At 65.4% G+C, this 57,671-nt stretch carries 48 protein-coding genes (1 of these 48 running past the window's edge); 31 read left to right on the top strand and 17 right to left on the bottom strand.

Annotated elements, in window-relative coordinates:
* On the top strand, positions 1–962 hold the 3' end of the coding sequence (locus ABWW33_RS18955) for an ABC transporter permease (protein WP_353403239.1). Its footprint begins 1,576 nt before the window's first position; 962 of the gene's 2,538 nt are visible here — the last part of the coding sequence; the start codon falls outside the window, past its left edge; the stop codon is at positions 960–962.
* Positions 963–965: 3 nt separating this feature from the next.
* Here ABWW33_RS18955 and ABWW33_RS18950 read toward each other — a convergent pair whose 3' ends face one another.
* Positions 966–1,976 (bottom strand): hypothetical protein, encoded by a 1,011-nt coding sequence (locus ABWW33_RS18950; protein WP_353403238.1) that lies wholly within the window; start codon positions 1,974–1,976, stop codon positions 966–968.
* 3 nt (positions 1,977–1,979) lie between these two features.
* Positions 1,980–3,257 (bottom strand): sensor histidine kinase, encoded by a 1,278-nt coding sequence (locus ABWW33_RS18945; protein WP_353403237.1) that lies wholly within the window; start codon positions 3,255–3,257, stop codon positions 1,980–1,982.
* Between the two features lie 237 nt (positions 3,258–3,494).
* Between ABWW33_RS18945 and cqsA the strand changes: the two genes are divergently transcribed.
* From cqsA to ABWW33_RS18925, 4 genes are read left to right on the top strand one after another with little or no spacing between them, the layout of a single operon-like run.
* Positions 3,495–4,688 carry an alpha-hydroxyketone-type quorum-sensing autoinducer synthase gene (gene cqsA, locus ABWW33_RS18940; RefSeq protein ID WP_413448645.1) on the top strand — a complete coding sequence of 398 codons (1,194 nt, stop codon included), beginning with the start codon at positions 3,495–3,497 and terminating at the stop codon, positions 4,686–4,688.
* 39 nt (positions 4,689–4,727) lie between these two features.
* On the top strand, positions 4,728–5,126 hold the full coding sequence (locus ABWW33_RS18935; RefSeq protein ID WP_353403235.1) for a group II truncated hemoglobin: 399 nt from the start codon (positions 4,728–4,730) through the stop codon (positions 5,124–5,126).
* 4 nt (positions 5,127–5,130) lie between these two features.
* Positions 5,131–6,450, top strand: a complete 1,320-nt coding sequence (locus ABWW33_RS18930; protein ID WP_176654155.1) for a DNA recombination protein RmuC — start codon at positions 5,131–5,133, stop codon at positions 6,448–6,450.
* Between the two features lie 26 nt (positions 6,451–6,476).
* Positions 6,477–8,429 carry an acyl CoA:acetate/3-ketoacid CoA transferase gene (locus ABWW33_RS18925; RefSeq protein WP_353403234.1) on the top strand — a complete coding sequence of 651 codons (1,953 nt, stop codon included), beginning with the start codon at positions 6,477–6,479 and terminating at the stop codon, positions 8,427–8,429.
* Here ABWW33_RS18925 and ABWW33_RS18920 read toward each other — a convergent pair.
* The 5 genes from ABWW33_RS18920 to ABWW33_RS18900 all read right to left on the bottom strand — a co-directional run bounded on the left by ABWW33_RS18920 (position 8,426) and on the right by ABWW33_RS18900 (position 16,087).
* Entirely contained in the window at positions 8,426–9,223 is a 798-nt protein-coding gene (locus ABWW33_RS18920; protein ID WP_353403414.1) for an ABC transporter permease, read from the bottom strand. The two genes, ABWW33_RS18925 and ABWW33_RS18920, sit on opposite strands and share 4 nt — an antisense overlap.
* A 5-nt stretch (positions 9,224–9,228) precedes the next feature.
* Positions 9,229–9,852 (bottom strand): ABC transporter ATP-binding protein, encoded by a 624-nt coding sequence (locus tag ABWW33_RS18915; RefSeq protein WP_176654157.1) that lies wholly within the window; start codon positions 9,850–9,852, stop codon positions 9,229–9,231.
* Between the two features lie 13 nt (positions 9,853–9,865).
* The gene (gene moeA / locus ABWW33_RS18910) at positions 9,866–11,767 is read right to left on the bottom strand and encodes a molybdopterin molybdotransferase MoeA (RefSeq protein WP_353403233.1); all 1,902 of its coding nucleotides are present in this window, start codon (positions 11,765–11,767) and stop codon (positions 9,866–9,868) included.
* 1 nt (position 11,768) lies between these two features.
* The gene (gene moaA / locus ABWW33_RS18905) at positions 11,769–12,875 is read right to left on the bottom strand and encodes a GTP 3',8-cyclase MoaA (RefSeq protein WP_353403232.1); all 1,107 of its coding nucleotides are present in this window, start codon (positions 12,873–12,875) and stop codon (positions 11,769–11,771) included.
* 161 nt (positions 12,876–13,036) lie between these two features.
* Positions 13,037–16,087, bottom strand: a complete 3,051-nt coding sequence (locus tag ABWW33_RS18900; protein ID WP_353403231.1) for an Rne/Rng family ribonuclease — start codon at positions 16,085–16,087, stop codon at positions 13,037–13,039.
* A gap of 705 nt (positions 16,088–16,792) precedes the next feature.
* Here ABWW33_RS18900 and ABWW33_RS18895 point away from each other — a divergent pair.
* Genes ABWW33_RS18895 through ABWW33_RS18880 form a run of 4 tightly spaced genes read left to right on the top strand, consistent with a single transcriptional unit; the run spans position 16,793 to position 19,923 of the window.
* The gene (locus tag ABWW33_RS18895; RefSeq protein ID WP_353403230.1) at positions 16,793–17,791 is read left to right on the top strand and encodes an RluA family pseudouridine synthase; all 999 of its coding nucleotides are present in this window, start codon (positions 16,793–16,795) and stop codon (positions 17,789–17,791) included.
* 45 nt (positions 17,792–17,836) lie between these two features.
* Positions 17,837–18,496, top strand: a complete 660-nt coding sequence (locus tag ABWW33_RS18890; RefSeq protein WP_176654162.1) for an HAD-IIIA family hydrolase — start codon at positions 17,837–17,839, stop codon at positions 18,494–18,496.
* On the top strand, positions 18,496–18,867 hold the full coding sequence (locus tag ABWW33_RS18885) for a Rieske (2Fe-2S) protein (protein ID WP_176654481.1): 372 nt from the start codon (positions 18,496–18,498) through the stop codon (positions 18,865–18,867). The genes ABWW33_RS18890 and ABWW33_RS18885 overlap by 1 nt, the downstream gene beginning before the upstream one ends.
* Positions 18,868–18,885: 18 nt before the next feature.
* Entirely contained in the window at positions 18,886–19,923 is a 1,038-nt protein-coding gene (locus tag ABWW33_RS18880; RefSeq protein ID WP_218087934.1) for a S49 family peptidase, read from the top strand.
* Between the two features lie 178 nt (positions 19,924–20,101).
* On the opposite strand, the gene ABWW33_RS18875 is transcribed toward ABWW33_RS18880, so the two are convergent.
* Complete coding sequence (locus ABWW33_RS18875) at positions 20,102–20,404, bottom strand: hypothetical protein (protein WP_353403229.1); 303 nt, start codon at positions 20,402–20,404, stop codon at positions 20,102–20,104.
* A gap of 179 nt (positions 20,405–20,583) precedes the next feature.
* On the opposite strand from ABWW33_RS18875, the gene ABWW33_RS18870 reads away from it, so the two are divergent.
* From ABWW33_RS18870 to motD, 10 genes are all read left to right on the top strand, one after another.
* Positions 20,584–21,300 carry a pseudouridine synthase gene (locus ABWW33_RS18870; RefSeq protein ID WP_176654164.1) on the top strand — a complete coding sequence of 239 codons (717 nt, stop codon included), beginning with the start codon at positions 20,584–20,586 and terminating at the stop codon, positions 21,298–21,300.
* Positions 21,297–22,283, top strand: coding sequence for a fumarylacetoacetate hydrolase family protein (locus tag ABWW33_RS18865; RefSeq protein ID WP_353403228.1), 987 nt, complete (start codon positions 21,297–21,299; stop codon positions 22,281–22,283). The genes ABWW33_RS18870 and ABWW33_RS18865 overlap by 4 nt, the downstream gene beginning before the upstream one ends.
* A 100-nt stretch (positions 22,284–22,383) precedes the next feature.
* Positions 22,384–23,574, top strand: a complete 1,191-nt coding sequence (gene flhB / locus ABWW33_RS18860; protein WP_176654166.1) for a flagellar biosynthesis protein FlhB — start codon at positions 22,384–22,386, stop codon at positions 23,572–23,574.
* Positions 23,571–25,691 carry a flagellar biosynthesis protein FlhA gene (gene flhA / locus ABWW33_RS18855; RefSeq protein ID WP_353403227.1) on the top strand — a complete coding sequence of 707 codons (2,121 nt, stop codon included), beginning with the start codon at positions 23,571–23,573 and terminating at the stop codon, positions 25,689–25,691. Before flhB ends, flhA begins: the two co-directional genes overlap by 4 nt.
* A 50-nt stretch (positions 25,692–25,741) precedes the next feature.
* The gene (locus ABWW33_RS18850; RefSeq protein WP_353403226.1) at positions 25,742–26,710 is read left to right on the top strand and encodes a DUF4351 domain-containing protein; all 969 of its coding nucleotides are present in this window, start codon (positions 25,742–25,744) and stop codon (positions 26,708–26,710) included.
* Positions 26,711–26,859: 149 nt separating this feature from the next.
* Entirely contained in the window at positions 26,860–28,347 is a 1,488-nt protein-coding gene (gene flhF / locus ABWW33_RS18845; RefSeq protein WP_353403225.1) for a flagellar biosynthesis GTPase FlhF, read from the top strand.
* Positions 28,340–29,137 (top strand): MinD/ParA family ATP-binding protein, encoded by a 798-nt coding sequence (locus ABWW33_RS18840; protein WP_176654169.1) that lies wholly within the window; start codon positions 28,340–28,342, stop codon positions 29,135–29,137. Before flhF ends, ABWW33_RS18840 begins: the two co-directional genes overlap by 8 nt.
* A 61-nt stretch (positions 29,138–29,198) precedes the next feature.
* Positions 29,199–29,930 (top strand): RNA polymerase sigma factor FliA, encoded by a 732-nt coding sequence (locus tag ABWW33_RS18835; RefSeq protein ID WP_176654170.1) that lies wholly within the window; start codon positions 29,199–29,201, stop codon positions 29,928–29,930.
* Positions 29,912–30,658: a flagellar motor protein gene (locus ABWW33_RS18830; protein ID WP_176654171.1), complete on the top strand. Its 747-nt coding sequence runs from the start codon at positions 29,912–29,914 to the stop codon at positions 30,656–30,658. Before ABWW33_RS18835 ends, ABWW33_RS18830 begins: the two co-directional genes overlap by 19 nt.
* Position 30,659: 1 nt before the next feature.
* Positions 30,660–31,433, top strand: a complete 774-nt coding sequence (gene motD / locus ABWW33_RS18825) for a flagellar motor protein MotD (protein ID WP_353403224.1) — start codon at positions 30,660–30,662, stop codon at positions 31,431–31,433.
* A gap of 14 nt (positions 31,434–31,447) precedes the next feature.
* Here motD and ABWW33_RS18820 read toward each other — a convergent pair whose 3' ends face one another.
* From ABWW33_RS18820 to flgA, 3 genes are all read right to left on the bottom strand, one after another.
* Positions 31,448–31,924: a flagellar protein FlgN gene (locus tag ABWW33_RS18820; RefSeq protein ID WP_176654173.1), complete on the bottom strand. Its 477-nt coding sequence runs from the start codon at positions 31,922–31,924 to the stop codon at positions 31,448–31,450.
* A gap of 7 nt (positions 31,925–31,931) precedes the next feature.
* Positions 31,932–32,246 carry a flagellar biosynthesis anti-sigma factor FlgM gene (gene flgM / locus ABWW33_RS18815; RefSeq protein WP_176654174.1) on the bottom strand — a complete coding sequence of 105 codons (315 nt, stop codon included), beginning with the start codon at positions 32,244–32,246 and terminating at the stop codon, positions 31,932–31,934.
* 108 nt (positions 32,247–32,354) lie between these two features.
* Entirely contained in the window at positions 32,355–33,050 is a 696-nt protein-coding gene (gene flgA, locus ABWW33_RS18810; RefSeq protein ID WP_353403223.1) for a flagellar basal body P-ring formation chaperone FlgA, read from the bottom strand.
* Between the two features lie 158 nt (positions 33,051–33,208).
* On the opposite strand from flgA, the gene flgB reads away from it, so the two are divergent.
* The 11 genes from flgB (at position 33,209) to flgL (ending at position 44,063) form a co-directional block, all read left to right on the top strand.
* A complete protein-coding gene (gene flgB, locus ABWW33_RS18805) occupies positions 33,209–33,634 on the top strand; it encodes a flagellar basal body rod protein FlgB (protein ID WP_353403222.1) in 426 nt (141 codons plus the stop codon).
* Positions 33,635–33,636: 2 nt separating this feature from the next.
* Entirely contained in the window at positions 33,637–34,047 is a 411-nt protein-coding gene (gene flgC, locus ABWW33_RS18800; protein WP_176654177.1) for a flagellar basal body rod protein FlgC, read from the top strand.
* A 13-nt stretch (positions 34,048–34,060) separates the two neighbouring features.
* Positions 34,061–34,768 carry a flagellar hook assembly protein FlgD gene (locus ABWW33_RS18795; protein WP_176654178.1) on the top strand — a complete coding sequence of 236 codons (708 nt, stop codon included), beginning with the start codon at positions 34,061–34,063 and terminating at the stop codon, positions 34,766–34,768.
* A gap of 29 nt (positions 34,769–34,797) precedes the next feature.
* Positions 34,798–36,354 (top strand): flagellar hook protein FlgE, encoded by a 1,557-nt coding sequence (locus ABWW33_RS18790; RefSeq protein WP_353403221.1) that lies wholly within the window; start codon positions 34,798–34,800, stop codon positions 36,352–36,354.
* 25 nt (positions 36,355–36,379) lie between these two features.
* On the top strand, positions 36,380–37,120 hold the full coding sequence (flgF, locus tag ABWW33_RS18785; protein ID WP_176654180.1) for a flagellar basal-body rod protein FlgF: 741 nt from the start codon (positions 36,380–36,382) through the stop codon (positions 37,118–37,120).
* Positions 37,121–37,201: 81 nt separating this feature from the next.
* Entirely contained in the window at positions 37,202–37,984 is a 783-nt protein-coding gene (flgG, locus tag ABWW33_RS18780; protein WP_176654181.1) for a flagellar basal-body rod protein FlgG, read from the top strand.
* Positions 37,985–38,005: 21 nt separating this feature from the next.
* Positions 38,006–38,671 (top strand): flagellar basal body L-ring protein FlgH, encoded by a 666-nt coding sequence (locus ABWW33_RS18775; RefSeq protein WP_353403219.1) that lies wholly within the window; start codon positions 38,006–38,008, stop codon positions 38,669–38,671.
* 5 nt (positions 38,672–38,676) lie between these two features.
* On the top strand, positions 38,677–39,795 hold the full coding sequence (locus ABWW33_RS18770; protein ID WP_353403218.1) for a flagellar basal body P-ring protein FlgI: 1,119 nt from the start codon (positions 38,677–38,679) through the stop codon (positions 39,793–39,795).
* A 13-nt stretch (positions 39,796–39,808) separates the two neighbouring features.
* The gene (flgJ, locus tag ABWW33_RS18765) at positions 39,809–40,777 is read left to right on the top strand and encodes a flagellar assembly peptidoglycan hydrolase FlgJ (protein WP_353403217.1); all 969 of its coding nucleotides are present in this window, start codon (positions 39,809–39,811) and stop codon (positions 40,775–40,777) included.
* Between the two features lie 59 nt (positions 40,778–40,836).
* Entirely contained in the window at positions 40,837–42,795 is a 1,959-nt protein-coding gene (gene flgK / locus ABWW33_RS18760; protein WP_353403216.1) for a flagellar hook-associated protein FlgK, read from the top strand.
* A 5-nt stretch (positions 42,796–42,800) separates the two neighbouring features.
* Entirely contained in the window at positions 42,801–44,063 is a 1,263-nt protein-coding gene (flgL, locus tag ABWW33_RS18755) for a flagellar hook-associated protein FlgL (RefSeq protein WP_176654185.1), read from the top strand.
* A 13-nt stretch (positions 44,064–44,076) separates the two neighbouring features.
* Here flgL and ABWW33_RS18750 read toward each other — a convergent pair whose 3' ends face one another.
* On the bottom strand, positions 44,077–44,715 hold the full coding sequence (locus tag ABWW33_RS18750) for a TetR/AcrR family transcriptional regulator (RefSeq protein ID WP_176654186.1): 639 nt from the start codon (positions 44,713–44,715) through the stop codon (positions 44,077–44,079).
* A gap of 24 nt (positions 44,716–44,739) precedes the next feature.
* Here ABWW33_RS18750 and ABWW33_RS18745 point away from each other — a divergent pair, with 24 nt between their 5' ends.
* Positions 44,740–46,281 carry an FAD-dependent monooxygenase gene (locus ABWW33_RS18745; RefSeq protein WP_353403215.1) on the top strand — a complete coding sequence of 514 codons (1,542 nt, stop codon included), beginning with the start codon at positions 44,740–44,742 and terminating at the stop codon, positions 46,279–46,281.
* Between the two features lie 30 nt (positions 46,282–46,311).
* Here the strand turns inward: ABWW33_RS18745 and ABWW33_RS18740 are convergent, their stop codons facing one another.
* From ABWW33_RS18740 to fliO, 5 genes are all read right to left on the bottom strand, one after another.
* Entirely contained in the window at positions 46,312–55,131 is an 8,820-nt protein-coding gene (locus tag ABWW33_RS18740) for a beta strand repeat-containing protein (RefSeq protein ID WP_353403214.1), read from the bottom strand.
* A gap of 84 nt (positions 55,132–55,215) precedes the next feature.
* The gene (gene fliR / locus ABWW33_RS18735) at positions 55,216–56,058 is read right to left on the bottom strand and encodes a flagellar biosynthetic protein FliR (RefSeq protein WP_176654188.1); all 843 of its coding nucleotides are present in this window, start codon (positions 56,056–56,058) and stop codon (positions 55,216–55,218) included.
* Positions 56,059–56,167: 109 nt separating this feature from the next.
* The gene (gene fliQ / locus ABWW33_RS18730; RefSeq protein WP_176654189.1) at positions 56,168–56,437 is read right to left on the bottom strand and encodes a flagellar biosynthesis protein FliQ; all 270 of its coding nucleotides are present in this window, start codon (positions 56,435–56,437) and stop codon (positions 56,168–56,170) included.
* Between the two features lie 9 nt (positions 56,438–56,446).
* Positions 56,447–57,202: a flagellar type III secretion system pore protein FliP gene (gene fliP / locus ABWW33_RS18725; RefSeq protein ID WP_176654190.1), complete on the bottom strand. Its 756-nt coding sequence runs from the start codon at positions 57,200–57,202 to the stop codon at positions 56,447–56,449.
* Positions 57,192–57,671, bottom strand: a 480-nt coding sequence (gene fliO, locus ABWW33_RS18720) for a flagellar biosynthetic protein FliO (RefSeq protein ID WP_353403213.1), incomplete at its 5' end; no start/stop codon positions are given. The genes fliO and fliP, both read right to left, overlap by 11 nt.

The following is a 57,671-nucleotide window of genomic DNA, read 5'->3' as shown; positions in this document are numbered from 1 at the left end:
TCAATATCCAGCCGGAGCAGGCCGCCGACATCGGCAAGCGGCTGCAGGCGGCGGGCGTGGCGTATGCGCCGCAGTATCCGATGATACGCGGCCGCCTGACCGCCGTGAACGGCAAGCCCGTCACCGCCGAGACCTACACCGAGGACCGCGCCAAGGGCCTGGCCGATCGCGAATTCAACCTGTCGACGATGGCGCGCATGCAGGCCGAGAACAAGATCAGCGCCGGCCAGTGGTTCGCCGACAAGCCGGGCGCGCCGGAAGCCTCGGTGGAAGAGGGCATCGCCAAGACGCTGCACTGGAAGCTGGGCGACAAGCTGCGCTTCGACATCGCCGGCGCGCCGGTGGACGCCACCATCACCAGCCTGCGCAAGCTGGAATGGGGTTCGATGCGGGTCAATTTCTTCGTCATCATCAACCCTGCCGCGATGACGGAAGTGTCGCAGAGCTGGATCACCGCCTTCCATCTGCCGCAAGGGCAGGGCGCGGTGATGAACGCGTTGACGCGCGATTATCCCAACCTGACCATCGTCGACGTCGGCGGCCTGCTGCGCCAGGTGCAGGCGGTGCTGGACCAGGTGGTGACGGCGGTCGAGTTCCTGTTCGTGTTCACCTTGGCCTCCGGCGTGCTGGTGCTGTATGCGGCGCTGATGGGATCGCAGGACGAGCGCACCCGCGAATCGGGCCTGCTGCGGGCGCTGGGCGCCACGCGCAGGCAATTGTCGCAGGCGCAGCTGATCGAGTTCTCGCTGGTGGGCGCCTTGTCCGGCGTGCTGGCGGCGACCGGCGCGGCGGCCATGGGCTGGGCGCTGGCCACGTACCAGTTCAAGTTCGCCTGGAGCTTCAACCCGTCGGTGTGGGTGGTCGGCTTGCTGGCCGGCGCGCTGTGCGCCATCGCGGGCGGCTGGCTGGGCCTGCGCAACGTGCTGCGCCAGCCGCCGCTGCAAACGCTGCGCGAGGCTTAAGACTTAAGCCGCCACGCTTTCCTGCGCCATCTGCTCCTTGAGGAACTGGGCGTAGGAATAGGGCCGCTTGTCGAAGTAGTGCGACGGCAGGTCGAACAGCGCCCAGTAGTAGGTCTCGCGGCCCTGGCAGATCTGCGGCGCCGCGCAGTAGCGGTGCCAGTTGTCGGCCACGCGGCTTGAATACATGCCGTCGCCGTAGGGATCGGAGAAGAACGGCAGCACGCGGCGCTCCAGCAGCGCGTCCAGCAGCGACGGCGGGGCGTCGCTGTCGCGGGCGATCTCGTATTGCGCGTACATGCCCTGTTCGGTCTCTATCATCATCAGGCTGGCCTTGCCGTGCTTGTCGAGGAACAGGATGCCGGTCGGCGCCGGGAAGATGTAGTGCTCGACGAAACCCTTGCTGTCGCTGAGCTGGCGCACCAGCTGGGCCAGCGCCGGGTCGCCGAGGAAGTGGTAGTTATGCAGCAGCACCAGCTCGCGCAGCGTCTCGGACTGCGCGTCGAAATACGCCCGCTGCAGCGCGGCGATCTCCAGCTCCAGGATGTCGAGCGCGTGGTCGTCGCTCTTCTTGATGTAGCGGTCGATCAGGCCGCGGTTGAAGGCGCCCACGGCGATCTTCTCGTCGGCGGCGCCGGTGAACAGGATCTTCTTGCACGGCAGGTGCGCCACCGCCTCGCAGAATTCCAGCCCGTTCATCTGCGGCATCGAATAATCCACCACCAGCACCGACGGCGTCGCGAAGCGCTGGCGCTGCTCGCCGATGCGGTAGATGCACTCCAGGTCCAGCGCCACGTTGCACTGGTCGGCCGGCAGGTTCTGCATGTCGAAATTGACGTGCAGCGGTACGCTCCCCGATTGGGTTCCCTGTCGCAGCCATTGCAGCGCGGCCGTGGTGTCATGGAAGGTCTTGCTAGCCAGCATGGGATCGAGCTGGAACGACAGACTTTTCAGGAACGAGTCGCTGTCGTCGACCAGCACGGTCAGCGTGGGATGGGAGTAGACGGGCAGATGCATGTTTCACCTCGGGAGGGACGGCTGGGGAAATTCCAGGACAAAAATCGCATAGGCGCTCTCGCGCGATACGCAACGGATGGTGGCGTTCCAGGCGCTCATGATTTCTTCGCACAGCGCCAGGCCGATGCCGGCGCCGTTATGCGGCGGAAAGGAGTAGAAGCGGCGGAAGATCAGCGGCATCCGCTGGGCCGGAATGCCGCAGCCGGTGTCGATGAATAGCAGGCGCGGCGGCACATGGGCGCCGTCGACCACGATGCGCACGCGGCCCTTGCCGGCGCGCTGCACGGCTTTCAGCGCGTTGCGCAGCAGGTTCAGCAGGATCACCACCGACAGCTCGGTCTGGCCGGAGAAGGTGAAATTGCGGCGCACCTCGAGCGCGACGATTTTTTGCTGGCCCGCGTTGACGAAGGGGTAGCGCTTGAGCATGCCCTCCACCACGCCGTCCATCATCACCGTCTCGACCGGCCGCAGGTTTTGCCGCACCGCCGTCGCGCTGAGCAGGAACAGGTCGATCATGTGGTTCATGTGGCGCACTTCGAACTGGATGCGGGCCAGCGCGTCGACGGTGCCGAGGCGGTCTTCCAGGTTGCGGCCGCCGGCGTCGGAAAACAGGCGCAGCAGGCCGCGCACATTGGCGTCGACGCTGGTCAGCGGCGTGCGCAGCTCGTGGGCCACGGTGGCCAGGCCGGCGCCCAGGCCGGCCAGCTTTTCCTGCGCCAGCACGTGGCGGCTGATCTTGGCGGCCGACAGCGCGGCGATGGTGAACCAGTGGATCGGCACCTGCTGCAGCACGGATTGGCTGAGCAGCGTGGCGCCTTCGCCCAGCCCGACGACGGCGGCGACCGCCAGCGTGGTGCCGGCCACGTAGGCCTTCAGCGCCAGGCCGGTGTCGAAATGGAACAGCACCACCAGGCCGATCAGCAGCGATTCGCTCCACACGCCCGACGCATGGTTCATCAGGAACATGAAGGTGAAGAAGAACGGGAAAATATAGCTCAGCGTGACCACCAGATAGATCTGCAGCATCCTGCGGCTGAACTGGCGCGCGAACAGGCCCAGCGCGCTCAGCAGGATCCCCAGCAGCCTCAGCGGCAGCGACTCGTATTCCTGCGGAAAGAAATGCTGCCAGATCACGTAGTACAGCGGCATGCCCACCGTGCCTATGCAGGCCAGCAACAGGACGCGCACCATGGCATGGTCCTCGCGGCCATGGTAGAGCAGCAAGGCCTGGATCTTTCCGTGCTGCCAGCGTTTCCAGCGTTCTTGCAGAGGGGGCTTCATTGTGAGATTGACTTTTATCAAGTTCCCATGATCGCCTTAATTTGCAACTTCAACCGGCAATTCAAATCAAGAGTTGATCCGCATCAATCTCTTCATGTTTTTTTGGCCTCATGGTTGGCATTGGATTCATAAAAAAACAACCTTTTCCAAAACCCATACAGGAGCAAAAAAATGCCTCACGCGATTGCTATAGATCATGCCCAGCCCCGCGCTTTTGCTTTACCGGCTGAACAGCAAATGCCCGAATTCGTGACCCGCCGCATGGACGAACATTACATTACCCGTATTGAGCAATTGCTGGGCGGCGAGCATCCGCATGCATGGCAACCGACGCCGGCCGGCGCGGTTTTCCTCGCCGGAAACGATTACCTGTGCCTGGCTGGGGAGCCGGCGCTGGTGGGCGCGCAGATCGCGGCGTTGCGCCGGGGACCGGGCGAGCTGCTGATGTCGGCCGTGTTCCTGCAGGAGGGCAGCGCCCAGCACCGGCTGGAACAGAAATTCGCGCGCTTCATGGGGGCGCAGGACGGCATCCTGGCCCAGTCCGGCTGGGCAGCCAACGTCGGCCTGGTGCAGACGCTGGCGGCGCCGGGCATCCCGGTCTACCTGGACATGCAGGCGCACGCCTCGCTGTGGGAAGGCGTGCAATCGGCCGGTGCCACGCCGGTGACCTTCCTGCACAACGACATGGAACATCTGCGAAAGCAGCTGGCGCGCCATGGCAGCGGCCTGATCGTGGTCGACGCGCTGTACAGCACCAACGGCAGCCTGGCGCCGCTGGTGGAGCTGGTGGAGATCGCCGAACGCTCCGGCTGCCTGCTGATCGTCGACGAATCGCACTCGCTGGGCACGCACGGCCCGCGCGGCGCCGGGCTGGTGGCGGAACTGGGGCTGAGCGAGCGGGTGCATTTCCGCACGGCATCGCTGGCCAAGGCGTTTGCCGGGCGCGCCGGCTTCATCACCTGCTCGACCAAGTTCAAGGGCTATTTCCTGTCGGAGTCGCGGCCCGCCATCTTCAGCTCGTGCATGCTGGCGCACGAGCTGGCCTGGTTCGACGCCGCCGTCGACTTCGTGGCGGCGGCCGACGACCGCCGCGCCGCGCTGCACGCGCATTCGCGCGAGGTGCGCGAGGAATTGAGCGCGCTGGGCTACAACGTCGGCGACGGCAGCGAGCAGATCATCGCGCTGGAGCCCGGCCCGGAGCCCAAGACGCTGGCGCTGCGCAAGCTGCTGGAGCGGCGCGGCGTGTATGGCGCCATGTTTTGCGCGCCGGCCACGCCGAAGAACCGTTCGCTGGTGCGGCTGACGCTCAATTCCGGGCTGGACCGGTCGCAGCTGTCGCGCATCGTCCAGGCCTGCGACGACATCCTCGACGAGATCGACCTGGAGAACTGGTCGTCCACGCGCCGCCTGCGCCGGCTGGCGCTGGTGTAAGAGCGCCTGAAGGCGCGGATCGCCGCCCGGTACGCTATCATGGAGGCTATGACTGAATCCCGAACTCTCTATGAAGTGATCGGCGGCGAATCGCGCGTGCGCGAGATGGTCGACCGGTTTTACGATTTGATGGAACTCGAGGCGGAGTTCGCGCTGCTGCGCTCCGTGCATCCGCCCACGCTGGACAACGCGCGCGAACGGCTGTTCATGTTCCTCAGCGGCTGGATGGGCGGGCCGGACCTGTACATCGCGGAACACGGCCATCCGCGCCTGCGCATGCGGCACATGCCGTTCGCCATCGGCACCCAGGAACGCGACCAGTGGCTGCGCGCGATGGCATGGGCGATGGAAGATGTCGGCATCGACGAAGCGCTGCGGTTGCGGTTGATGGAGTCCTTCTATCAAACCGCCGACTGGATGCGCAACAAGCCGGATTGACGCCATGAGCCAGACCGAATTTTTTGTGCTGCTGGCGATCGGGCTGGCCGTGCTGGCGCTGCAGGTGCTGGCGCTGCTGCGCGGGCGCGCCGGCGGCGATGCTGCGGCCAGCGCCGGCCTGGCCGAGCGCATCGAGCGGGTCGAGCGCGAAGTGAGGATGCAGCTGCAGACCACGGCGCAGGCCACGCACGCGGCCAGCGTGCAGCAGTTCGAGGCGATGCGCCGCCAGCTGGAGGCGCAGGGACTGGTGGGACGCGACGAGCAGGCGCGCAGCCTGAAGCAGTTCGCCGACAGCATGAACCTGGCCCTGATCCGGCTGACCGAATCGAACGCCGCGCGCATGCAGGAGGTGCGCGCCACGCTGGAGGCGAAGATCAAGGACCTGCAGGCCGACAATGGCGCGCGGCTGGAAGAGATGCGCAAGACGGTCGACGAGAAGCTGCATGCGACGCTGGAGGCGCGCTTGAGCGCATCGTTCCAGCAGGTGTCGGAGCGGCTCGAGCGCGTGCACCAGGGGCTGGGCGAGATGCAGCAGCTGGCGCTGGGCGTCGGCGACTTGAAGCGGGTGCTGACCAACGTGAAGACGCGCGGCACCTGGGGCGAGGTGCAGCTGGAGATGCTGCTGGAGCAGGTGCTGACGCCGGAGCAGTATGCCAAGAACGTCGAGACCATCGCCGGCAGCGGCGCGCGCGTGGAGTTCGCGCTCAAGCTGCCGGGCCAGGTCGAAGGCGGCGCGCCGGTGTGGATGCCGATCGACGCCAAGTTCCCGAAGGAGCAGTACGAACGCCTGCTGGATGCGGCCGAGCGCGCGGACGCGGACGGCGTGGCGCTGGCCGGACGGGAGCTGGAACGTGCGGTGCGTGTCGAGGCCAAGACGATTTCGGAGAAATACGTCTCGCCGCCGCACACCACCGATTTCGCCATCCTGTTCCTGCCGACCGAGGGCCTGTATGCGGAAGTGATGCGGCGTCCCGGCCTGGCCGACGAGCTGCAGCGCGTGAACCGCATCAGCATCGCCGGGCCGTCGACCTTGTCGGCGTTGCTCAACAGCTTGCAGATGGGCTTCCGCACCTTGGCGCTGGAAAAGCGTTCGTCGGAAGTGTGGCAGGTGCTGGGGGCGGTGAAGACGGAGTTCGGCAAGTTCGGCGACGTGCTGGCCGCCACCAAGCTGTCGCTGGAGCGCGCGGCCAAGAACATCGAGACGGCCGAAACCCGCAGCCGCCAGATGGCGCGCAAGCTGAAGACGGTGGAAGCATTGCCGAGCGAAGCGGCCCAGCTGCTGCTTGGTCCTGAACTAGACAAGAACGATCTGGATGTAGACTAAAAACGAGACTAAAAACGGAGCTTGCCATGCCTGCTCGTCCCCCTGATTTTTCCACGGTCGGCATGCCGGCCGTCCAGCGCAGCAAGATCGTCAGCGCGGCCGACGCGGTCGGCCTGATACGCGATGGCGACACCATCGCCACCGGCGGCTTTGTCGGCGTGGGATTCGCCGAGAACATCGCCGTGGCGCTGGAACAGCGCTTCCTGGCCGACGCCCATCCGCGCGACCTGACGCTGGTCTACGCGGCCGGCCAGGGCGATGGCAAGGACCGCGGCCTGAACCACTTTGGCCACGAAGGCCTGCTGAAGCGCATCATCGGCGGCCACTGGAGCCTCGCGCCCAAGCTGCAGCAGCTGGCCATCAGTGGCAAGGCCGAGGCCTACAACCTGCCGCAAGGCGTCATCAGCCAGCTGTTCCGCGACACCGCCGCCGGCAAACCCGGCCTGCTGACCCATGTCGGCCTCGGCACCTTTGTCGATCCGCGCCACGGCGGCGGCAAGATCAACGACCGCACCACCGAGGAACTGGTCGAGCTGATGACCATGGGCGGCAAGGAGTACCTGTTCTACAAGGCGCAGCCCATCCACGTCGGCATCATTCGCGGCACCACGGCCGACGCCAACGGCAACGTCACCATGGAGCGCGAGGCCCTGACGCTGGAAGCGCTGGCGATCGCGATGGCGGCGCACAACTCGGGCGGCATCGTCATCGTTCAGGTGGAGCGGATCGCCGAACGGGGCACGCTCAATCCGCGCCAGGTGAAGATCCCCGGCGTACTGGTCGACTGCGTGGTGGTGGCGGAAAAGCCCGAATATCACATGCAGACCTTCGCCGAGCCTTACAGCGCGGCCTTTGCCGGCGAGGTGCGCGTGCCCTTGTCGGCGGTGGCGCCGATGCCGCTGTCCGAGCGCAAGATCATCGCCCGCCGCGCGTTGATGGAGCTGCGTCCGAACAACGTCGTCAACCTGGGCATCGGCATGCCAGAGGGCGTGGCCGCCGTGGCGGCCGAGGAAAAGCTGCTGGACCTGGTGACGCTGACGGCGGAGCCAGGCGTGATCGGCGGCATGCCGGCCGGAGGCCTGAACTTCGGCGCGGCGACCAATGCGGACGCCATCATCGACCAGCCGTACCAGTTCGATTTCTACGACGGCGGCGGCCTCGATGTCGCGGTGCTGGGCCTGGCGCAGGCGGACCGCCACGGCAACCTGAACGTCAGCAAATTCGGCAGCCGCCTGGCTGGCGCGGGGGGCTTCATCAACATCAGCCAGAACGCGCGCAAGGCGGTGTTTGTCGGCACCTTCACCGCCGACAAGGGCGCCACGCGCAAGTTCATCAACGAGGTCGAGCACCGCACCTACAGCGGCGAGTACGCGGCGCGGCGCGGGCAGGAAGCCTTGTTCGTCACCGAGCGCTGCGTGTTCCGGCTGGTGCTCGACGGCGGCATGTCGGGCCTGGAGCTGGTCGAGATCGCGCCGGGCATGGACCTCGAGCGCGACATCCTGGCGCATATGGATTTCAAACCGGCGGTCAGCGCGCAACTGAAGCTGATGGACGCGCGCATCTTCTCGCCGCTGGCGATGAACTGGCGCGGCGATTTCCTGGCGCAGCCGCTGGAACGGCGGCTGGTGTACGACGCCCAGCAGCAGCTGTTCTTCGTGAACTTCGAAGGCTTCGAGGTGACCGATGCGGCCACCATTACCACCATCTGCGACATGGTGGCGGAGCGGCTGGCGCCGCTGGGCCGCAAGGTGCCGGCGGTGATCAACTACGACAACTTCTCCATCGCGCCGGACTTGATGGACGATTATGTCAAGGCTGTCAACGGCCTGGCGGAGCGCTACTACAGCAAGGTCACGCGCTACGCGCACAGCACCTTCATGCGCGCCAGTCTGGGCCGGGCGTTCCGGCGTATCGAGAAGGATGCGGCGTTGTTCGTCAACTCGGCCGAGGCGCTGCTGCGTCTCAGAGAAGATAGCTAGCGTTTCTGCAACCGTTCCAGCCGCAGGCGGTGGCGTTCGTCGGTGACGCTGCGCGCCGCCAGGTACACCGCCAGCGCGACCGACAGGCCGCTGCCGCCGGCCAGCAGGAACATCAGCAGGATCTGGTAGCGCACCGCGTCCATCGGGTCCATGCCGGCGAGGATCTGGCCGGTCATGATGCCGGGCAGCGTGATGATGCCGGCCGCCGACATCTGGTTGATGATGGGGATCAGGCCCTTGCGCACCGAAGCCCGTATCAGCGGCGCCAGCGCCTCGTTGCGCGAGGCGCCCAGCACCAGTTGCGCCTCGATCGCGCCGCGCGCGTCAACCACGCCGCTGTAGAAGGTATCGAGTCCGAGGCTGGCGGAATTGAGCACGTTGCCCAGCACGATGCCGATCAGCGGGATCGCGTATTGCGGCTCGTACCACGGCGTCGGATGCAGCACCGTGAACAGGGCCAGCATCACCGTGGCGATGCTGGACAGGCCGACGCTGGCGGTGCTCAGCCACACGCCGGGCCAGCCGCGCAGGCCGTGCGCGGGCCGCACCGCCACCTCGCGCGCGGCGGCGACGATCATCAGCAGCGCGACGGCCAGCGTGGCGGTCGGAGAGGCCAGCGCGAACACCCAGCGCAGCACCACGCCGACCAGCAACAGCTGCACCACCATGCGCAAGGCCGACCACAGCATCTGGCGTTGCATGCGCAGGCCGAGATAGGCCGAGATGGCGGCGTTCAGCAGGATCAGCGAGGAAGCGACGGCCAGGTCGACCGCGCTGGGCTGGATCGGCGTCATGCCGGTCATGGCGCGGCTTCCGTCAGGCGGCGGTCGCGCATGATCATGGAGCGGTGGCCGAGGGTTTGCGCCTGCGCTTCGGAGTGCGTGACCAGGATGATCGACAGGCCGGCCGCCAGTTCCTTTTGCAGCAGCCGTTCCGTGGCGGCGACCGATTGCGGGTCCAGCGCGGCGGTGGGTTCGTCGAGCAGCAGCACCTGCGGCCGGCAAGCCAGCGAGCGTATCAGCGCCATGCGCTGACGCTCGCCGGTGGACAGGCGGCCGATCTCATTGTCCAGCAGGTCCGGCGACAGGTTCAGTTGCGGCAGCAGTTCGCGCACGTGGTCCATCTGTCCCGGCTTGAAATGACCGGCGGCGGTCGGCAGCCACCACGCCGCCTCGGCCGGCTGGTAGACCACGCTGGCGCGCCACGCGGTAGCGGGCATGGCGGCGCGGGCGACGCCGTTCAGTTGCGCCTCGCCGGTATTCGGATCGAGGTCGCACAGCATGCGCAGCAGCAGGCTCTTGCCGGCGCCTGATGGGCCGGAGATGGTCAGGCACTGGCCCGCTGCCAGGTCGAAGGAGAAGGGGCCGGCCAGCGTCGATTGCAGTTCGCGGATGTGCAGGCGTGGAGTGGCCGGTGGGTTCATCGAGCCAGGCCGGTTATATCAACCCGTCGAACAACAGCACCTCGACCATCTCGCCGGCGGCGACGTTGCCCTGCGCGTCGTGCAGCACGACGATGCAGTTCGCTTCCGTCATCGAGCTGAGGATGCCCGAACCTTGGGCGCCGGTCAGGCGCACTTGCGGTTCGCCATCGGCGCCGGTGTCCAGGATGCCGCGCTGGTATTCGGTGCGGCCGGGGCGCTTGCGTATCGCTTGCGCGGCCTTGGCGCGCATGGCCGGGATGCCTTGATTTTGCGTGCCCATCATGCGCAGCAGGGCGGGGCGGGCGAACATGTAGAACGAGACCATGACGGCGACCGGATTGCCGGGCAGGCCGAACAGCCAGGCGCTATGGCCGTCCGCTTGCACCTGGCCGAAGGCGAGCGGCCGGCCGGGACGCATCGCCAGCTTCCAGAAGGCGACGTCGCCGAGGCGGGCCATGATGTCGCGCGTGTAGTCGGCCGCGCCTTCGGAGACGCCGCCGGAGGTGATGATGGCGTCGGCATCGGCGGCGGCGGTGCGCAGCGCTGCTTCCAGCGCGGCGGGATCGTCGCGCACCACGCCCATGTCGATCACTTCGCAGCCGAGCCGCGTCAGCATGCCGAACAGCGTGTAGCGGTTGCTGTCGTAGACGCAGCCGTCGTCGAGGCAGTCTCCCAGCGAGCGCAGTTCATCGCCGGTGGAGAAGAAGGCCACGCGCAGCTTGCGCAGCACGCTCACCTCGGCAATGCCGAGCGAGGCGACCAGGCCCAGGTCGGCGGGACGCATGATCTTGCCCCTGGCCAGCGCGATGCCGCCGGCCTGCAAATCTTCGCCGGCACGGCGCAGGTTGGCGCCCGCGCGGATCGCGCCGTGCCCGATGGTGACGGTGTGCTCGCCGATGTGCGCGGCTAGTTCCTGCGGCAGCACGCTGTCGCAGCCGGGCGGGATGGCGGCGCCGGTCATGATGCGCACGCACTCGCCGGCTTGCGGCGCCTGCGTGCACGGCCGGCCGGCGTAGGCGATGCCGATGACCTTGAGCGTGACTTCGGGCGCGCCGGCGTCGGCGGGCAGGTCGGCGCCGCGCAGGGCGTAGCCGTCCATCGCCGAGTTGTCGTAGGCCGGCACGTTGATCGGGGAGATGATGTCTTCGGCAAGCACGCGGTCGAGGGACGCACGCAGGGCCAGTTTTTCGTTGCCGTCGACCGGCGCGACCCGCTCGCAGATGATGCGGCGGGCTTCGGCCACAGGCAGCGTGTCGGCGTCCCCCGCAGGCGCAGGCACGGCGGTCGGTGCCGGCTGTTCACGCTCGTGCTGCTGCAGTTCGGTCAGCGTATTGATGTTGCGGAAGGCGTCGGCGTCGTCGAACAGCACTTCGGCCACGCGCAGCGATTTGTACCAGCTCTCCATGCGGCGCGCGCCGGTGTCCAGGTAGGCGTCCAGCTGCGGCAGCAGGCTGGCCTTCATCAGGCTGAAGACGGGATGCAGCTGGCGGTAAGGTTCCGCGGCGCCGTCTTCCTTTTCCATCGTCACGGCGACGGCCAGGTCGGCGTTTTCTGCCTGCATCGCCGCGTAGAGCCGCTCGGCCAGGTCGGCCGGCAGGAAAGGCGAATCGCAGGGCGCCGTCAGCAGCAGCTCGGTCGGACAGTACTGCAGGCCCACCTGCAGGCCGGCCAGCGGGCCTTCAAAGCCGTCGATGAAATCCGGCAGCACCGGCGCGTCGCCGGCCGCCGCCTGGTACTGCGGCAGGTTGCGGTTGGCGTTGATGGCGACGATGGAGACCTGCGGCGCCAGCCGTTGCAGCACGTGCGCCACCAGCGTGGCGCCGCGAAACGGCTGCAGGCCCTTGTCGACGCGCCCCATGCGCGTGCCGCGCCCGCCCGCCAGTATCAGTCCGGTGACCTTGCTCTTCAAAGACAAACTATCCCCCGATGTAAGACATTTCCACTTTGTTGGCGCGTTGCAGGCCGTCCGTCTGGCTGGTGCGTAGTTCCGAATAGCGGTCGCCGCGCGCGCGCCACAGCTGGGCGACGACGCTGGCGATTTCCTCGTCGCTGCGGCCGTCGCGCAGCAGTGCGCGCAGATCGTGGCCGCTGGTGGCGAACAGGCAGGTGTACAGCTTGCCCTCGGTCGACAGGCGCGCGCGGCTGCAGTCGCTGCAAAACGCCTGGGATACGCTGGAAATCAGGCCGATTTCTCCGCTGCCATCCGTGTAGCGCCAGCGCGCGGCGGTTTCGCCGGTGTAGTTGGCCGCCACCGGCTCCAGCGGCATTTCGGCCTGGATGCGGCGCACCACCTCGGCCGACGGGATCACCTCGTCCATCTTCCAGCCGTTGGAGGCGCCGACGTCCATGTATTCGATGAAGCGCAGGATGTAGGGCGTGTTCCTGAAATGGCGCGCCATCGGCAGGATTTCCTGATCGTTCATGCCGCCCTTGACCACCATGTTGATCTTGATCGGACCCAGGCCCACCTGATGCGCCACGTCTATGCCGTTGAGCACATCGTCGACCGCGAAGTCGACGTCGTTCATGCGCTGGAAGGTGGCGTTGTCGAGCGCGTCGAGCGAGACGGTGATGCGCTGCAGGCCGGCGTCCTTCAGCGACTGCGCCTTGCGCGCCAGCAGCGAGGCGTTGGTGGTCAAGGTCAGGTCCAGCGGCTTGCCGTGGACGGTCTTCAGCTCGGCCAGCATGGCCACCAGCTTTTCGATGTTCTTGCGCAGCAGCGGCTCGCCGCCGGTCAGGCGGATTTTTTCGACGCCGTGGGCGATGAAGGTTTTCGCCAGCCGGGTGATTTCCTCGAACGACAGCAGCGAGGTATGCGGCAGGTATTGATAGTCGTTGTCGAACACCGCCTTGGGCATGCAGTACACGCAGCGGAAGTTGCAGCGGTCGGTGACCGAGATGCGCAGGTCGTGCAGCGGACGGGCCAGTTGATCGCTCAACAGGCCGGTCGGCGCTTCCAGGATCGCGGGGATGGCCGGCGCAGCATGCGGCTGCCTGACTATCGGAATGATTTTTTCTGCCATGAGTGATGCAATCTTGCTTTTTTTAAAATCGACGCGGCGGATGGTTATGCGCCCAGACAGCTACGATACCACGAGCGGCATACGAACATTGGCACAGCGAAAAAGCAGAAGGAAAAAAAAGGGAAGCATCAAGCTTCCCTTTTTTGTTTTACCGGACCGGATTATCGGCGGGTATCGACTTGCACCAGCGGCTCGTCATTTTGCGGCGGCAGCGGCTTGCGCTCGCGTGGCACGCGGGCTGGGGCGACTGCCTTGGCGGCGGCTTCCTGCGCGGCGCGCAGCTTGGCTGGATCGGTGGCTGCCAGCGTCAGGCCGGCGGAGCCGAGCACTGCCTGCAGGTCGATCGGTGCCGATGGCGCCACCGGTGCCGGTGCAGGCGCTGGAGCGACAGCTACCGGAGCCACTGCTGGCTGGGCAACTACCGGCGCAGGTGCCGGAGCAGCGACCACCGGCGCGGCTTCCACCACGACCGGAGCGGCTACCTCGGCAACCACTGCCGGCGCTTCGACGACTGGCGCTACAACTGGTGCTGGTGCCGGTGCCGGTGCGGCAGGTGCCTCGACTTCGGCGGCAACCGGTTCGACCACTGGCACGGCTTCGACGACCGGCGATGCCGGTGCAGCTTCAACGGCTGGCTTTTCAGCGAACGCGTATTCAGCGACTGGTGCAGGTTCCGGCTCCGCCACGGCGGCAACGACAGGCTCGGCGGCTGGTGCTGCCGGCGCTTCCGCGATTACCGGTGCGGCAGGCGCAGCGGCTGCCACTGGCGCCTCCACTGCCGGCGCTGCGACTGCTTCGACTGGTGCGGCAACGTCGCTGGCAACGTCTGCCTCGGCGGCTGGTGCGGTGAAGCTCATGGCGATCTGCTCGCCTGGCTCACCGGCTTCACCGGCCGCTGCGGACTCCTGGCCTTCAACGCCTTCAGCACCTTCGCGGTCACGGCGATTGCGGTTGCGGCCGCCACGACGACGACGACGACGCGGTTCTTCGCCATCGGCCGCTTCGTTCTCTTCACCTTCCGGGCCGGTCACCGGCGCGGTTTTCAGGATGCTGGTGGCAGCGTCGGTCACCGGACCGGTCGACGGCACGCCGGCATTCAATGCCAGCTCTTCAACCTTGGCTTCGACTGGAGCCTTGTCGGCACGCGGTTCGCGCGGTGGGCGCGGCGTACGTTCCGGGCGTTCCGGACGTTCTGCGCGTTCGCGTGGCGCCTGGCCTTCCGCAGCCTGGTTTTCACGCGGTTCGCGCGGCTCGCGTGGCGGACGCGGTGGGCGTGCCGGACGGCCGTTGGCGTCGACTGCCTTCGCTTCGTCGGCTGCCGGACGGGCCGGGGCCGCGCCTGGTTCGCGCTCTTCGCGCTCGCCGCGGCCGGCACCCTTGCCGTTACGGTTGCGGCCACGTGGGCCACGTGCGTTGCGGTCGCCGCGGTCGCCCGACGGCGCCTTGACCACGATGGTCGGCTGCTGCGGCAGCGCAGGGGTTTCCGGCTTGCCGGTGAAGAAACTGATCAGCTTGGCAAAGAAACCTTGCTCGGCCGGTGCCGGCACCGGGGCCGGGGCTGGCTTGATGACGGTCTCGCTCGGCTTGCGCTCGACCAGCGGCGCAGGCTGGTCCGGGGTGATGGTCTTGACCATGGCTTCCTGGCGCGGCTTGGCTTCTTCCTTCTGGCGCTTGCTGTAGGCCATGTCGGTTTCGGCTTGCTCGGCCAGCGAGTAGCTCGCCTGGCTGTCTTCCAGGCGCGGATCGTCGTGCTTGATGCGTTCCAGCTTGTAGTGCGGCGTGTCCAGATGCTTGTTCGGGATCAGGATCACGGAAATGCGGTGACGGTTTTCGATCTTCAGCACTTCGCCGCGTTTTTCGTTCAGCAGGAAGGCTGCCACGTCCACGGGAACCTGCACGTGGATGGTGGCCGAGTTTTCCTTCATCGCCTCTTCCTGGATGATGCGCAGCACCTGCAGGGCGGACGATTCGGTGTCGCGGATGTGGCCGGTGCCGGAGCAGCGCGGGCAGGTCACGTGCGAACCCTCGGACAGCGACGGACGCAGGCGCTGGCGCGACAGTTCCATCAGGCCGAAGCGGGAAATCTTGCCCATCTGGACGCGGGCGCGGTCGTGGTGCAGCGCGTCTTTCAGGCGCTGTTCGACTTCGCGCTGGTTCTTGGCCACTTCCATGTCGATGAAGTCGATCACGATCAGGCCGCCCAGGTCGCGCAGGCGCAGCTGGCGGGCTACTTCTTCGGCCGCTTCGCAGTTGGTGTTGAAGGCGGTGGTCTCGATGTCCGAACCGCGGGTGGCGCGGGCCGAGTTGACGTCGACCGACACCAGCGCTTCGGTGTGGTCGATGACGATGGCGCCGCCCGATGGCAGCGGCACGGTGCGCGAGTACGCGGTTTCGATCTGGTGCTCGATCTGGAAGCGGGAGAACAGCGGCACGTCGTCGCTGTAGCGCTTCACGCGGTGCACCATGTCCGGCATCACGTGGCTCATGAACTGGTGAGCCTGTTCGTAGATGTCGTCGGTGTCGATCAGGATTTCGCCGATGTCCGGCTGGAAGTAGTCGCGGATCGCGCGGATCACCAGCGACGATTCCTGGTAGATCAGGAACGCGCCGGATGCCGACTTGCCGGCGCCTTCGATCGCGCGCCACAGTTGCATCAGGTAGTTCAAGTCCCACTGCAGCTCGTCGACGTTGCGGCCGATGCCGGCGGTGCGGGCGATGACCGACATGCCTGGCGGCAAGTCCAGCTTGTCCATGGTTTCGCGCAATTCCTGGCGCTCTTCACCTTCGACCCGGCGGGAAACACCACCACCGCGCGGGTTGTTCGGCATCAGCACCAGGTAGCGGCCGGCCAGCGAGACGAAGGAGGTCAGGGCGGCGCCCTTGTTGCCGCGCTCTTCCTTTTCGACCTGGACCATGATTTCCTGGCCTTCGCGCAGCGCTTCCTTGACCGAGGCGTTACGGACATCGACGCCTTCGCGGAAGTAAGTGCGTGCTACTTCCTTGAATGGCAGGAAACCGTGGCGATCTTCGCCGTAGCTGACGAAGCAAGCTTCCAGCGACGGTTCGATGCGGGTGATCACGCCTTTGTAGATGTTGGACTTGCGCTGTTCGCGTCCGGCGGTTTCGATGTCGATATCGATCAGTTTCTGACCGTCGACGATCGCTACGCGCAGTTCTTCTTGCTGCGTAGCATTAAACAACATGCGTTTCATTTTTATTGACTCCGCGACCCGTAGGTCATCTCTGTGCCGCCCGGCTGGTTGGGCCGGGACAGCGTGGTACAGGGATATACGCGAGAATCAGGTGATTGCGGTGGGTATGCCCATCCTGTGCGGCGCAGAAACGCGGACGTATCATCCGCGTTGCGGCCGCAACTGGGCGCATGAGGTCGATCGACATGCCGCTGTGCTCGCATCACCTGCAACTCATCCATGCGGCCCGTGGGGGCGGCAGAGAAATGCGGGCGGTGAACAGCGTCGTTGAGAGCCAAATCCTGGCCAAGCCTACGTACTACAAGTATCGCAACTTCGCGAAGTAACAATGCATCAGGCTTGTTTCAGCCTTCCATCGAGCTTGCAGCAAAGCATGGGGTCTGGCGAAAACGGCAAGCGTTATCAACTTCATCTACCGGCCAGCTTGGCTCTTGACCAAGCTGGCCGGACTTTATCCTTACAATCCAATCAATCCGATTCAGCATCCTTGCAGGCATCCGATTACAACAACGGTGCAACCTTGATTCCGGCAGGGGTGGTGCGTATACATTTTTTCCTCTGAATTTGCAATTTGGCGAGGCCAGTGGAGACGCCCCTGTGTAAAATGTGCTTTTATTCTTACACCTTGCCGCAGATTGAACCGCAGCGAAACAATTATATATTCAAAATGAAGGACTTAGAGAGATTTCTGGGAAGACAGAGCAAATGAAGCAACAAAATGATGTTAACCCACCTTCAACACCGCAGGATCGCCTGCCGATTCCGCTGCAAGCACAATTCGTCACAATTACTGAAGAAGAAGCCGGTCAGCGCATCGATAACTATCTGTTGCGCGTTTGCAAAGGCGTGCCGAAAAGCCACGTCTACCGCATCCTGCGCTCGGGAGAGGTGCGTGTTAACAAAGGGCGCATCGATCAATTGTACCGATTGGTACAAGGTGATATCGTCCGTATTCCGCCGGTCCGCATCGCGGAAAAGGCCGACACCACCCATGTGCCGGCCGCCGAATTCAAGGTCATTTTCGAGGATGCCCACCTGCTGGTGATCGACAAGCCGGCCGGCGTGGCCGTGCACGGCGGTTCCGGCGTGTCGTTCGGCGTGATCGAGCAGTTGCGCGCCTCGCGTCCGGACGCCAAGTTCCTGGAACTGGTGCACCGGCTGGACCGCGACACCTCCGGTTTGCTGTTGCTGGCGAAGAAACGTTCGGCGCTGACCAGCCTGCACGAGCAGATGCGCGACGGCCATACCGACAAGCGCTACCTGACGATGGTGGCGGGCGACTGGAAAAACGCGCGCCAACACATCAAGTTGCCGCTGCACAAGTACACCACCGCCGACGGCGAACGCCGCGTCGCGGTGCAGGCCGAGGGCATGCCCTCGCACACGGTGTTCACGCTGTTGAAGAAATTCAAGGATTTCGCGCTGCTGGAAGCCGAGCTGAAGACCGGACGCACCCACCAGATCCGCGTGCACCTGTCATCTTCCGGCTTCGCCATCGTAGGTGACGATAAATACGGCGATTTTGCCCTGAACCGCGCCTTGCTGAAGGCCGACGCCACGCGCGGCGCGCTCAAGCGGATGTTCCTGCATGCGCACCAGATCACGTTCACCCATCCGTATTCCGGAAAAATCATGACGTTGAACGCGCCATTGGCCGCCGAATGCGAGCGATTCTTGGTAAGCTTGGGAAAACCTCTTAACTAATCGCAAATATTATGAAGGAGCCGGCCTGCGTCGCGGCCGGAACACATGGCAAGAAAGCAATTTGATCTAATCGTCTTCGATTGGGATGGTACGTTGATGGATTCCACCTCAACGATCGTCAAATGCATACAGGCGGCGGCGCGCGACCTGTCCCTGCCGATACCGCGCGACGATGTTGCGGCCCACGTGATCGGCCTCGGCCTGCATGAGGCCATGCAGGCGGTGCTGCCGGAAGTCGATCCGTCCTACTATCCGCGGATGGTGGAGCGGTATCGCTATCACTTCCTGTCGCGCGACCATGAATTGACGCTGTTCCCCGGCGTGATGGACATGCTGACGGAGCTGTCGCAGAACGGCTATTTCCTGGCCGTGGCGACCGGCAAGAGCCGCGTAGGCCTCAACCGCGCCATGAACGACGTCAAGGTGCTGTCGATGTTTGACGCCACCCGTTGTGCGGACGAAACCTTCTCCAAGCCGCACCCGGCCATGCTGCAGGAGCTGACGCGGGAGTTGGGTCAGGATATGCGCCGTACGGTGATGATCGGCGACACTTCGCATGATTTGCTGATGGCTAACAACGCCGGCGCGGCTGCCGTGGCGGTGCAGTACGGCGCCCACCCGGTCGACCAGCTGGCCGCCTGCAATCCGCTGTATTCGGCCGCCACGGTGGCGGAGTTGCATCGTTGGCTGAGCGAGTACGCGTGATGGCGGACGAGGAGATCCTGGTCTGCGCCTCCGACGCCGTGCAGGAAGGCGGCAGGGGAGTGCGCTTTGCGTTGACCGCCGGCGGCGAGGATGCCACCGGTTTCGTGGTGCGCTACGGTGGCAAGGCTTACGCCTATCTGAACCGCTGCGCCCACGTGCCGATTGAACTGGACTGGGCCGAAGGCGAGTTCTTCGAGTCCAGCAAGCTGTACATCATGTGCTCGACGCACGGCGCGATCTATGTGCCGGAAAGCGGCTTGTGCGCCGGCGGCCCCTGCCGGGGCGGGCGCCTGCGCCCGATCGGCGTGGTCGAGCGCGAGCAGCAGATCTACTGGCAGCCGGACGACTATGTGCGCCCCGTGCGCGCCTGAACATACTAAAAGACGACTATGAGCGATAACATCAGCGAAAACGGCGACAACGGCATTGGCGGCGAAAAAAGCGCCCCCTCCGCAACCCCGCTCCCGGCCAAGCCGCAGGTGACGGCCTCCAACTGGGAGCGCGAAGTGCTGGAAAAGCTGGTATTCGCCACGCTGAAGGAGCAGAAGGCGGCGCGCCGCTGGGGCATCTTCTTCAAGGCCGTCACCCTGCTGGTGATCGTGGTCGCCCTGAGCGCCTACCTGGACATCAGTTGGACCGGCTCGGACGGCGAAACGCTGGGCCGCCATACGGCGCTGATCGAAATCGAGGGCGCCATCGAGTCCGAGGGCAGCGGCGCGGCGTCGGTGGTGATCCCGGCGCTGAACAAGGCGTTTTCCGACAGCGGCTCGGTGGCCGTGGTGATGCATATTAATAGTCCCGGCGGCAGCCCCGTCCAGGCCGGCATGATCGTCGATGAAATGGTGCGCCTGCGCAAGGGCTATCCGGCCAAGCCGCTGTACGTGGTGGTCGACGAGATTTGCGCGTCCGGCTGCTACTACATCGCCGCCGGCGCCGACCGCATCTACGTCAACAAGGCCAGCATCATCGGCTCGATCGGCGTGCTGATGGACGGATTCGGCTTCACCGGCATCATGGAAAAAGTCGGCGTCGAGCGCCGCCTGCTGACGGCCGGCGAGAACAAGGGCTTCATGGACCCGTTCAGCCCGCTGACCGAAAAAAACAAGCAGTACGCGCAGACCATGCTCAACGAGATCCACCAGCAATTCATCCAGGTGGTGCGCAGCGGCCGCGGCAAGCGCCTGAAGGAAACGCCGGAAATGTTCTCCGGCCTGTTCTGGACCGGCGCCCGCAGCATCGACATGGGCCTGGCCGACGCCTTCGGCACCGTCGACAGCGTGGCGCGCGACGTCGTCAAGGCCGAGGACATCATCGACTATACCCAGCATGAAGGCTTGCCTGAGCGCGTGCTGAAGAAATTTGGCGCAGCAATGGGCGCCGGCGCGGTGAAGGCGGCGGTGGATAACGTCAGGCCCAGTCTGCGTTGAGTCGCGACTAACAAGACTGGCCTGCCGATTAACATTATCAATCCAGCCTTTTTTCGGCTTGCATATCCGATTTGGTGAACTATAGTGGTTTTGTAGTTCTTTCCAAGGGGGCCGATATAAACAGTTTATCTTGTTGTCAGCACGAACTTGATTCAGTTTGATGGAACTACTAGCCGCATCACGAATGCGGAGTAGAGAGAATTTCGATTCCTCGTAAAGAGTCCTGTAATGGGGCTGAGAACAGCGGCGCAATGCCGCTGTTTTCAATTGGCGCGTCGGTTTGCGGCTCGGGCTGGCCGAAACCGCCGGCATCGAGCCAGGCCAAAAAGTGCGCCTGCCGGGTCGCGTGCCAGATGGCCAGCGCGGTGGCCGGCATCTCGTCGGGTGCGGTGCCGCAGCGGCAGCGCACCAACAGCAGACCGGTTCTGTGCGTGGCGGCCTGTTCTTGCGCCGCCGGGCTCACGGTGAGGGAGGTAGTCATGGTATGTCCTGCTGAGTAATTCCTAGTTCATTAGGCCGATTCCTAATGTAGTTTCATACTATCAATACAATTTGCCGTGACACTTGATATGTATCAATGAAGCTTCATGCCCGGCACCGCTTTCCGGCTCACTTCCGCGCGGCTTCCCGCTGATAGTCGCATCCTGTAAAATCCGGACCATGAGTAAACTATCCCTAGACCGCATCTTGCAATCGCAAGGTTACGGCACCCGCAAGTATTGCCGCTCCCTCATCGAGGATGGCGAAGTCAGCATCGCCGGCGTCGTGCACGACAATTACAAGGAAGCCGTCGAGACCGACGGCCTGGTACTGACCATCTTCGACGAGGAGTGGGTTTACCGCGAACACCTGTACATCGCGCTGAACAAACCCGCCAATTTCGAATGCTCGCGCAAGCCCAGCCACCATCCGGGCGTGCTGACCCTGCTGCCCGAGCAATTCAGCTGGCGCGAAGTGCAGCCGGTCGGCCGGCTCGACCACGACACCACCGGCATGCTGCTGATGTCCGACGACGGTCCGTTCATCCACGCGCAATCGTCGCCGAAGCGCCACGTGCCGAAGATCTACCAGGCTACGACGCAGGAAGCGGTGACCGACGAGCTGGTCGCGCAACTGCTGGCCGGCGTGCAGCTGCACGATGAGCCGGCGCCGCTGGCCGCGCAAACCTGCGTCAAGCGCGGCGAGCACCAGCTGGAAATCGTGCTGGAGCAGGGCAAATACCACCAGGTCAAGCGCATGCTGGCGGCCGCCGGCAACCATTGCAGCGCCTTGCACCGCTCCGCCATCGGCACGCTGACCCTGGAATCGCTGGGCATCGCCGAGGGCGAGTGGTGCTACTTGACGCCCGAGCAACTCTCGATGTTGGCCCCCGCATGAAGCTGGCGACCCTGAAGGACGGCACCCGCGACGGCCAGCTGATGGTGGTCTCGCGCGACCTGAAGACTGCGCAGCTGGCCGACGGCGTGGCGCGCACGCTGCAGCGCGCGCTCGATGACTGGACCTTCATCGCGCCGCAGCTGGAAGCGATCTACCTGGACCTGAACCACGGCCGCGGCCGCCGCAGCTTCGACTTCGAGCCGGCCAACTGCATGGCGCCGCTGCCGCGCGCGTTCCAGTGGGCCGACGGTTCGGCCTACGTCAACCATGTCGAGCTGGTGCGCAAGGCGCGCGGCGCCGAGATGCCGGCCTCGTTCTGGGACGATCCGCTGATGTACCAGGGCGGCAGCGACGATTTCCTCGGCCCGACCGACGACATCGCGCTGCTGCGCGAGGAGTGGGGCATCGATTTCGAGGCCGAAGTGGCGGTCGTCACCGACGACGTGCCCATGGGCGCGACGCCCGACCAGGCGCACCAGCGCATCCGCCTGCTGATGCTGGCCAACGACGTGTCGCTGCGCAATCTGATTCCGGACGAGCTGGCCAAGGGCTTCGGCTTCGTGCAGTCCAAGCCGGCCACCAGCTTCTCGCCGGTCGCCGTCACGCCGGACGAGCTGGGCGACGCCTGGAAGGGCGGCAAGGTGCACCTGCCGCTGTTGTCGACCTGGAACGACAAGCTGGTCGGCAAGCCGCACGCGGGCGTCGACATGACGTTCAATTTCCCGCAATTGATCGCCCACCTGGCCAAGTCGCGCAACGTCCGGGCCGGCACCATCGTCGGTTCGGGCACCGTGTCCAACAAGGACGCCAAGCGCGGCTATTCCTGCATCGCCGAGCAGCGCTGCCTGGAAATGATCGCCGGCGGCGAGCCGGTGACGCCGTTCATGGCCTTCGGCGACACCATCCGCATCGAAATGCTGAACGATGGCAAATCCGTGTTTGGCGCCATCGAGCAGACCGTCAAGCTTGCCGTAAGGAATTAACGAGTAGCCACGGAAATACCGGCGTATTCCACCGATGGTCTCTTGCTGCCGCGCCCGATAATGTCATGGTCGACATCAACCCACGCAGCAGGCAGATTCCATGGCAGAAGACAGCGACGCAGAAAAGACCGAACCCGCGTCACCGAAGCGCCTCGAGCAGGCGCGTGAGGAAGGCGACGTTCCGCGTTCGCGCGAGGTGGCGACGTTCACCGTGCTGATGGCGGCCGGCGCCGGCCTGTGGATGACCGGCGGCGGGCTGATACGCCAGCTCAACGCCACCCTGGTGTCCGGCCTTTCGCTGAACCAGGAGCAGATTTTCGATTCCGACGTGCTGCTCAACCGCATCCTGGTCGACGTGGTGCAGGTGATGATCGCCTGCCTGCCGCTGGGCATCGCCGTGATGGTTGTCGCGCTGGCGTCGCCGCTGCTGGTGGGCGGCTGGCTGTTCAGCGGCAAGGCCTTCATGCCGAACTTCGGCAAACTCAATCCCGTCAACGGCATCGGCAACATGTTCTCGACCAATGCGTTGGTCGAGCTGTTCAAGGCGCTGGCCAAGGCCATCGTGGTCGGCTTCGTCGCCTGGCTGGTGGTGATGAAGCAGAAGGACGCCGTGATCGGCCTGGCGGTCGAGCCGCTCAAGCTGGGCACCGTGCACGTGCTGGACATGCTGGCGAGCAGCTTCATGTTCATCACCGGCGCGCTGGGCCTGATCGCCGCCATCGACGGCCCTTACCAGATGTGGCACTACGCCAACAAGCTGAAGATGACGCGCCAGGAGCTGATCCAGGAGTCGAAGGAATCGGACGGCAACCCGCAGGTCAAGGCCAAGATCCGCCAGCTGCAGCGCGAGATGGCCAAGCGCCGCATGATGGCCGACGTGCCGACCGCCGACGTGGTGGTGACCAACCCGACCCACTACGCGGTGGCGCTGAAATACAGCGACGGCATGCGCGGCGCGCCGAAAGTGGTGGCCAAGGGCACCGACGAGGTGGCCGCGAAGATCCGCGAGATCGCCAGGGAACACAAGGTGACGATGCTGGAAGCGCCGCCGCTGGCGCGCGCGCTGTTCAAGCACACCGAGATCGGCGACGAGATTCCGGAAGCGCTGTACTCGGCCGTGGCCGAAGTGCTGGCCTATGTGTTCCAGCTGCGCCTGTTCAGCAAGGGCGGCGGCAACCGTCCCGACATACCGAAGAAACTCGACGTGCCGCCGGAGCTCGATCCGCTGGACCCGGCCTTTGTGCCCAAGCATGGCAAAAAACCTGATTTGAATAACGGAGCATCCGCATGAACGCCCTGAGCAACCTGAAACTGCCGCCATGGATGCAAGGCATAGCCAACAGCCGCAACAAGAGCAGCCTGGCCGCGCCTATCCTGATCATCATGCTGCTGGCGATGATGGTGCTGCCGCTGCCGGCGTTCGTGCTCGACATCTTCTTCAGCTTCAACATCGCGCTGGCGGTGATCGTGCTGCTGACCAGCCTGTACACGGTCAAGCCGCTCGATTTCATGGCCTTCCCCACCATCCTGCTGGTGTCGACCATGCTGCGCCTGTCGCTCAACGTGGCGTCCACCCGGGTGGTGCTGACCGAGGGCCACACCGGCGCCGACGCGGCCGGCAAGGTGATCGAGGCCTTCGGCCACTTCCTGATCGGCGGCAACTACACGGTCGGTATCGTGGTCTTCATTATTTTGACGATCATTAACTTCACCGTGGTGACCAAGGGTGCGGGCCGTATCGCCGAGGTGGGCGCGCGCTTCGCCCTGGACGCGATGCCGGGCAAGCAGATGGCGATCGACGCCGACCTGAATGCCGGCCTGATCGGCGAAGCCGACGCCCGCAAGCGCCGCAGCGAAGTGGCGCAGGAGGCGGAATTCTACGGCGCCATGGACGGCGCCAGCAAATATGTGCGCGGCGATGCCGTGGCCGGCATCCTGGTGACGGTGATTAACGTGGTCGGCGGCCTGCTGGTCGGCCTGCTCCAGCACGACCTGACCTTTGCCGACGCGCTGAAGAACTACACGCTGCTGGCCATCGGCGACGGCCTGGTGGCGCAGATCCCGTCGCTGGTGATTTCGACCGCGGCCGGTATCGTGGTGTCGCGCGTGGCCAGCGAGCAGGACATCGGCACCCAGGTGGTGGGGCAGTTGTTCGCCAAGCCGCAGGTGCTGTACATCACCGCCGCCATCATCGGCGGCATGGGCCTGATTCCTGGCATGCCCAACCTGGTGTTCCTGCTGCTGGCCGGCGTGCTGGCCGGTTCCGCCTACCTGATGACGCGCAAGGCCGCCGCCGGCAAGACCGCCGAAGTGGCCGCGGCCGAGGCCGCCGCCGCGCCGGCCGCCGCGCCGGAGCAGGAAGAGGCCAGCTGGCAGGACATCATGCCGGTCGACACCCTCGGCCTGGAAGTGGGCTATCGCCTGATACCGCTGGTGGACAAGACGCAGGGCGGCGAGCTGCTCAAGCGCATCAAGGGCATCCGCAAGAAGTTCGCGCAGGAGGTGGGCTTCCTGGCGCCGCCGGTGCACATCCGCGACAACCTGGAGCTCAAGCCGTCGGCCTACCGCATCACGCTCAAGGGCGTGGAGGTGGGCACCGGCGAGGCCTTCAACGGACAGTTCCTGGCGATCAATCCGGGCATGGCCAGCGGTACTCTGCCAGGCCTGGTGACCAGCGATCCGGCCTTCGGCCTGCCCGCCACCTGGATCGACGCCAATCTGCGCGACCAGGCGCAGGGCATGGGCTACACGGTGGTCGACGCCGGCACCGTGGTGGCGACACACCTGAACCACCTGATCACCACCCACGCTTCCGAACTGCTGGGCCGCGCAGAAGTGCAGGCGCTGCTGGATCATCTGGGCAAGGACGCGCCCAAGCTGGTGGAAGACCTGGTGCCGAAGATGGTGTCGCTGTCGACCCTGCAGAAGGTGCTGCAGAACCTGCTGGTCGAAGGCGTGCACATCCGCGACATGCGCTCCATCATCGAGACCCTGGCCGAGCATACCGTGCATACGCAGGATCCGAACGACCTGACGGCGCTGGTGCGCATCGCGCTGGGCCGGGCGATCGTGCAGCAGCTGTTCCCGGGCGCCAGCGAGTTGTCGGTGATGACCCTGGATAACCGTCTGGAACGCTTGCTGATGCAGGCGCTGGCGGCCAGCGGTCCGGACGGGGCTGGCATCGAGCCCGGCCTGGCCGACACCATCGCGCAGCAGGCGCAGCAGGCCGCCGCGCAGCAGGAAGCGCTGGGCTTGACGCCGGTGCTGCTGGTGCCGGGACCCTTGCGTGCCTTGCTGTCGCGCTTCCTGCGCCGCGCCTTGCCGCAGTTGAAGGTGCTGTCGCATGCCGAGATTCCGGAGACCAAGACCATCCGCGTGACGGCGCTGGTGGGCCAGCAGCCGGCATAAGGTTTGACGCGGTCGCGGACGCATCCATGCGGACAGCCTAGACTGCTCGCATGGACAACGACTACGACACGCCGTGGAAGGAAGTGGTCACGCACCACTTTCCGGAATTCATGGCATTCTATTTTCCTTTGGCGCACGCGGCCATCGAGTGGTCGCAGCCGCACACCTTTCTCGACCAGGAGTTTGCGGCGCTGACCCGCGATGCCGAGCTGGGCAAGCGCTTGCTCGACAAGCTGGTCAGCGTACATCTCGTCGATGGCGGGCAGCAGTGGGTGCTGGTGCACTTGGAGGTGCAGGGCTGGCATGACCGCGATTTTGCCGAGCGCATATTTGTCTACAATTATCGCGCTTATGATCGCTATCGCCGCGCGGTCGCCAGCCTGGCGTTGTTGACGGATGATAGCAAGCGCTGGCGACCGGATACGTTCGGTTACCGCCTGCTTGGCAGCGAAATGGGGATCAGATTTCCTGTCGTCAAACTGGGGGATTTTTCCGATCGGATCGCTGAGTTGGAGATGCATCCGAATCCCTTTGCACTGGTTACCGTGGCCTATCTGCAAGCGCGGCAGACCCGGAATAGCATCCATCGGCGGCGCATCGCCAAGTGGCGCCTGACCAAGCTTTTGTATCAGCGTGACTGGGGCAAGCAGCGTATTATTAATTTGTACCGAGTGATCGATTGGATCATGCGTTTGCCACAGGGACTTGAAGCACGATTGCGGGAGGGCATCCTGCAAATGGAAAGGAGGAAGACCATGACTTACCTGTCTTCGATAGAGCGCATAGGCATGGAAATTGGCATGAAAAAGGGCATGCAACAAGGACTGGAAGAAGGACGGCAAGAAGGACGGCAAGAAGGGCGGGCGGAGTTGCTTGCCGAGTTGCTGGCAAGGCGCTTCGGCGAGCTCGATGGGGATGTGCGGGAGCGGTTGGCTACGGCGACCGCGGAGCAACTGTCCGTCTGGGGCGCGAACTTTGTCGATGCGCGGTCGCTGGCCGACGTTTTTCGGAGCGGCTAGGCCGCCCCGGCCGCAATAGCGAAATGCGGCCCATTTGCCCCCCTGTTCAATGGATCGTTTCCAGAGTGCATCGTCAATAATGGCACTGTCGAGTAAAGGCGTCTCATCCGGAAGACGCGCTGCTCCATCCAGTTCCCTGAGAGACGGCCATGAACGTGAAAAAATTTACCGCACCTACGTCCCGCGAAGCGCTGCGCAAAGTCCGCGAATCGCTCGGCCCCGATGCCGTGATCCTGTCCAACCGCCAGGCCGACGGTGGTGTTGAAATTCTCGCCCTCGCCAACGACGATGCCGCCTCGCTGGCCGTGCCGGCGCCCCATACGCCGATGGCCGATCCGGCGCCGTCGCTCGACCTGAATACCGCCGTGCCGCAAGGCCGCGCCGACCAGCGCATCGAGCCGCGCTTTGAGTCACGCATGGAACCGCGCATGGAATCGCGTACAGATTCCCGCTTCGAGCCGCGCATGGAAACCAACTACCCGACGCCGGCGCCAGCCGCCCAGCCATCCCTGCCAGCGCAACCGGTGCGCCGCGTGGTGGCTTCGGCTTCGTCGTTCGCCACCGCCACCAAGGCCGCCGCTGCCGCGCCAGCGCCGGCCAAGGCATCGGTCGACGTCGACCAGATCGCCGCGATGGTGGCCGCCGCCGTCGCCAGCGCCAAGGAAAACGCCGCCGCCGAAATGCACGGCATGATGAGCGAAATCCGCGCCATGCGCGGCATGATGGAAACCCAGTTGGCCGAAATCTCCTGGGGCGCGACGCAGGCGCGCGAACCGCAGAAAGCCGCCGTGCTGCGCGAAATGCTGGCCGCCGGCTTCTCCGCCAGCCTGGCGCGCTACCTGCTCGACAAGATGCCCGCCAACCGCGACGCCGCCGACAGCCTGCGCTGGATCAAGACCGTGTTGACCCGCAACCTGTCGACCATGGCCAACGAAGAAGCGCTGATCGACCAGGGCGGCGTGTTCGCGCTGGTCGGCCCGACCGGCGTCGGCAAGACCACCAGCACCGCCAAGCTGGCCGCGCGCTGCGTGATGCGCCACGGCCCGGACAAGCTGGCCCTGATCACCACCGACGCCTATCGTATCGGCGCCCACGAGCAGCTGCGCATCTACGGCAAGATCCTCGGCGTGATGGTGCACTCGGTGAAGGACGAGGCCGACCTGCGCATCGCGTTGAAGGAACTGAAAAACAAGCACACGGTGCTGATCGACACCGTCGGCGTCAGCCAGCGCGACCAGATGGTCACCGAGCAGGTGTCGATGCTGCAAGGCGCCGGCTCCGACGTCAAGCGCCTGCTGTGCCTGAACGCCACCGCCACCCAGGAAACCCTGAACGAAGTGGTGCGCGCGTATCAGGGCAGCGGCCTGGCCGGCTGCATCATGACCAAGCTCGATGAAGCGGCCGCCATCGGCAACGTGCTGGACGTGGTGATCCGCCAGAAACTGAACCTGTTCTACGTGTCGAACGGCCAGCGCGTGCCGGAAGACCTGCACCTGGCCGATCCGGCCTATCTGATCGACCGCGCTTTCAAGCTGAAGCGCGACGTCGTCAACAGCCAATACCTGGACGCCGAACTGCCGCTGTTGATGAGCAATGCGGGCAACGCCGGCGCGCTGCGCGAGGTGCACCTTGGCTAATTTCGATTTCGACCAGGCGGAGGGACTGCGCCGCATGTTGGCGGGGCCCAAGCCCCGCATCGTCACTTTTTTGTCGGCCACCCCGCAGGATGACAAGGGCGCCATGCTGGTCAACCTGGGCGCCTCGCTGGCCCGCGCCGGCAACGACGTGCTGCTGGTCGACGCCTGCGCCAGCGCCCACGGCGTGGCCTCGCGCCTCGGCGTCGACGGCGGCGCCAGCCTGCTCAACGTGGCGCGCCAGGAATGCGGATTGAATCAGGTGATACACCAGGTGCCGCAAGGCTTCGCTGTGGCGTCGATGACACGCGGCCAGCCGCGCTGCGGCCCTGACGAAACCCGCCGCCTGGCCAAGGCTTTCGACGTGCTGGCCAAGCAGACCGGCATCGTCATCGTCGACGGCGAATTCGACGGCGAGGCTTTCCCGGTGCCGGTCATGGCCAGTTCGGAAATCGTGGTCCAGGTATCGAATAGCGCTACCTCGATCAAGGCCGCGTACAGTATGATCAAGCGCCTGAACCAGGAGCTGGGACGCCGTCCATTCGGAATTCTGGTCACCGGGGCTTCCGAATCGGAGGCAAAGGTGGTATACGATAATATGGCACAGGCAGCCAGCCGATACCTCGCCGTGAACCTCGTTTCGATGGGATCGGTGCCGGCGGATGAATACCTGCAGCGCGCGGCACGCTTGGGGCGTGCGGTGGTCGATGCGTTTCCGCTGGCCGGGGCTTCGGTGGCGTTTCGTCAACTGGCGGGGCGCTTTGCGCTGGCTGGCTCGCCTTCATTCCAATAGAAGGCGTTTCCTTGAGGAGTAACAGCATTATTTTGGCGCTCAATTAACACAAAAACAGCCTATGTACACGGTCAAAGGGAAAGCGGACAAGGATTCTTTGCTGACGGAGCATATGCCGTTGGTCAAGCGCCTGGCCCATCACATGAAGGCGAAACTGCCGCCCAGCGTCGAAGTCGACGATCTGGTGCAAGCCGGAATGATCGGCCTGCTCGACGCCATCAGCCGTTACGAGGAAACCCATGGCGCCCAGTTTGAAACCTACGCCGTGCTGCGCATCCGCGGCGCCATGCTCGACGAACTGCGCAACAGCGACTGGCTGCCGCGCTCCATGCGCCAGAACATGCGCAAGATCGAGACCGCGATGAGCACCCTGCAGCAGCGCCTGGGCCATCCGCCGACCGAGTCGGAAGTGGCCAAGATGCTCAAGCTGTCGCTGGCCGACTACCAGGAAATGCTGTCCGACGGCGGCGGCCACCAGCTGGTGTACTACGAGGATTTCCACGACGACGACGGCAACGACAGCTTCCTCGACCGTTACTGCTCGGATGAAGACAGCGACCCATTGCGCTCGCTGCTGGACGGCGACTTCCGCCAGGCCGTGATCGACGCCATCGACGCGTTGCCGCCGCGCGAGAAGATCCTGATGGGGCTGTACTACGAGGAGGAGCTCAACTTGAAAGAAATCGGCGCCGTGATGGGCGTATCGGAATCGCGCGTGTCGCAGCTGCACACGCAAGCCGTGGCGCGCCTGCGCGCCTCACTGCGGGAGCGGTCTTGGACTGGGCCAGCGTAGCCGGGGTGCTGCTGGCGCTGGCCGGCATCGTCATCGGCCAGTCGCTTGAAGGCGGCAAGCTCTCTTCGCTGCTGCAGCCGGCCGCGTTTGCGATCGTGGTGGTCGGCACCTTCGGCGCCGTGCTGCTGCAGACCCGCTTCCGCACCTTTGTGCGCGGCCTGCAGATGCTGCGGCTGGTGTTCGCGCCGCCGGCCGACACCCGCGCCGTGCTGGCGCGCGACATCAACGCCTGGAACCTGGCCGCGCGCCGCGACGGCCTGCTGTCGCTGGAGCGCTACATGCTCGCCTCCAAGCACCAGTTCAACACCAAGGGCCTGCGCCTGATCGTCGACGGCATCAATCCCGACAAGCTGCGCCAGATCCTCGACACCGAAATCACCGCCTACGAAACCGAGGAAAGACAGGCGGTGCGCATCTGGGAATCGGCGGCCGGCTACTCGCCGACCATCGGCATCCTGGGCGCGGTGCTGGGCCTGATCCACGTGATGGAAAACCTCACCGATCCGAGCAAGCTCGGTTCCGGCATCGCGGTCGCCTTCGTCTCGACGATCTACGGCGTCGGGCTGGCCAACCTGCTGTTCTACCCGATCGCCAACAAGCTCAAGGCCATCGTCACGCAGGAAGTGCACCAGCAGGAAATCGCCGCCGCCGTGTTCTACGACATCGCCACCGGCGACCACACGCGCGTCATCGACGAACGCATCGCCACGCTGCTGCGGGAGCACTGACATGCAGTACCGGCGCGCGCGCAGGAAGTTCGACGACGAACCGGAGAACCATGAGCGATGGCTGATCTCCTACGCCGACTTCATCACGCTGCTGTTCGCGTTCTTCGTCGTCATGTACGCGATCTCCTCCGTCAATATCGGAAAATACAAGGTTTTCTCCGACGCCTTGGGCGATGCCTTCGGCGGCGCTGGCGCGGCACAGCCGATTAACACGCAGATCCAGAACCTGCCGATCCCCAATCCAGGCCTGAAGCGCCGCACCGAAATGCTGCGCAAGGAAAAAGAGCACATGACCAAGCTGGCACAGGACTTGTTGTCCACGCTGGCGCCGCTGGTCAAGGAGGGCAAGGTGCGCGTGACGCAGAACAGCCGCGGCGTCAGCGTCGAGATCAACGCCTCGGTGCTGTTCGATCCGGGCGACGCGCGCCTGACCAATGAGTCGACCGAGGCGCTGCGCGCCGTCGCCGGCCTGCTGAAAAACGACGAGCACAATGTGCAGGTCGAGGGACATACCGACAATCAGCCCATCCGCAACGCGCTGTTCCCGTCCAACTGGGAATTGTCGGCGGTGCGCGCCAGCAGCGTGGTGCGGCTGTTCATCGACGCCGGCGTGGCGCCGGAACGCCTGACCGCGGTCGGCTTCAGTTCGAACGTGCCGGTGGCGACCAACGACAACGCGATCGGCCGCGCGCGCAACCGCCGCGTGGCGGTGACGATACTGTCGGGACTGCCGGATACGGTAACGGAATTGCCGACGCAGGCGCCGGCGCAATAAGGAAAGTAAGAAGCTTAGCCGGCGAGGAAGCCGCGGCTGCGGGGCAGGGTGGTGGACATGCCGCCGGGGCCGTAGAAATTATTCGCCGCGCCGCCCTGCGGACGCAACGCCTGCAAGGCGCCCTGCGTATGGCCCATCTGCTTGTTGATCAACATGCCGTTGATGCGGTTCAGTTCCTTGGCTTCGCGGCTTTGCTCCAGCAGCGTTTTCCACAGCGGGGCCGCTTCGGCGGCATCGGCGCCGCTGGCGGCGATCCACGCATCCATGCCCGATTCCTGTGCCGGGTAGCCGGCCTTGCCCAGGGCGCGGTGGCGCTGGGCGGACAACAGGGTCATCTGCGTGACCAGGGCCGATTTCTTGGTCGTGACGGCCGTCAGGCTGTCGAGGTCCGCCGCCACCAGGTATTGCTGCTCCTGCTTCAGGACGCCCAGCAGGGTCGTCATGATCTGTTGTTCTTCGCGCAGGCTGTTCAGCGGGGTAGCGGTTGACATGATGGTCCTATCGTTTCCTTGAGTGCAGCAGATCCTTGACCGTATCGAGCAAGCCATCCGCCACTTTTTCCGAGTTGACCTGGAACTGGCCATCGGCAATCGCCAGCTTGATGCGTTCGACTTTTTTCGTGTCGAACACCGCGCCGTTGCCGCTGGCCGCACTGGCCGCCAATGCCTGCCCTTGGGGCGACAGGCGCACGCTGTCCGAGGTTGCCGCAGTCGACGGTGCCGCCGCCTTGTCCGCGCCGCGCGCGGTCGAGGTGGAAGCGGGCGTCGACGACGGCAAGCCGGTCGTGCTCTTTAATGTATCGTTAATTTTCACAGCCATATCCTTCTCGGGTAGGAGTACGAAACTCCGGGATCTGAGTATGTAACGGCGGCGTCCCGCAAAACTTTAGCGCCGCCCCTTGCTCCAGACCCCTGGCGCCCGTCAGAACGCCACCTCCACCAGCCCGCCCGCCTTGGCGATCCCGGTGATTTGTTGCCCACCGGAAGTTTTTACCTGTACCACCTGGCCGTCGCCCGCCGTGCTCATGGCGCGCGCCTCGGCCGACACGGAAAAGCCGTTGCCGCTGGACACCAGCCGCACCAGTTGTCCGGACTGCACCACCGGCTTGCTGCGCAGCGTGTCGAGCCGCAGCGGGGTGCCCGGCGGCAGCGAAATATTGGTGCTGCGGCCGATCACCTGCGCCATGTCGGTGGCTATACCTGCAGGCAACATTGTCAAATCACCCTTCAAGGTCACCAGCTGGTTGGCGGCGATGGCCTGGCCCTGGGCCAGCGGCGCGGCGCTGGCGATGTAGTCGCCCACCACGGTGACGTTGGCTTGAATATATACCGTCCAGGCCGCCGGTGTCGCACAGCGCACGCCGACGGTGGTCTTGCCCCAGGCGCGCGCGCCGGGCATGAAGAAAGCTTGCGGATCGGGGCAGGCGGCCAGGTTCATGCGCGGGTCGATGGCGCCTACGGTCACCGTCACCTGGCCCGGCAGGCCGCCGCTCTGCACCTGCAGGAACTGCTCGACGGTGCGCTTGAGCGCGGCCGCGTCCTGATAGGCGGGCTGGGCGTGCGCCGCCATGGTCAGCGTGAGCAGGGCGGCGGTAAGTAAGAGTCGGCTTGATTTCATGGCGTAGGTTTCCCCTTCAATGTTGCCATCATATTCTGGCGGCCTGAACTTGAAGCCTTGAATAGGACCGAAAAGCATGTGCTTATCGCCCGATGGTTACCAGGAAGACCTCCGTATCATCGATCCTGTCATAACAAGTTCGTCCATTGGGGGATGTCATGGTTGGGAAACTCGACGATTACATGCGTTTCAACGAAGCCGCGCTGAGCCTGCGCTCGCAGCGGCAGACCGTGCTTGCCTCGAACATCGCCAACGGCGACACGCCCAACTACAAGGCCCGCGACATCGACTTCACCAGCGCGCTGCAGGCCGCGCTGGACAAGGCCAGCCCGAGCGCCAACGCCACGCTGAAGACCACCGCCGGCAAGCATTTCCCCAACCCCCGGCAAGACGGCACCACGATGGCGGACGGCACGCCGCTGCTGTACCGCGGCGTGGTGCAGGGGGCCGTCGACGGCAACACGGTCGACATGGACGTCGAGCGCAACCAGTTCGCCGATAACGCCGTCCGCTACGAGGCCGGCATCACCGCAATCAACGCCCAGATCAAGACCATGATGGCGGCGATACAGGGAGGTAGCTGATCATGTCGCTGTTTAATATTTTTAATGTTTCCGGCTCGGCCATGAGCGCGCAGGCGCAGCGCCTGAACGTGGTGGCGTCCAACCTGGCCAATGCCGACAGCGCCACCAGCGCCAGCGGCGAGGCCTACCGCGCGCGCCAGGTGGTGTTCGAGGCCACCACGCCGACCGACGGCGGCGCCTCCACCGGCGTGCGGGTCAAGCAGGTGGTCGAGGACCAGTCGCCGATGAAGCAGATGTACGACCCCAAGCATCCGATGGCGGACGACAAGGGCTATGTGACCATGCCCAACGTCAACGTGGTCGACGAGATGGTCAACATGCTGTCGGCCTCGCGCTCCTATCAAACCAACGTCGAGACCATGAACGCGGCCAAGACGCTGTTGCTGAAAACACTGACCATCGGTCAGTCTTAATTAAGAGGTCATCATGAGTTTAATCGGAGGCGTGATCGATACGCCCAAAGCGGCGGCCACCAACAGCGTGCCCACCACCACCAGCAGCACCGCGACGGACGACGTCGGCGCGGACCAGGACAAGTTCATGAAGCTGCTGGTGACGCAGCTGAAGAACCAGGATCCGCTGAACCCGATGGACAACGCGGCCATGACCAGCCAGCTGGCCCAGCTGTCGACCGTGACCGGCATCAACAAGGTCAACGCCACCTTGGAATCGCTGCGCACCGACCAGGCCAGCGCGCAATCGCTGACCGCGACCAACCTGATCGGCAAGGGCGTGCTGATCGCCGGCAAGGGCATCGAACTGGCTAGCAGCACCGACGACGCCGGCAAGACCACCAGCAGCAGCGTGTTCGGCTTCGACCTGGCCTCGCCCGCCGAAAGCGTCGAGATCGCGATCCAGGACAAGGCCGGCACCACGGTGCGCACGATGACCATGAAGAATGCCGACGTCGGCACCTACCCGATCACCTGGGACGGCACCACCGACGGCAAGACCACCGCGCCGGCCGGCAGCTACACCTTCACCGTCAAGGCCGTCAGCGCCGGCAAGACGCTGACCGACTCGACGCCGCTGCAGCTCGCTGCCGTGGCCAGCGTGTCGACCGGCAGCGGCGGCGTCAAACTGAATACCTCGCTCGGGCAGTACACGATGTCCGAAGTCAAAGAAGTTTTGTAAAGCAGTCACACCTAGCATAGGGGAATACCATGTTCCAACAAGGACTTAGCGGCCTGAACGCAGCATCCAAATCGCTGGACGTCATCGGCAACAACATCGCCAACGCCAGCACCGTTGGTTTCAAGAGTTCGCAGGCGCAGTTCGCCGACCTGTACGCCAATTCGCTGAACGGCGTATCCGGCAACAACCCGGGTATCGGTGTGACGACGGCCAAGCTGGCCCAGCAGTTCACCCAGGGCAATATCGAAACCAGCAGCAACCCGCTGGACGTGTCGATCAACGGCGGCGGCTTCTTCCGCGAAGTGGTCAACGGCGCGGTGCAGTATTCGCGCAACGGCCAGTTCCACGAAGATAACACCCACACCCTGGTCAACGCCCAGGGCGCCCAGCTGACCGGCTACCTGTCGAACGCGGCCGGCGTGATCCAGCTGGGCGCGCCGGTGCCGCTGACCCTGGACAAGTCCGACCTGACGCCGGTGCAGACCACCGAAGCGAACTTCCAGCTGAATCTGAGCTCGGCCGAGAAAGTGCCGGCCACCATCCCGTTCGATGCCAGCGATCCGACCAGCTACAACAAGCAGACCGTGCTGAACGTGTACGACAGCCTGGGCACGTCGCACATCATGACGACCTACTACGTCAAGACCGACGCCAACACCTGGGACGTCTACGCCGCCGCCGACAACAAGGAAATCGTCTCGGCCGGCGTGGCCGCCGCGATCAACACCGACCAGCCCACGCTCGACGCGCGCGCGCTGTACAACGACGCCGTGCGCGCCACGCCGCCGGATCCGGCCGCCATCGCCGCCGCCGCCGGCGCCTATGCGATCGCCGCCGCCGCGGCGATGACCACCGCCGCCAGCACGCCGCCGGCCGCCGCCTCCCAGGCGCAGCTCGATGCGCTGGCCGCCGCGGCCACCGCGCTCGACCCGACCGGCAGCGGTTCGATCACCGGCATGACGCCCGACGCCATCAACGCCAAGCTGGCCGCCGCCATCACCGTGCCGGCCGTGAAAGCCGGCACGCTGCTGTTCAACAAGAACGGTTCGCTCGATCCGGAAGCGATGGCGCTGGCGACCGTGCCGCAAACGCTGCCGTTCCAGATCCAGCTGCCGATCTTCCCCGACACCGGCGCCCAGCAGCCGATGACGGTCAGCACCACCTTCGACAAGACCACCCAGTACGGCAGCGTCACCAACGACCTGGGCTCGACCCAGAACGGTTACTCGGCCGGTTCCTGGCAGCGCTACGCGATCGACGAGAACGGCGTGATCCTGGGCCAGTACAGCAACGGCAAGTCGCGCCCGATGGGCCAGATCGCGATGGCCAACTTCTCCAGCGTCGACGGCCTGACCCCGCTGGGCAACAACGCCTGGGCGGAAAGCTCGTCCTCGGGTCCTCCAAGCGTGGGCGTGCCGAACGCCGGCTCGATGGGTTCGCTGCGCGCCAGCTCGGTGGAAACCTCGAACGTCGACCTGACGGCCGAACTGGTCAACATGATCACCGCGCAGCGCGTCTACCAGGCCAATGCGCAGACCATCAAGACCGAGGATTCGATCCTGCAGACGCTGGTGAATCTGCGGTAATGCACAGCGTTAATCGGAGATAGCCATGGACCGCCTGGTTTATACCGCGATGACAGGGGCGCGGCACGTGATGGAGCAGCAAGCCACCGTTGCCAACAACCTGTCCAACGCCACCACCACCGGCTTCCGCGCACAGCTCGACAGTTTTCGGGCGGTGCCGGTGGTGTCGGAGGGCTTGCCGACACGCGCCTTCGTGGTCGACTCGACGGTCGGCGCCGACATGCGCGCCGGCCCGATCCAGACCACCGGCCGCCCGCTCGACATCGCGGTGCGCGACCAGGGCTGGCTGGCGGTGCAGTCGGCCGACGGTTCGGAAGCCTATACCCGCAACGGCAGCCTGAAGATCAGCGAGAACGGCCTGCTGCAGACTTCGGGCGGCCAGACCCTGGTCGGCGACGGCGGCCCGATCGCCATCCCGCCCGACGTGACGGTGATGGTGGCCGGCGACGGCACCGTCAGCACCATTTCCACCGATTTCAAGCCCGGCCCGGCCAACGTGCTGGGACGCATCAAGCTGGTCAATCCCGACCCCAAGGGCCTGGTGCGCGGCGACGACGGCCTGTTCCGCCAGACCAGCGGCCTGCCGGCCGACAACGACCCGGCGGTGCGCGTGGTCGACGGCGCGCTCGAGGGCAGCAACGTCAATCCGGTCGATTCCATGGTCAACATGATCAGCCTGGCAAGACAGTTCGAAATGCAAATGAGTTTGCTGAAGAACGCCGAGAATAACGCCGCAAAAGCCACCCAGATCCTCGCTTTGAGTTGATGACCTCTCCCGCATAATGGTTGCGTGGGATGAGTAGCTGTCGCTTTTGACGGCTCCCGTCCAAGCAACGGGAGAAGCATCATGATACGTTCACTGTGGATCGCCAAGACCGGCATGGAAGCGCAGCAGACCGCGCTGGACGTGACGTCCAACAACCTGGCCAACGTCAGCACCAACGGCTTCAAGAAGTCGCGCGCCGTGTTCGAGGACCTGCTGTACCAGAACATCCGCCAGCCGGGCGGCCAGTCGTCGCAGCAGACCAATCTGCCGTCGGGCATGCAGCTGGGTACCGGCGTGCGGCCGGTGGCGATCGAGCGCGTGCACACCCAGGGCAATCCCCAGTCGACCGGCAACGATAAAGACCTGATGGTCAACGGCAACGGCTTCTTCAACGTGCTGCTGCCGGACGGCACCACCGCCTACACCCGCGACGGCTCCTTCCAGCGCGACAACAACGGCCAGATGGTCACCTCCAGCGGCTTCGTGCTGCAGCCTGCCATCACCATCCCGATCACCGCGCAATCGATCACCGTCGGCCGCGACGGCACGGTGTCGGTCACCTTGCCGGGCCAGGTGGCGCCGCAGCAGATCGGCAGCATCCAGCTGTCGACCTTCATCAACCCGACCGGGCTGGAATCGAAGGGCGAGAACCTGTACGTGGAAACCGGCGCCTCCGGCAATCCGCAAGCCAATACGCCGGGCACCAACGGCACCGGCGTGATCCTGCAGGGCTATGTGGAAACGTCGAACGTCAACGTGGTCGAGGAAATGGTCAACATGATCCAGACCCAGCGCGCCTACGAAATCAACTCCAAGGCCATCACGACCTCCGACCAGATGCTGCAGAAGCTGTCGCAGCTGTAACGCACTGCAAGGACCATGATCATGAAATATGTCTTCACTTCCATCACCTCCGTCACCTGCTTGCTGCTGCTGAGCGGCTGCATGACCACGCCGACCTCCATCGTGCAAATGCCGATGTCGGCCCGTCCGCTCAACACCGAGCAGCTGGCCGCCGCGCCGAGCAACGGCGCGATCTACCAGAACGCCGCGTTCCGCCCGATCTTCGAAGACCGCCGCGCGCGCCACGTGGGCGACGTGCTGACCCTGGTCATCACCGAGAAAACCTCGGCCGTCAAGGCCGGCGCCAGCTCGGGCAACAAGTCCGGCAGCGTCAGCGCGACCATGCCCAAGCCGCTGCAATCGACCTTCGGCAATCCGCTGTCGGTGACCAACGACAGCAAGTACGCCGACGGCGACAACCAGTCCGCCAGCAACACCTTCACCGGCACCATGGGCGTGACCGTGGTCGAGGTGCTGTCCAACGGCAACCTGATCGTCGCCGGTGAAAAACAGGTGGCGATGAACAAGGGCGTGGAATTCATCCGCTTCTCCGGCATGGTCAATCCGGACAACATCGCCACCGGCAACACCGTGCAATCGACCGCCGTGGCCGACGCCCGCGTCGAGTACCGCACCAACAGCCAGATCGACCGCGCCGAGATGGCCTCGATGGCCTCGCGCTTCTTCCAAAGCCTGCTGCCTTTCTGACCATCATGAAAACTTCCCAACTCAAAGCCGCGCTGCTGGTCTGCCTGTCCCTGCTGGCGCCGTTCAGCCGCGCCGAGCACCTGCGCGACCTGGCCAGCATCGCCGGCGTGCGGCAGAATCAGCTGATCGGCTACGGCCTGGTCGTCGGCCTCGACGGCAGCGGCGACCAGACCACGCAGACCCCGTTCACCGTGCAAAGCGTGGTCTCCATGCTGCAGCAGCTGGGCGTGAACCTGCCGCAGGGCACGCAGCTGCAATTGAAGAACGTCGCCGCCGTGATGGTGACGGCGTCGCTGCCGCCGTTCGCGCAGCCGGGCCAGACGCTCGACATCACCGTGTCGTCGATGGGCAACGCCAAGAGCCTGCGCGGCGGCACCCTGCTGATGACGCCGCTGAAAGGCGCCGACGGCCAGGTCTACGGCATGGCCCAGGGTAACGTGTTGGTCGGCGGCGTCGGCGTGCAGGCCGGGGGCGCCGGTGGCGGCAGTTCGCTGACCGTCAACCACCTCAGCGTCGGCAAGATTTCCGGCGGCGCCACGGTCGAGCGCGCGGTCGCGTCCAGCCTGGGCGAGGGCAACTTCATCAAGCTGGAATTGAACACCGCCGACTTCGCCACCGCCAGCCGCGTGGTCGAAGCGATCAACGACAAGTACGGCCCCGGCATCGCCTACGCGCTGGACAGCCGCGTGATCCGCGTGCAGTCGCCCAGCGGCAGCGACCAGCGCGTGACCTTCATCGGCACCCTGCAGGACATGCAGGTCAATCCGGCGGAGCAGCCGGCCAAGGTCATCATGAACGCGCGCACCGGTTCGGTGGTGATGAACCGCGCCGTCACGCTGGACACCTGTGCGATCTCGCACGGCAACCTGTCGATCTCGGTCACCGCCGACACCCAGGTCAGCCAGCCGAATCCATTGTCGGGCGGCCGCACCGTGGTCACGCAGAACCCGCAGGTCGGCATCAAGGCCGACAGCGGCAAGGTCATGCTGGTCAAGGGCGGCGCCTCGCTGGCCGACGTGGTCAAGGCGCTCAACGCCATCGGCGCCACGCCGCAGGACCTGCTGGCCATCCTGCAGGCGATGAAGGCCGCCGGTTCGCTGCGCGCCGAGCTGGAAATCATTTAAGCCGGGGGCCGTCATGACGAACTCAACCAACACCTCCAACGACCTCAGCAGCAAGTTCGCGCTCGACGTCAAGGACATGGGCAGCCTGCGCCAGTCGGCCAAGGCCGGCAGCCCCGAGGCGCTGAAGACGGCTGCGACGCAATTCGAAGCCATGTTCGTCAACATGATGATGAAGAGCATGCGCGACGCCACGCCGCAGGACGGCATGATGGACAGCCAGCAGACCAAGATGTTCACCACCATGCTGGACCAGCAGACCAGCCAGAACATCGCCAAGAAGGGCATCGGCCTGTCCGACATGCTGATACGCCAGCTGTCGAAGACCGCCGACAAGCAGGCGCTGGCGATCGGCGGCGAGGCCGGCGACAGCGCCAGCGGCGTCAACGGCGGCAGCTTTGCCGGCGCCGCCAGCCTGATGGACGCCAAGCTGCAGCGCGCCATCGCGGCCGCCGGCGGTCCCGGCGCCGTGGGATCGGTCGACGACAACAGCGCCGTGCCGGCCACCATCAAAAGCACGCAGCCCACGCACGTGCGCAACTTTCAGGAAAAGCTGGGCGCGCATGCGGAGGAAGCCAGCCGCACGACCGGCATCCCGGCCAAGTTCATGCTGGGCCAGGCGGCGCTGGAGTCCGGCTGGGGCAAGCGCGAGATCAAGGGCCGCGACGGCACCAACAGCCACAACCTGTTCGGCATCAAGGCCGGCGGCGACTGGAAGGGCAAGGTGGTCGAGGCCACCACCACCGAATACGTCAACGGCAAGGCGCAGACCAGGGTCGAGCGCTTCCGCGCCTACGACAGCTACAGCGACAGCTTCAAGGATTACGGCAAGCTGCTGGCCAGCAATCCGCGCTACGAAAAAGTCCTGGCCAGCGCGGGCGATGCCAGCAGCTTCGCCCAGGGGCTGCAAAAGGCCGGCTATGCCACCGATCCCCATTACGCCAGCAAGCTGACCAGCATCATCAAGCGCTCGCTGGCCGGTTAGACCAGCATTAAGGTTTGCGCGCGATGTGCCGTAACCCATCACAGATAGAGTAAAAAATCATGTCCAGTCTCCTCAGCATCGGTAAGAGCGGTTTGTTGGCAGCCCAGGTAGGTCTGTCGACCACCGGCAACAACATCACCAACGCCGGCGTGGCTGGCTACAGCCGCCAGGTCGCGATCCAGTCCGACACGGCCACGCAGGACCAGGGCTTCGGCTTCGTCGGCAGCGGCACCGAGGTGACGGCCGTGCGCCGCTACTACGACAACTTCCTCGCGGTCCAGCTGCGCAACGCCGAATCGAACCAGGCTTCGCTGGACGCCTACACCAAGCAGGTCAGCCAGATCGACAACCTGCTGGCCGACCCGACCGCCGGCCTGTCGCCGGCGCTGCAGGACTTCTTCAACGGCGTGCAGGATGCCACCTCGAACCCGGCCTCGGCGGCATCGCGCCAGGCCATGCTGTCGACCGCCGATTCGCTGGCCTCGCGCTTCCAGGGCTTGAGCGCGCGCATGTCGGAAATCGCGTCCGGCGTCAACGGCCAGATCACCTCCAGCGTCGGTGAAATCAATTCCTACGCCAAGGAGATCGCGGCGCTGAACCAGACCATCGCCGGCCTGACCACGGACGGCAAGGCGCCCAACGATTTGCTGGACCACCGCGACCAGATGCTGACCGAGCTGAACAAGCTGGTCAAGACCACCGTCATCCCGGGCGACAACAACACGCTGACCGTCGAGATCGGCACCGGCCAGCCGCTGGTGGTGGGCAACACCGCGTTCCAGCTGGGCACCTCCACCTCGCCGACCGACGCCAGCCGCGTCACCGTCGGCTACCAGACGGCCAGCGGCGCCTTCAGCCCGCTGCCGGACAGCGTGCTCAGCGGCGGCCAACTGGGCGGCCTGCTGCAATTCCGCGACGGCACCATGGACCGCGCGCAGAATTCGCTGGGCCAGGTGGCGGCCGCGCTGGCCGTCAGCTTCAATGCACAGCACGTGCTGGGCCAGGACCAGAACGGCGCCCCCGGCACGCCGTTCTTCGGCCCGATCAACGCCTACATCGGCGTCAACCAGAACAACTCGCCGCTCAGCACGGCCACCGTCAGCGCCGTCGTCACCGACGCCAGCAAGCTGACCGCCAGCGATTACAGCGTCGATTTCGACGGCACCAATTTCAACGTCACCCGCCTCAGCGACGGCCAGATCACGCAGATCAATCCTTTCCCGCAGACGGTGCCGCAAACCATCGACGGCGTCGACTACACGATCAGCGGTTCGCCGGTGACCAAGGATAACTTCCTGGTGCGGCCGACCTACAACGCCGCCAACGACTTCAGCGTGGCGATCCAGGACCGCACCAAGATCGCGCTGGCCGCGCCGATCGCCACCAGCGCGCCGACCACCAACGCCGGCAACGGCAAGATCACGGCCGGCACCGTCGACGCCAACTACCTGACGCCGGGCAACGCGCTGGCCGCGCCGGTCACGCTGACCTTCGACAAGGCCACCGGCACGCTGTCGGGCTTCCCGCCCGCGCAGGACGTGACGGTGACCGTCAACGGCGTGGCCACCGTGTATCCGGCCGGCACGCCGACGATCCCCTACACCGATGGCGCGGCGATCAGCTTCGGCGGCATCAACTTCAACATCAGCGGCACCCCGGCCGACCTCGACACGTTCAGCGTCGGCCCCAACACCAGCGGCGTCGGCGACAGCCGCAACGGCGCCTTGCTGGCCGGCCTGCAGACCAAGAACATCCTCGACAACGGCAACGCCACCTACCAGACCAGCTACGCGCAGATGGTCAACTTCGTCGGCAACAAGGCGCGCGAGGCGCAGATCAGCGGCAGCGCCGCCGACGCCGCCGTGAGCCAGGCCACCGCGCAGCGGGAGAGCGTGTCCGGTGTGAATCTCGATGAGGAAGCGGCAAATCTGTTACGCTACCAGCAGGCGTACCAGGCTTGCGGCAAAGTGATGCAGGTCGCCAGCCAGCTGTTCGATACACTGATCAACATTAGGTAAATATCATGATCATGCGCATCAGTTCCAAGACGATCTTCGATACCGGCGTCGGGCAGATCAGCTCGCTGCAGTCGGCGCTCGCCCGTACCCAGGCGCAGCTGTCCACCGGCCGCAAGAACCTGACCGCCGCCGACGACCCGATCGCCACCGCGCGCGCGCTGGAAGTGACGCAATCGCAATCGATCAACACCCAGCTGGTGACCAACCGCTCCAACGCCAAGGGCACCTTGTCGCTGGAGACGGTGGCGCTGGCCAGCTCGACCTCGATCTTGCAGGACATCAAGACGCTGACCGTCAACGCCGGCGACGGCAGCATGACGCAGAAGGACCGCGAGTCGCTGGCGGTGGAGCTGGAAGGCCGGCTGGCCGACCTGCTGGGCCAGGCCAACACCTCGGACGGCGTGGGCGGCTATGTGTTCTCCGGCTACAAATCGACCACCTTGCCGTTCACCCAGACCGCCACCGGCGCCGCCTACCAGGGCGACCAGGGCCAGCGCGAACTGCAGGTGGGCTCGACCCGCAAGCTGCCGATCAGCGATTCCGGCTCGTCGGTGTTTGAAAACAACGCGACCGGCAACGGCACCTTCCTGACCGGCGCCGATCCCGGCAATTTCACCCGCGGCGGCAGCGGCATCATCAGCCCCGGCTCGGTCAAGGACGCCACCCAGCTGACCGGGCACCAGTACCAGATCGATTTCCAGGTGGTGCCGGCGACGCCGGGCGTGCCCAAGGTCACCACCTACACGGTCACCGACGTCACCCTGAACCAGCCGGTGCCGGCGGCACCGGTGCCGGCCGTGCCGCAGCCCTATGTCAGCGGCCAGAACATCACGTTCGATGGTTTGCAGTTCGACATCAAGGGTGACCCGGCCGACCTCGACCAGTTCACCGTGCAGCCCAGCACCAAGCAATCGATCTTCACCACCGTGTCGGACCTGATCGCGGCTCTGCGCGCGCCGGGCGACGGCGCGGCGGGGCAGGCCAGCCTGAACAACAAGCTGAACCAGGCGCAGATGAATGTCGACAACGCCACCGATAACTTGCTGTCGGTACAGTCGGCGGTGGGCTCGCGGCTGAAGGAGCTCGATTACCTGGACAGCTCGGGCGACGATTTGAACCTGCAGTACGCCACCACCTTGTCGGACTTGCAGGATGTCGACACGGTCAAGGCGATCTCGCTGTTCACCCAACAGCAGACCACGCTGGATGCGGCGCAGAAATCGTTCAAGAGCCTGGCCGGATTGTCGCTGTTCAATTACATCACCTGACGAAGAGCACCGCTCAGGCGTAAGGCGTGCCGGCCACGGCGGCCTTGACGCCCAGGGTTCCCTTGTCGACGATGGACAGGAAGGCCGCCTGCGCCTCCTCCGTATTCCGGTTCTGTCGATAGATCCGGTGCGCCTGGATGAGGGCGACTGTCCACGTCGCCAGCAGCAGGCCGGCCGCTAGATGGGCGTCGGCGTCGTCCGGTTCCCGCCCCGCGCATTCCCATAGCGCCTCCGCCACCAGTTGCCACAGTTCGTTGCGTATCGCCCTGGCCCTGGCCTTCAGGGTTTCGCTGCCCTCGATGGTCTCGACGAAGCCCTGGCTGTCGGCATTAAAACTGACGTAAGGACTCTGTTCGGCCACCAGCCGGTGCGCCAGCAGGCGCAAGGTCTCGACCGGCGCGACCTGCGGATCGCGCTGCCGCAACGCGTCGCGCAGCATCGCGCGGCCTTCCTCGTCGCGGTCGAAGAACATGTCTTCCTTGCGCGGGAAATGGTTGAACACCGTCATCCGCCCGACGTCCGCGGCTTCGGCGATCTCATCCACCGTGACGTGGTCGAAGCCCCGCTCAAGGAAAAGCCGCGTGGCGGCATTGGAAATGCTTTGCCGCGTGGCGAGACGCTTGCGGGATCTCAGGTCGGTTGGTATTGACATGCCGCGAATGATAGCATACCTTGTATGTACTTAGTATATATTGGTATTGAGTATATGTTTTATGATGTGGTGATTAGCGGGGCTGGCCCCGTGGGGCTTTTCCTTGCCTGTGAACTGGCTTTGGCCAAATGTACCGTGCTGGTGCTGGAAAAGGCGGAGCACCCGCACTCGCCCCTGAAGCAGCTTCCTTTCGGCATACGGGGACTGTCGGCGCCCACCGTCGAGGCGTTCTACCGCCGGGGCGTGCTGAAGGAACTGATGGTGCCGCAGCGCCTCAAGGATCCGTTCGGCAATACGGCCAAGGCGCAATCGCGCCGCCAGGCGGGGCACTTCGCCGGGATTCCATTTTATTTCGACGATATCGATACCTCGCAGTGGGCGCACCGCCTTCCAAGCTCGACCGACACCATGCTGTTGTCCGAGATGGAGGAGCTTGAAACGGTGCTGGCCCGCCGCGCGCAAGCGCTGGGCGTCGTCATCAAGCGCGGGGTTGCCGCCACCGGCTTGCATCAGACAGGGGATGGCGTGCGCGTTGAGTCCGACGGCCAATCTTTCCAAGGTAAATGGCTGGTCGGCTGCGACGGCAGCCGCAGTGTCGTCCGCAAAATGGGCGGTTTTGAATTCGCCGGTACCGAGCCGGAATTTACCGGCTATTCCGCCCAGGTGGAGATTGCAGATCCGGAGAAGCTCAGCCCAGGCCGGAACCTGACGGCGACCGGCATGTACTTCCAATCGCAGCCGGGCTTCCTGGTGATGCAGGAGTTCGATGGCGGGGCGTCCCATGGCGCGGGGCCCGTTACGCTTGCACAGGTCCAGCAAGTGCTGTGCCGCGTCTCGGGCACCGACGTCACCGTCAGCGCTTTGCATGTGGCGGCCACCTGGACCGACCGGGCGCGGCAGGCCACAAGCTACCGCAACGGACGGGTGCTGCTGGCCGGGGACGCCGCGCACATCCACGCGCCGCTGGGAGGGCAGGGGCTCAACCTCGGGATCGGCGACGCCATGAACCTGGGCTGGAAGCTCGCCGCCGCCATTCATGGCCGTGCGCCGGCAGGCTTGCTGGACAGTTATCACACCGAACGGAACCCGATTGGCGCGCAGGTGCTGGATTGGTCGCGCGCGCAGGTTGCCGCCATGAGGCCGGATCCCCATGCGCGCGCGCTGAGCGCCATCCTGCGCGACCTGATGGAAACGCGTGACGGCGCCACGTATATTGCCGGGAGAGTCAGGGGTATTTTCATGCAGTACGATCTTGGCGGCGGTCACCCAATGGTCGGCCGCAGCGTGCCCAACTTCGAATTGGAAGACGGCACGACGATTGGCGAGCTCATGCATGACGGCCGGGGGATGTTGCTGGATTTCGTATCAAATGCCGCGCTGAAAACGCTGGCGGCTGAATACGGCGACCGGATGAAATATGTTGCGGGGCGCGCTAAAGACCAATGCGGCTTGAGCGCCGCGCTGATACGCCCTGACGGATTTGTCGTATGGGCTTCCGGCCAGCAGCCACACCTGGCGGACGCCGGACGAGCCGCCGCAAGCTGGTTTTCCGCAAATCCGCGATGACCTTGATCGGGCCACCGCGGCCTGCTTGCGCTACTTGGCCGCCAGGATGCCGGTGACCGCGTTCTGCCTGCGCAGCCAGTCCTCGCCATGCGCTCCGCCGCTGCCGGCCAGGCCGGCGCCGGCCGTGCCATAGCGCTGCAACTGCTCGGCCAGCGCCGCGACATGGCCCGTCAGGCTGGCCGCGGCTGCCTGGCTTGCCGCCGTGTCGGACGGCGGCGTCAGCTGGCCGCTGTTGCCGGCGTTGTCGCCATTCGCCTGCTGGCTGTAGTTGCCGATCGCCTGCGTCAGCGCGCTGACCTGCGCCGCACGGCTGGCCAGGAACCAGACGTCGGCCATCTGGCTGACGGTGCCGTCGTCGCTGGTGTAGCCCGAGCGCAGGCCGATCCAGTTGTTGTTGTCCAGCTCGCTTACCTTGGTGGCGTCCACGTTCAGGCTGGCGATGTGCAGCTCGGACAGCGACTTCAGCTCGCCGGCCTGGCTGACGCCGTCCGCATTGGCGTCGACCCACACGCGCAAGTCGCCGAACTGCGCATCCTTGCCGTCGACCACGCCGTCGTGGTTGCTGTCCATGTCGGCCAGCGCCGCGAAGCCGTCCTTGGCCTTGCCGCCGGCGCTGCTGCCGGTGGCGGTGCCGAACAGCTCGCCACCGTCGTTGATGGTGCCGTCGTGGTTGCGGTCGAGCGCCAGCAAGCCGTCGCCGGAACCGACCCAGCCGGTGTTGATCTTCTCGCCGTCGGCGTAGAGGTCGAACTTGACGCCGGCCGAGATGCCCAGCGTGTGGATGCCGTCGCCGTTCAAGTCCAGGACCAGCGGACTGCCCAGCGGCAGTACCGCTTGCTGGTCGGCCGTCAGCGCCGCCACCTGCTCGGCGCTCAGCGCGCACACCTGCGTCGACGCCAGCGCGGCAACATCGGCGATGCTCATCGCGGCGATCTGTTCCACCGTCAGCGCCTTGATCAGCGTGGTCTTCAGCGAGCGCACCTGCGCCGTTGTCAGCGAGGCGATCTGGCCGGTGCTGAACTTGGCGATGCTGGCCGCCGTCAGGCCGTTGAGCTGCGCCGTCTTCAGCGCCACGATATCGTTTCCGTCCATGACCTGGATCTGGTCCGAGGTCAGCGCGTTCAGCGCCGCCAGCGACATCGCCGCCACCAGGGTCGGGTCCAGCGTCGAGATCTGGGCGGTGGTCAGGCCGGCGGCCTGGACCGCGCCCAGCGAGGCGATCTGATTGGTGCGCATGCCGGTCACCATGTCGGCCGACATGGCACTGATCTGGTCGGACGTGAAGCCGCCGATCTGCGCGGTGGTGAAGGCCGCCAGCGTGCCGAGCGCAGCCAGCTGGTCGGTGCCCAGGCCGCGGATCTGCAATACCGCCAGCGACGACAGCGACTTGCTCGACAGTGCGGCGAACTGGTCGCCGGTCAGCGCGCCCAGCTGGTTGGTCTTCAGCGATTGCAACTGGGCCGAGTTCAGTATCGATACCGAATCCACGCTCAGCGCCTTGATCTGGTCGGTGTTCAGCGCCGCCACGTTGAGGCCGCGCGCCTGCGTCGCCGTCAGTGAGCCGAGCTGGTCGGTGTTGAGCAGGGTCAGCTGCTTGAGCGTCAGGCCGGCGATCTGCGTCGAGCGCAGGCTGCCGAAGTGGTCGACGTCGATGCCGGCCAGCTGGTCCGAGGTCAGCGCCGCCATCTGGCCGGCCGTCAGCACGCCCAGCGTTTGCAGCGCGTTGATCTGGTCGGTCGACAGCGCCGACACTTCGCTCGCGCTCAGCGTGGCGATCTGCTGCGTCACCAGGCTGCCGATCTGCGCCAGGGTCAGGCTGGCGAACTGCGACTTGGTCAGCGCGTTCAGCTGAACGCTGCTGAGTCCTGCCACGTCGTCCAGCTCGATGGCGGCGATCTGGTCCGAGGTCAGGCCGCCCAGGCCGGTCAGGCTGAGGCCGCGCAGCTGTGCGCCGGTCAGCGCGACGATCTGGTCGGTGCTGAGGTTCTGCACCTGCACCTTGCTCAGCGCGGCCATCTGCGCCGTCTTCAGCGTGCCCAGGTGGTCGACGTCGAGCATGCTGAGCTGGTAGGTCGACATCGCGGCGATCTGCGACGACTTCAGGTTGCCCAGCGTGCTCAGCGCGTTGAGTTGTTCGGTGGCCAGCGCGCGGATCTGCGCGTCCGTCAGCGAACCGAGCTCGGCGGTGGTCAGCGAGCCCATCTGGTCGATGCTCAGCAGCGAGATCTGCTGCGTGCTCAGCGAGGCGATCTGGTTGGTTTTCAGGCCGGACAAGTCTTCCACTTCCATCGCCGCCAGCTGGTCGCTGTACAGGCCGCGCAGCGCGGACGTGCTCAGCGCGCGCCATTGGTTGACCGTCAGCGCCTGGATCTGGTGGGTGTCGAAGGCGGCCATCTGGCGGCTGCTCAGCGACGCGATCTGGACCGAGGTCAGCGCGGCCAACTGGTCATCGGTCAGCGCGGCGATGCGGTCGGTGGTCAGCACCGACACCTGAGTGGTATTGAGCGAACCGAGCTTGCCCAGCAACAGGAACTGCGCCGGCGTCAGCGCGTTCAGCTGCGCCGAGCTCAGCGAGGCCACCTGCTGCGTGTTCAGCGCGCTCAACTGGTCGGTGGTCAGCGACACCAGCTGGTCGGTCGTCAGCGCGCGGATCTGGCTGGTGCGCAGGCCGGCGAAATCGCCCACCTCCATCGCGTCCAGCTGGTCCGTGCTGAGACCGGCGATGCTGCGCGTGCTCAGCGCGCGCACCTGGGTGTCGCTCAGGTTGACGATCTGGTCGGTGCTCAGCGCGCGGGTCTGGTTCAAGGTCAGCGCGCTGATGGCGCCGGTGTTGAAGCTGGCGATCTGGCCGGTGGTGATGGCGGCGATCTGGTCGGTGGTCAGCGCCACCACCTGGGTCGACTTCATGGCGGCGATATCGGCCGCCTCGAGCACGGCGATCTGGTCCGACGTCAACGCGGCCAAGGTGCGCGTGTTCAGCGCCAGGATCTCGCCGGTGGTCAGCGCGATGATCTGGTCGCTGGTCAGCGCCGTCACCTGGGTGTTGCTCAGCGCGGCGACCTGGCGCGTGCTCAGCGAGGCGATCTGGTCCGGCGTCAGCACCTGCAGCTGGTCGCTGCCCAGCACGCGCACCTGGTCCGTCGTCAGGCCGCGGATGTTGACGATGGCGGCCAATTGCGCCGGCGTCAGCAGGGCGATCTGGCTGGCCTTCAGGCCGGCCACTTCCTGCGTCGTCAGCGCGGCCATCTGGTCGGTGGTCAGCGCCAGCAGCTGATCGCTGCGCAGCGACTGCAGCTGCGCGGTTTTTAGCGAGGCAATGTCGTCCACTTCGATGGCGGCGATCTGGTCGCTGCTCAGGCCCTTGAGCGCGATGGTGCTCAGCGCGCCCACCTGCGGGCCGCTCAGCGCGACGATCTGGTCGCTGTTGAGCACCGACAACTGGGTCGAGGTCAGGGCCGCGATCTGTTTCGTGCCCATGACGCCGAAGTCGGTCGCCGTCAGCGCCACGATGCGGTCGGTCGACATGCTGGCGATCTGCAAGGTCGTGTAGTCGGACAGGTTGCCCAGCGACGAAGCCTGGGCCGTGTTCAGCGCCAGCAACTGGTTCTGCGAGAAGGCGGCGATGGCCGCGCTGCTCAGCGCATGCAGCTGGTCGGTCAGCAGCGCCGCCATCTGATTGGTGGTCAGCGAGCGCAATTGCGCGGTGGTCATCGCGGCGAAATCGAGCGCCTCGATCGCATCGATCTGGTCGGTGTTCATGGCGGCCAGCAGGCTGGTGCTCAACGCGCGGATCTGCGCGGTCGACAGCGCGATGATCTGGTCGCTGTTGATGCCGGGCAGCTGGGCGCTGTTGAGCGCCTGCAGCTGGCGCGTGCTGAGCGAGGCGAAGCGCCCCGGCGACAGCGTGATCAGCTGACCGGTGTTCAGAGAAGAGATCTGCAAGGTGGTCAGCGCGGTCAGGTTGGCCAGCGCGGCGATCTGGTCGCTGGTCAGGTAGCTCAACTGCTTGGTGGTCAGCGCCGCGACCTCGCTGGAGATCAGCGTGCCGTACTGCGTCAGCGACAGCGCGCCCAGCTGGTCGCTGGTCAGCGCCATCAGCTGGCTGGTTTTCAGCGCGATCAGGTCGGCGCCGGTCAGCTCCAGGATCTGGTCGGTGGTCAGCGCGGCGATGACGGCGTTCGACAGCGCGCGGATTTGCGCCGTGGTCAGCGCAGGCACCTGGTCGCTGGTCAGGTACTGGATCTGCACGCTGCTGAAGGCGGCGATCTGCGCGGTCTTCATGGCGGCGATCTGGGCCGGTGTCAGCGCGATGATCTGGTCGCTGTTCAGGCCGCTGATCTGTTTGGTGCCCAGGCCGGCCAGGCTGCCCAGCGCGGCGATCTGGTCGGTGGTCATGACGCCCAATTGGCGGGTGGTCAGCGCGGCGATTTCCTGCGACGTGAAGGCGCCCAGCTGGGCCAGGGTCAGTGCCGCCACCTGGTCGGTGCGCAGCGCGGCGACCTGGGCGCTGCGCAAGACGGCGATGTCGGCCAGCTCGATCGCGACGATCTGGTCGGTGGTCAGGCCGGCCAGCACATTGGTGGCCAGGCCTTTGACCTGCGCCGTTTCCAGCGCAATGATCTGGTCGGTGGTCAAGCCCTGCGTCTGCACGCTGTTGAGCGCGCCGAGCTGGCTGGTTTTCAGCGTGGCGATCTGCGCCAGACCGAGGCTGGCGATCTGGGCGGTGGTCAGCGCCGTCACCTGGCGTGTGGTCAGCGGCGCCAGCGTGGCCAGGCTGTCGATCTGCGCCAGCGACAGCGCGGCGATCTGGCTGCTGGCCATGGCGGCCAGCGTCTTGGTGCTCAGGGCGGCGAACTGGTCGCTGGTGAGCGCGGCCAGCTGGTCGCTGGTGAGCGCGTTGATCTGGTTGGAACCGAGCGCGGCCACGTCCACCACTTCGATCGCGGCGATCTGGGAGGTCGACATGGCGGCCAGGGTGCTGGCGTTCAGGCTGCGCACCTGGGCCGTGCTCAGCGCGACGATCTGGTCGGTGGTCAGCGCGCCCACCTGGGCGCTGGTCATGCCGGCGATCTGGCTGGTTTTGAGCGTGGCGATCTTGGCCAGCGCCAGGCTGGCGATCTGGGCGGTGGTGAGCGCGGCGATCTGCTTGCTGGTCAGCGGCGCCAGCGTGCCGAAGCTGGCCACCTGGTCGGTCGACAGGCCGGCGATCTGGGCGGTGGTCAGGCTGGCGATGGCGATCGTGCTCAGCGCGCCGAACTGGGTGCTGGTCAGCTCGCCCAGCTGGTCGGTGGTCAGGCCGACGATCTGGCGCGTGCTCAGCGCCTGCAGGTCGACCACTTCGATCACCGGCACCTGGTCCGAGGTCAGCGCGCCCAGCTGCGCGGTGCTCAGCGCGCGGATCTGCACGCTGGTCAGCGCGATCACTTCATCGGTGGTCAGCGCGGCGATCTGGTCGGTCGTCATCGAGGCGATCTGGGCGCTGGTGAGGCCGGCCAGGATGGCCAGCGGCAGCGAGGCGATCTGGGCCGTGGTGAGCGCAGCGATCGACGCCGTGGTGAAGCTGGCGAGCGAGCTCAGCGCGGCGAGCTGCGCGGTGGTCAGCGCGGCTTTCTGGTCGGTGGTCAGGGCGGCGATTTCCTGCGTGGTCAGGCTGCTGATCTGGCCCGTCGTCAGCGCGGCGACCTGGTCGGTGGTCAGGGCCTTGACCTGGCCGGTCTTCAGCGCGGCCACCTCGGCGTTGGTCAGCGCGGCGATCTGCGCGGTCGCCAGCGAGGCGATCACGGCGGTCGAGATGGCGTTCAGCTGGGCCACGGTCAGCGTGGGGATCTGGTCGGTGGTGAGCGCGTTGGCCTGAAGCGAATTGAGCGCGGCGATCTGGCTCGACTTGAGTGAGCGCAGATCCAGCGTGTTCATGGTGGCGATCTGCTCGGTGGTGAGCGCGGCGAGCTGCTTGCTGCTCAATGCGGTCAGCGCGGTCAGCGCGTCGATCTGGTCGCTGTTCAGCGCGGCGATCTGGCGCGTCGTCAGCGCCGCCACCTCGGCCGAGGTCAGCGCGGCCAGCTGGGCCGGGCTCAAACCCAGCAGTTGATCCGTGCTCAGCACGGCGATCTGGCGCGTGCTCAGGCCGGCGACGTCGCCCACGGTCAGCGCGGCGATCTGGTCGGTGTTGAGCGCGGACAGCGCGTCGGTGTTCAGGGCGCGCACCTGGGCCGGGCTCAGCGCGACGATCTGGCCGAGGGTGATGGCGGCGGCCTGGGCGGCGCTCAGCGCGGCGATCTGGCTGGTCTGCAGCGCGGCGAAGTCGTCGGTCGAGAGCTGCTGGATCTGGTCCGTCGTCAACGCGCCGATCTGGCGCGAACTGAGCGGATTGAGCGAGCTGAGTGCATCGATCTGGTCGCTGTTGAGCACGGCGATCTGGTCGCTGTTGAGTGAACGGATTTCGGCCGTGGTAAAGGCGGCCAGCTGCGCCTGGGTCAGCGCCGACACTTGCGCGGTGCTCAGACTGGCGATCTGCGAGGTGCGCAGGAAGCGGATATCGCGCGTCTCGATCGCGGCGATGGCGTCGGTGCTCAGCGTGGCCAGCGCGGAGGTGCTCAGCGCGCTGATCTGCGCGCTGTTGAGGCCGATGATCTGGTCGGTGGTCAGTGCCAGCAGCTGGTTGCTGGTCAGCGCGGCAAACTGGCGCGTGCTCAGGCTGCTCATGTCGCCCGTGCTGAGCGTGCTGATCTGGTAAGTACTCAGCGCGCGGATCTGTTGCGTGGTCAGCGCGGTCAGGCTGCGCAGCGCGTCGATCTGTTCCGAGCTCATCGCGGCGACCTGGTCGCTGGTCAGCGCCGCGGTCTCGGCCGAGGTCAGCGCCGCCACCTGGTCGGTCGACAGCGCGACGACCTGGCTGGTGGTCAGCTTGCCGATTTGCCTGGTGCTCAGCGCGGCGATGTCGGCCGTTTCGATCCAGGTGATCTGGTCGGTGGTCAGCGCCGCCAGCGCGGTGGTGTTGATGCCGCGGAACTGGGCGCCGGTCAGCGCGACGATCTGGGCGCTGGTCAGCGACTGGATTTGCGTGGCGTTGAGCACGCCCAGCTGGCTGCTGGCCAGCGAGGCCAGGTTGTGCGTCGACAGCGAGGACAGCTGCGCGGTGGTGAACGAGCCGATCTGGCGGCTGGCCATGCCGGCCAGCGTAGACAGGGAATTGAGCTGGTCGGTGGTCAGCGCGCCGATCTGGTCGGTGGTGAGCGAGCCGACGGCGCTGCTGGTGAGCGCGTTGAACTGGTCGCTGGTCAGCGCGGCCAACTGGTCGGTGCCCAGCCGCGCCACCTGCACCGAGCGCAGCGCGGCGATGTCGCGGGTTTCGATCTGCTGGATCTGGTCGGTGGTCAGCATGTTCAGCGTGGCGCTGTTCAGGCTGGCAAACTGCGTGGCCGACAGCGCGATGATCTGGTCGCTATTGAGCGCCTGCAGCTGGTCCTGGCGCAGCGCCGCCAGCTGGGTGCTGCTCAGCGCGGCGATGTCCTTGGTTTCCAGGTTGGTGATCTGGTCGCTGGTCAGGCCCTGCAGCTGGCCGGTGGTCAGCGGCGCCAGCGACTTCAGGCCGGCGATCTGGTCAGAGCTCAGCACCGACAGCTGGTCACTGGTCAGCGCGGCCTCGGCGGCGGTGCTCATGGCCGCCATCTCGTCGGTGGTCAGCGCGATCAACTGGTCGCTGCTCAGCGTGCGGATCTGGCGCGTGGTCAGCGCGGCAAAGTCCCGCGTTTCCATGTTGAGCAGCTGCTCGGTGGTCAGCGCGGCGATGACGTCGGTGGTCAGCGTGGCGACCTGGGCGGTGCTCAGGCCGACGATCTGGTCGGTGGTCAGCGCCGCCACCTGGCCGGCCTGCAGCGCCGCCAGCTGGGAGCTGGTCAGCTGGGCCACGGTGGCGGTGCGCAGCACCGCCAGCTGGTCGGTGGTCAGCGCGGCGATCTGGGCCGAAGTCAGCGCCGCCAGCGACGGCAGCGCCAGGATCTGGTCGGTGTTCAGCACCGGGATCTGGTCGGTGGTCAGCGCGGCGACTTCATTGCTGCGCAGCGTGCGGATCTGGTCCGAGTTCAGCCCGCCGAGCTGGGTCGCGCTGAGCGCGGCGATCTGGGTGCTGCTCATCCAGACCAGGTCGCGGGTTTCCAGCGCGCCGATCTGGTCGCTGCTGAGGCCGCCCAGCGCGGTGGTCGACAGCCCGCTGACTTGCAGCGAAGTGAGCCCGGCGATCTGGTCGGTGGTGATGGCCGCCAACTGGTCCGGCGTCAGCGCGTTGACCTGGTTGGTGGTCAGCTGCGCCAGCGACGCCGTCGGCAGCAGCGCGATCTGGTCGGTGGCGATGGCGGCCAGCGCCCCGGTGCTGAGCGCGCGGATTTGCGCCGTGCTCAGGCCGGCCAGCTGGTCGCTGGTCAGGCTGGCCACCTGGTCGGAGCCGAGCAGGGCCACCTGCGCCGACAGCAGCGCGCGCACGTCGTTCGTTTCCAGCGCCTGGACCTGGTCGGAATTGAGCCCGTTGAGCTGGACGCTGGTCAGCACCTGCATTTCGCGCGTGGTCAGCGCGATCAGCTGGTCGGTATTGAGCGCGGCGATGATGGCCGTGTTGAGCGCGCCCACCTGCTGCAAGGTCAGCAGCGGCACGTTGTCGGTGGTCAGGCCGGGCAGGGCGTCGGTGTTCAGGAAGTCCAGCTGCGCGGTGGTCAGCGCGCGCACCTGGCTGCTGCTCATCACGCCGAGCTGGTCGGAATTGAGCGCTTGCATATCTTCGGTCGTGAACAGGCCGATCTGTGCAGTCGACAGGCTGACGATCTGGTCTGTAGTGAAATCTATAACGATCGAAGTCATTGCTGTGTTCTCCCGGGAGCTCCCATGATACCTTCAAAATTGCTTCATGGAAACCATAAATCACTGGATGGCTATTGAATTTCGCTATGGTCGCAGGCCCGGAGGTCGAACCGGCAAGTTTGCCGGTTTGAGCTGCTCGGGGCGTTGCGACCACGTTCTGGGCATCAGCCGCACGCGTTCCATGCCATCCAAAAACAGGTTTTGCACGGGCGTCACCAGGTACGGGAGCGTCATGGCGATGACCAGCAAACCTACACCCAAAGTAATCGGAAACCCGATACCAAACAAATTCAGCTGCGGCGCGGCGCGCGTCAGGATCCCGAGCGCCACGTTGGTAATCAATAAAGCGGCCACGATGGGCAGCGACAGCTGCACACCGGTGCTGAAAATCCTGCCGCCCCAGTCGGCCAGCTGCTTGAAGCCGCCGCCGTACACCGGCGCGGCCGACACCGGCAACGTCGAAAAACTCTCCACCAGCGCCGACAGCAGCACCAGGTGGGCGTTGACGGCCAAAAACGCCATGGTCGCCACCAGCGACAGGAACTGGCTGATCGCCGACGAACGGCCCTGGGTGGTGGGGTCGAAAAACGTCGCGAACCCCAGGCCCATGGTCAAACTGGAGATTTCGCCCGCCATCTCCACCGCGGCAAAAATGATGCGGATGCTAAACCCCATCGCCAGCCCGATCAGCATTTCCTGCACCAGGATCAGCAGCCCGGCCAGCGACATCGGATCGGCGGCCGGCAGCGCGGGCACGGCCGGCGCGACGATCATCGCCAGCAGCACGCCTAGGCTGATCTTGACGGTGGCCGGCACGGCGGAATTGCCCAGCAGCGGCGACGCGGCGATCAGTCCCATGATCCGCGTCAGCGGCCACAGAAGCCCGGCGATCCACAGGTTGATATCGGCAGTGGAGAACGAAATCATGAGGCGGTTTTACCTATTTATTTCCACCGGGCACCAACAACCCAATTCTAAACGAACTTCTTATTTAATCGGAAACTGTTACACATTGGCAAAATGTTCAGGCTGCGACTCAGCCGACCAGGCCGGGGATGCCGCCGAACACTTCGCGCATGTAGTCGAGCATGACCGACAGCATCCACGGCCCGGCGATCACCAGTGCCACGAAAATGCCGACCAGCTTGGGGATGAAGGACAAGGTCGCCTCATTGATCTGGGTTGCGGCTTGAAAGATACTGACCACCAGACCGATGATCAGCGCCACCAGCAGCATGGGCGCGGCGATCATCAGCGTTATTTCCATGGCATGCCGGCCCATCGTCATCACGCTTTCGGGTGTCATCGCCGTCTCCTAGTAAAAACTCTGCGCCAGCGAACCGAGCAGTAATTGCCAGCCGTCCACCAGCACGAACAGCATCAGCTTGAACGGCAGCGAGATCACGGCCGGCGACATCATCATCATCCCCATCGACATAAGTACAGAGGCGACCACCATGTCGATAATCAGAAATGGAATGAAGATGGCGAAGCCGATCTGGAACGCGGTTTTCAGTTCGCTGGTGACAAAAGCCGGCACCAGGATGCGCAGCGGTACGTCTTCCGGCCCTTGCAGCGCAGGGCTGCGCGACAATTTCACGAACAAGGCCAGGTCGGCCTGGCGGGTTTGCTTCATCATGAAAGTTTTTAATGGCGCCGCGCCCTTGTCCATGGCGACGCTCATGTTGATCTTGTTTTCCTGTAAAGGCAGGTAGGCCTCGGTGTAGATCTTGTCGAAGGTCGGGCCCATGACGAACAGGGTCAGGAACAGCGCCAGGCCGACCATCACCTGGTTCGGCGGCGCCGACTGCGTGCCCAGCGCCTGGCGCAGCAGCGACAGCACGATGATGATGCGGGTGAAGGCCGTCATCAGCAGCAGCGCCGCCGGGATGAAGGTCAGCGCCGTCATCAGCAGCATGGTCTGGATCGGCAGCGTGTAATTGGTGCCGCCGCCGGACGCCGGCGTGGCGGTGAAGGCCGGGATGCCGATGCTGGACTGGGCGGCCGCCGCCAGCGGCAGTCCCAGCGCGGCCAGCATCAGCAGGGATTTGAGGACCTGCTTATTTGCCATCGCGCTTGTCTATCGTTTGTTTGAGCCAGGCGGCGAAGTTGGCCGTCGGCAGCGGGGTGTTGACGGCCGCTTCGGTGCTTTCCTGGCGCGGCATGGTGGCCAGCGCGTTCATGCGGCCCGGCGAGGCGCCGACCACGATCCATTGCTCGCCCACCTCGACCACCAGGATGCGCTCGCGCGCGCCGACGCTCAGCGCGCCGACCAGCTTGACGTTGCTGTTGCCGCCGCCGAAGTTTTTCGGGCCGAAGCGCTTCAGCGCCCAGGCCGCGCCGACCAGCAGGGCCAGCACGAACATCAGCGCGAAGATGGTTTGCAGCACGCCGCCGGTGCTGGTGGCGGTCGGCTGCGGGGTGGGGATGGTCATCGCCAGCGGGCCGGCCGGGACGGCGGCCTGGGCCGGTGCCGGCGGTGGCGCGACGGCGGGGCCGGATGCGGCCGGCGGTTCGACCGCCGCGGCGGCAGCCGGAGC

It is taken from the genome of Duganella hordei, assembly GCF_040369125.1.
GTDB classification, from domain to species: Bacteria; Pseudomonadota; Gammaproteobacteria; order Burkholderiales; family Burkholderiaceae_D; genus Rugamonas; species Rugamonas hordei.
The sequence above is the reverse complement of the archived record's forward strand: the minus strand, read 5'-3'. Positions and strand labels throughout refer to the sequence as shown.

Coding starts and splice junctions, on each gene's coding strand:
- ABWW33_RS18915 (WP_176654157.1), bottom strand. CDS start 9,852: ATGAACCCACCGGCCACTCCACGCCTGCACATCCGCGAACTGCAATCG.
- ABWW33_RS18885 (WP_176654481.1), top strand. CDS start 18,496: ATGGCGGACGAGGAGATCCTGGTCTGCGCCTCCGACGCCGTGCAGGAA.
- fliR (WP_176654188.1), bottom strand. CDS start 56,058: ATGATTTCGTTCTCCACTGCCGATATCAACCTGTGGATCGCCGGGCTT.
- ABWW33_RS18820 (WP_176654173.1), bottom strand. CDS start 31,924: ATGTCAACCGCTACCCCGCTGAACAGCCTGCGCGAAGAACAACAGATC.
- ABWW33_RS18835 (WP_176654170.1), top strand. CDS start 29,199: ATGTACACGGTCAAAGGGAAAGCGGACAAGGATTCTTTGCTGACGGAG.
- ABWW33_RS18775 (WP_353403219.1), top strand. CDS start 38,006: ATGAAATATGTCTTCACTTCCATCACCTCCGTCACCTGCTTGCTGCTG.
- flgK (WP_353403216.1), top strand. CDS start 40,837: ATGTCCAGTCTCCTCAGCATCGGTAAGAGCGGTTTGTTGGCAGCCCAG.
- flhA (WP_353403227.1), top strand. CDS start 23,571: ATGAACGCCCTGAGCAACCTGAAACTGCCGCCATGGATGCAAGGCATA.
- ABWW33_RS18865 (WP_353403228.1), top strand. CDS start 21,297: ATGAAGCTGGCGACCCTGAAGGACGGCACCCGCGACGGCCAGCTGATG.
- ABWW33_RS18925 (WP_353403234.1), top strand. CDS start 6,477: ATGCCTGCTCGTCCCCCTGATTTTTCCACGGTCGGCATGCCGGCCGTC.
- flgG (WP_176654181.1), top strand. CDS start 37,202: ATGATACGTTCACTGTGGATCGCCAAGACCGGCATGGAAGCGCAGCAG.
- ABWW33_RS18935 (WP_353403235.1), top strand. CDS start 4,728: ATGGAGGCTATGACTGAATCCCGAACTCTCTATGAAGTGATCGGCGGC.
- ABWW33_RS18900 (WP_353403231.1), bottom strand. CDS start 16,087: ATGAAACGCATGTTGTTTAATGCTACGCAGCAAGAAGAACTGCGCGTA.
- ABWW33_RS18875 (WP_353403229.1), bottom strand. CDS start 20,404: ATGACTACCTCCCTCACCGTGAGCCCGGCGGCGCAAGAACAGGCCGCC.
- fliP (WP_176654190.1), bottom strand. CDS start 57,202: ATGGCAAATAAGCAGGTCCTCAAATCCCTGCTGATGCTGGCCGCGCTG.
- ABWW33_RS18790 (WP_353403221.1), top strand. CDS start 34,798: ATGTTCCAACAAGGACTTAGCGGCCTGAACGCAGCATCCAAATCGCTG.
- motD (WP_353403224.1), top strand. CDS start 30,660: ATGCAGTACCGGCGCGCGCGCAGGAAGTTCGACGACGAACCGGAGAAC.
- ABWW33_RS18945 (WP_353403237.1), bottom strand. CDS start 3,257: ATGAAGCCCCCTCTGCAAGAACGCTGGAAACGCTGGCAGCACGGAAAG.
- flhF (WP_353403225.1), top strand. CDS start 26,860: ATGAACGTGAAAAAATTTACCGCACCTACGTCCCGCGAAGCGCTGCGC.
- ABWW33_RS18880 (WP_218087934.1), top strand. CDS start 18,886: ATGAGCGATAACATCAGCGAAAACGGCGACAACGGCATTGGCGGCGAA.
- ABWW33_RS18745 (WP_353403215.1), top strand. CDS start 44,740: ATGTACTTAGTATATATTGGTATTGAGTATATGTTTTATGATGTGGTG.
- flgA (WP_353403223.1), bottom strand. CDS start 33,050: ATGAAATCAAGCCGACTCTTACTTACCGCCGCCCTGCTCACGCTGACC.
- ABWW33_RS18770 (WP_353403218.1), top strand. CDS start 38,677: ATGAAAACTTCCCAACTCAAAGCCGCGCTGCTGGTCTGCCTGTCCCTG.
- moaA (WP_353403232.1), bottom strand. CDS start 12,875: ATGGCAGAAAAAATCATTCCGATAGTCAGGCAGCCGCATGCTGCGCCG.
- flgB (WP_353403222.1), top strand. CDS start 33,209: ATGGTTGGGAAACTCGACGATTACATGCGTTTCAACGAAGCCGCGCTG.
- flgF (WP_176654180.1), top strand. CDS start 36,380: ATGGACCGCCTGGTTTATACCGCGATGACAGGGGCGCGGCACGTGATG.
- ABWW33_RS18950 (WP_353403238.1), bottom strand. CDS start 1,976: ATGCATCTGCCCGTCTACTCCCATCCCACGCTGACCGTGCTGGTCGAC.
- flgC (WP_176654177.1), top strand. CDS start 33,637: ATGTCGCTGTTTAATATTTTTAATGTTTCCGGCTCGGCCATGAGCGCG.
- fliQ (WP_176654189.1), bottom strand. CDS start 56,437: ATGACACCCGAAAGCGTGATGACGATGGGCCGGCATGCCATGGAAATA.
- ABWW33_RS18920 (WP_353403414.1), bottom strand. CDS start 9,223: ATGACGCCGATCCAGCCCAGCGCGGTCGACCTGGCCGTCGCTTCCTCG.
- ABWW33_RS18750 (WP_176654186.1), bottom strand. CDS start 44,715: ATGTCAATACCAACCGACCTGAGATCCCGCAAGCGTCTCGCCACGCGG.
- flgJ (WP_353403217.1), top strand. CDS start 39,809: ATGACGAACTCAACCAACACCTCCAACGACCTCAGCAGCAAGTTCGCG.
- ABWW33_RS18890 (WP_176654162.1), top strand. CDS start 17,837: ATGGCAAGAAAGCAATTTGATCTAATCGTCTTCGATTGGGATGGTACG.
- ABWW33_RS18930 (WP_176654155.1), top strand. CDS start 5,131: ATGAGCCAGACCGAATTTTTTGTGCTGCTGGCGATCGGGCTGGCCGTG.
- ABWW33_RS18795 (WP_176654178.1), top strand. CDS start 34,061: ATGAGTTTAATCGGAGGCGTGATCGATACGCCCAAAGCGGCGGCCACC.
- ABWW33_RS18895 (WP_353403230.1), top strand. CDS start 16,793: ATGAAGCAACAAAATGATGTTAACCCACCTTCAACACCGCAGGATCGC.
- flgL (WP_176654185.1), top strand. CDS start 42,801: ATGATCATGCGCATCAGTTCCAAGACGATCTTCGATACCGGCGTCGGG.
- ABWW33_RS18870 (WP_176654164.1), top strand. CDS start 20,584: ATGAGTAAACTATCCCTAGACCGCATCTTGCAATCGCAAGGTTACGGC.
- ABWW33_RS18740 (WP_353403214.1), bottom strand. CDS start 55,131: ATGACTTCGATCGTTATAGATTTCACTACAGACCAGATCGTCAGCCTG.
- cqsA (WP_413448645.1), top strand. CDS start 3,495: ATGCCCGAATTCGTGACCCGCCGCATGGACGAACATTACATTACCCGT.
- ABWW33_RS18850 (WP_353403226.1), top strand. CDS start 25,742: ATGGACAACGACTACGACACGCCGTGGAAGGAAGTGGTCACGCACCAC.
- flhB (WP_176654166.1), top strand. CDS start 22,384: ATGGCAGAAGACAGCGACGCAGAAAAGACCGAACCCGCGTCACCGAAG.